The following is a 47,754-nucleotide window of genomic DNA, read 5'->3' on the forward strand; positions in this document are numbered from 1 at the left end:
ATAAAAGTGGCAAATCGCTTCAGCTCCAGTAATGGGCTGTTGAACAAAAGCGTGATTGCTCAGCAAAGTACAATGCACATATTTTGATGATTACTGGAGCATGAAAGATAGGGGAGGGGATGGGACATTAGTCGCTATGATCGGCAGCGATGTCCGTAAAGCAAACCAGATAACTGGGGATATTCTGATGAACAGGGACCTGATCGCCATTAATCAAAAGATGTGGAATAGTGCAGAGCTTATCGTATCAAGTCGGATTTGCGATGGTTTCATGCTAATGAAGTATTTAACTCTCGTTCAATAGTGAACGGCATAATCAGTGTTGCAAAAATATAATTCGGGTATTAACTCCTTGCATGCTTTTGGTAATTTCTCGGCGTATACCCAGTCATTTGTTTGAATTGCCTGCAGAAGTGTTCCACATTTTGATATCCGCACCAGGAAGCGACTTCAGCAATACTTTGAGTATTGTGAATCAAATATTCTTTTGCCATACGAATTCGGCTATTGATAACGTCATCTATGCAGGAAATTCCAAACGTTTTCTTGTAGATATTCTGGAGATAGCCGGGACTGATTCGAAGAAATTCCGCCATTTTCGAAACTGTCCAATAATCGCCTGGGTTCGTTTGAATAGCTGTACGCAGTTTCAGTAATTTGTAGTATTGAGGTGTAATTTCATCTTGGAAGTAGGATTCCCATAGCTTGTTGAACAACGTGCGGAGCAAATAATCAATGGAAGATTCCTTGCAATCCCGATTAAAATTATGCTCGATGACAAGCAGTTCAAACAACTTGTGGCAGTAGTCCGGATCACTAAGGGCAAAGGGAACCCCAAGCGGAAGGGGAGATTCGGTAATATAAGGTTCATTGGATTCGAAGCGGATCCAGTCATTGATAAATTGATCGGTGCAGGCCTGATAATAGACTTTCTGCAATGGACGATAGAGAATTGCGCTGTGAGCAGGGTATTCCTTGAGCCCGCCATTTACCCAGAATTGTGCTGGGGTCTTGGTGATTACAAGAAGCCAGTGATAGCCCACGGGAACATCTATAACAAAATTGCTCGCGTGCGTAGTATTGTACTCAACATAATGAATAAGGGCCATCTTTTCCCCTCCTATCAAGGATGCCAATATTATAACATAATGAAAAAATAGGATTGAAGATTAACCATGACTATTGTCATGAAAGTTAAAAAAGCGCCTACGTCGGTAATATCCGGCTAGGCGTTTTTTTGAGATTATCTAAGATTTAAAGGATTCTGCAAGACTATTTCCACTATCATCGTCATATGAATCTAAACAACGAATGATAGGGAGGATTGTAATCATGGAATGGACGGATATTATCTCTAAGATTGTGGTAGTCATACATGTTATAGCGGCCATAGTGGGAATTGGACCAGCTTTTGTGCTGCCAATACTGACAAGCTCAGCCAAGACAGGCAGCCAGCTTCGTTTTGTATTTGGCATGATGAAGAAAATAAACAGATTCCCTAAAACGGGTGGGATCACACTGATTGTTACAGGCATTTTGTTAATGATCATAGATAAAATGGGCTTGTCGGTGTTGTGGATCAATCTTTCGTTATTATTTTTTATCGTGATAGAAATCATTATTATTGGATTCGTTGAGCCTCGATTGAAAAAGCTGACCGAGCTTGTGATGGCGAGTGATAGCGATGAAATCCCTGTAGGCTACATCGCCGCTATGAACAAGATCGCTCCGTTAGAAGCAGCTGTACATGTGCTCACAATCGTCATTATTATATTAATGGTAGTAAAGCCGGTATAAGATCGAAGCGTCTATTCTCAATGACCTCTTCATAATCGCGAATGAGTCCATCAAAAATGGTCTCCCACGAGCGGCCGAGTGCCAGCTGTCGCCCCTCATAACCCATAGCAGCCAGCTTTTGTGGTTGCTCTATACATGCACAAATCTCATGAATAAAAGCATCCGGGGAACGAGGTGGGGCGATTATTCCGGTGCGACCGGGTGTAACCAGATCCTTCACCCCACCTTCATTTACGGCGAGGACAGGCAGTCCAGAGGCCATGGCTTCAAGGACAACATTACCGAAGGTTTCCGTACTGGAAGGGAAGACGAATAGATCAGCTGAGGCATACAATTGGGCAAGCTCTTCACCGTGTTTGTAGCCCGTAAACGTGACATTTTGCGGTGCCTGCGCCCGCATCTCTGATAATAAGGGACCGTCTCCAACAACTAACCAATGTACCTGAGCTTGCATAGACTCGGGCAATTGCTGCATGGCGAGAGCAAGGGTGTTGATATCTTTTTCAGGAGCAATCCTTCCCACATACAGAAGTAATATCGGTGCGGTAATTCCGTAACGATCACGGACCTGATGGCTGCGTTTTTTCGGAGTGTAGAGATTGCAGTCGATGCCTCTAGACCAAAGCTTCAAACGTTGAAAGCCTTGAGCTTGGAGGGAATCAAGTGTTTCGTTGGAGGGCGCGAAGGTAGCATCGCAGGATCGATGAAACCACTTCATGTACTTCCAATAAAGAGGAACGATTTTTTTCATCCGGTAATAATTAAGGTAGCGGTCAAAGTGGGTATGGTAGGAGGCGACATGAGGCAGGCCAAGCTTTCGCGCATAGCGAAGGCCGCATAGGCCGATATTGAACGGAGTAGCCAAATGAAGCAGATCCGGTCGAAAAGCTTTTAGCTCTGACTGGATGGAGGACATATTTGGCAGTGCGAGTCTACATTCTGGGTATAAGAAAAAAGGGATGCTGGTAATGGGACGTATGGGATCGGCATAACTGTCGTCAGGAGCAGATTTCGGCGAAAATAGCAGATGCTCGATACCTCGCCGGTTCAAATGAGTGGTTAAGCGCTGAAGCGTAAGTGAAACACCATTCGTCTGCGGAAGAAATGTGTCTGTAAATAAAGCAAGACGCATAGAACCCCTCCCAAATACTCTTGATGTCTTGATCATAACAGTCCATTATTTGATGAAGGTCAAACGGATGTTAAACAGATTATAAAAATCCACGCTACACTTCTTCATATATCCGCTGTAAAAAAGCGATGCTTTCTCTTAGATGCGATTCAGGAGTACTCTCTAAAATGCCCTGAATATGCGGACGCTCGTATTTCATATAACGGAGAATCGGCTCAAACTCAAGCCAGCCCTGACCTACAGGAACAATTTTGATGGCTCCATCTTGCACGATAAAATCTTTTAAATGAATGATGGCAATTCGATTTCCTAAGAGCTTCAAAGCTTCCATAATAATAGCTTCCTGATGCAAGTAATTTGTAGGTGACATTAGATTTGCGCAATCCAATATGATCTGAAGATTATTAGAAGGAATCTCATCCAGCAGTCGGCGAGTTAAGGAAGCGGAATACAGCGGATGATGAAGTCCTGCTTCAATACCTACCGTCACACCAAAACGTTCGGCCTCTGCGACCATTAGCTTTACCGAAGTAACGACCTGTTGAAAAGCTTCTTCTGTAAAATTATCTGTGGTATACCCAAGTCCCACACTTCCAGTTTCTGTCCCTACTAGACTAGCGCCGAAATCTCTGGCCAAGCGAAGATACGTATTGAATTCGGCTAACGCTTGTGCCCGTTTGTATAGATCGGTGTCTACAATATTAACGTAACAGCCAAGCACCGCAATCTGAATACCAGCGTTTCTAAAGGCATTTCCAAAATAACTAGCTGTTCCAGGGCTTATAGCCGTCAGACTCGGAGTACTGTCAGGAAAAGATTTCTTAATTGCAAACTGGATATGAGCGAAATTATAGAACTGAATCTTCTCAATTAAATCCTTCAATGGAACATGTGTGAAATCATGTGCTCGAACACCTAGATGAAGGGGGATGCTCATATGATCACTCCTTATAAAAGTTGTTGTAAGTTTGATATAGGTGAGGCTGTGTTTTGTTTAAGCGCTTGAACCACAAGTTTAGCAATTTGCTGCGCACCTTCATCCGAGAAATGAGTATCATCTGTTACCCCATTTGGATAATTGGGATGTGCTTTTTCAGGCAAATGTATGAATAATTTCTTAGATGCTTCTTCGCCTAATGAACGATAGAGCGCTTGCGAAGCTGTGAAAATATCAAGTAGCGGGGTGTGCGTTTCTTTAGCTACTTGTTTCATTACCTCGGGATAAACGCCTACAGCAAGCGGGTCAAGCTCTCCATCGGAGTTGAAGCGGCGGCGACTTACAGAGGTTAGCAGAACCGGAGTCCCTCCTAACTGCTGAGCAGCTTCTATATATTGAATTAGGTTGCGGCGATATTCAGTATCGGGATCAGTGTAACGCAAAGGATCTTCTTTTTTCTCATCGTTATGTCCAAATTGAATGAAGAGGTAGTCACCGGCTTTGAAGTCTTTAAGGATGTCTTCCAAACGGCCGTCAGTTATAAAGGATTTGGTACTGCGACCATTAATAGCGCGATTCTCGATTCGAACAGAAGTCCCAAAATAGCTTTGCAGGTATTCTCCCCAGCCAGTCATAGGTTTTTCATCAGCGCCTTTGATAGCCGCAGTGGAGTCGCCTGCAATAAATAATGTGGATGTCATAGGATTTTCTCCTTCTTTTTTACATCGATTCGTCAAAGGTGGATTTAAGTTTTGTGCCAGCGTTGTGATCCCGGTATTGTCCGGGTGTCATGCCTTCCTGCTTACGGAAAGAGCGAATGAAGTTCTGAGAGTTGTTATATCTTAATTTGGCCGCAATATCTTTAATGGGCATGTCAGTTTCCTTCAGCCATTTTTTCGCCATTTTAAATCGGTACATCGTTAGATATTCGCTAAAATAGTACTGGGTTTCCTTGCGGAAGACACTGCTGATATAGTTGGCATTGTAATGCAGGCGTGAAGCACACTCTTCTAAAGTAAGATCTGTATCATAATCATGCTGTATCAGATCGATGATCTTCTCAGAGATGTTATGGTATTGAGCATTTTGTCTGCTGTTAAAAATCTTGATCATCGGATTAATGACCATGCTCCAGAACCAATCTTCAATCTCCGTTACAGTATGGAGGTCATGCAGCTCCTCAAATATGGAACCATTAGCATGATAAATTTGATTTAAGCTAATACCGGATTCCTGCATCATAATGAGTAAATTATTGAGTAAGCGCGTCAACGGGATCTGGTATTCCTGTGGTGAAAGCTCATGAGCAAAGATAGATTTGAAGAGCAAATGAATGAGTTCTTTTGCTTTATCTGTTTCAGCTAATTTGATAGCGTCCAGTAAGTCATTTTCTTTATGAGTAGGGTAGTTCAAATTCAGATAGTGCTTGCCAGAGTTAATATTTTCATACTGGATAATGACACCTTTACCAAGTTTGATCCGATGCTTCAGTGCTTCGAGTCCCTCTCTGTAAGCCGTGGATAATTTATCGAAGGTGTTGAAGGGAAGGCTCAGACCAATGCTCACCTGAAGCTTTAGGTAGTTGTTTATTTCCTGCTGTAGCTTCTCCGTTAATGAATATAATGTCTTGTGAAAAGACTCGGTATCACTGTCTGGACTCCCTAATAAGACGACTACTGCATGATCCATAATTACAGGTGCCAGTCGTTGTTCAGGGCAGACTAACTCTTCGATTATATTGTGGGCAGCGAATAATAAGAGATTAAGATCTTTTTTCTCATAGCTGGAATCATCGGCAAAATCAATCGACAACGTAATCACAGCCATCGTCTTCCATTCTTCGAGCTGCTTATGGTAGCCGAATTGTTTCAGCTCTTCGTGCAGATCGCGCTTCTTCACGTTGCCATGGAAAGCATTGATTAGGAAGAAGGTACGCACCTGTTGGATATGCTGACGGACTTCTTTTTCCAGCTGTGATTTGGATTGGAATAAAGAATGAACTTGTTCTCCAATAATCTGAAATTCATTCGTGTGTCTGGATTTAATGTCCGGTTTGCGTTGGCCCATTTGATTGAGTAGTCTTTCAATGGGAGTGTACATCCGTCTTGAACCGATCCATGCCAAGAGAATAGACAATAGAAGCATAAAGCTACACACGAATATCGTGAACAGGCTAATTTTTTTGGATTCTTTCGTTAAACTTTCCATGGATGTGACCGAAAGATAGACCCAGCCATTCATCTGAGAGCGCATGTAAGTGACGGAGTAATCCTTCTTGTGGATCCTGGTCTTAAACTGACCTGAAAGTTTAGATGGATTAGTAATGAAAGAATCTTCTGTAAATCCGCCTTCTTTCATTGGTTTCCCGATTAAGTTGCGGTCCGGATGCAGCAGAAATCGACCTGTCTTATCCAGAACGATTATATCGTCGAGTGGCTGTACATCCGAGTTAATGAAATCCTGAAGACTGCAGACAGGAATATTAGCTAAGGCAAGCCCATATTTTTGCAGCTTATTGGTTGGGAGTTTCTTGATAAGACTAATGCTGTAGTTACAGCCTGTGACGTTAATGCTTTCCTCACTGTAAAATATGGAGGACGGGTTCAGGATCCACGAGGTATCTTCGGCAATATTCATCAGGTTGGTGAGCTGCGCATGGTCCTTGTACTCATCCAAGCGATAGACCCCAGAATTTTTGATCATCCAATTTTGCTGCTGATTTAATAAGATGACATCTTCCAGCTTTGTATCGAAGGACTGCATATTGCGAATTTCGTTTCTTAAATCATTGTATAAAATGAAATCGGTTTCATTTAAAGGGTTGTTTAGTGCTTTTTTTAATACACTAGAATTGATCACTTGGTTTAATGTTTGATTGACAGTTGTTAACTTATGTTCTACATTTGAGGTGATTTGTAAGATTAATTCCATTTTGCTGTCGTTAACGTTTTTTTGAATTTCTTTTGAAGATGTGAAATATGAAAAAGAACCGATGAACAATACAGGCAGCGTGCTAATTACAAAGGCAAACATCGTTAGCTTACTTAGAAAGCTTAATGGTCTCACGGGACTCAGCACCTTTACTTATGTAGAAGTAGACACTTGATCTAAGTGTATGTAACTTGGTATGAAATAACAATAATCATCTCGCTTCGTGATAATCATTAGCTCTAATTATGCTTATAAATTGTAAAATTTTCAAGATATAGAGTGATAATCCTTACAATACCTAGGAGGCCACAGAAATGTCTAAAGTATCTATGGGTAAAAGGGCAACGCTGTATTTCTGCTTATTTACCATGCTCGTTTTCTCTTTGTTAAGCGCTTGCAACGATAAGGAATCTGCCGAATCTGGCCCAGTAGTATCTCCCCCGAGCATCTCAATTTTGGCACCCCTTCATTTTCCACAACAGCCTTCGAAAGAGATTATGGCAGAGATCGAAAGACTGACAGGTGTGAAGCTCGATATAAGGTGGATTCCAGAGGGTGTCTACACGGATAAGATGAACACGGCGCTTACGACCAATTCACTCGGAAAGGTCACATTTGTAAAATTCTCAGACTATAATCTGGTGAAAAATGCTATTCGTTCGGATGCCTTTTGGGAGATCGGCCCATACCTTCAGGAGTTCTCCAATCTTAAACAACTGAACCCCGCCATTCTTAAGCAGACTTCTGTAGATAGTAAGATCTATGGCCTATATACGGAACGTCCTTCTTCCAGACAGGGGGTCATTATTCGTAAGGATTGGCTCGATAATCTCCATTTAAATAATCCACAAACACTGGATGAACTGTATGAGGTTATGAGGCAATTTACATACAACGATCCAGATCAGAATGGCAAACAGGATACCTTCGGATTAGTCGATCGAAATGATCTTGTGTATGGGGTATTCAAGACATTAAGTTCGTATTTTGGCACCCCGAATAATTGGAAACTAGAGAATCATCAATTCGTTCCTGAATTTGTGACCGTTGAGTATATGAACACCATGAATTTCATGAAGAAATTATATGATGAGAAAATTATTAATCAGGATTTCGCCTTAACGAGCAAAGAAGTACAACGCGATAAGTTCATTAATGGGATTGCTGGTGTATTTATTGGCAGTATGACAGATGTAAAGCGGCTGTCTATTGAAGCTCAGAATTTGAATCCAAAGGCAGAACTTACGTTAATCAATCGGATCGAAGGGCCAGTAGGATATAAGGTGTGGGCGATACCCAATTATAATGGACTCTATCTCTTCTCCAAAAAAGCCATTGCTACGGAGGCTGAACTCCGCCAGGTACTCGAATTCTTTGATCGAACCATGGATAAAGATGTAGCGAATATAATGATGTATGGGTTTGAAGGGCGCCATTATAAGCTTGAGGGTGGAAAAATCATTCTTCCCGAGGAAACCTCAGAACTGCGGGTGCAAGAAGTAAATCCGTTATATTCTTTGATGATTGCAGATATTAGTAATAAGAACATTATGGAGGTAGCTCAGAAGGAGCAATTGACCTCACTTGCGGATCAGCTAAGTAAAGATAATGAATCTTTTCTGGTCGACGATCCTACCGTGTCTCTAAGCTCATCCACCTATGATGAGAAAAATGTGGAATTGTCTACAATCATTGTGGATGCTACGTACAATTACATACTAGGCAATATAACCGCTGAGGGATTCCAGAAGGAAGTTGAGAAATGGAGAGCTAGCGGAGGAGATCAGATTATTATGGAATATGGTGAGGCTGAACTTGGGATAGAGAAGTAAATAGGTTAGTTTGATCCACTGCGGATGACGCGGTGGATTTTTTTGTGTTATCACCATAATCATTTGCTCAGATCCCTTTAAGAACGGGGCTTTATGGGGAAATGATTGTTTTCGTAACCTTGCCGACGATGTAACGTGGAACTCGTAACCAATACAAATTATGGAGGTCAAAATGGTATGAAGAAGAAATCCTTCACCATGTTGTTAACAGCACTGTTAACATTCAGCACATTGTTAGCTGGATGCGGTGGTAACAACAATAACAAAGAAGCAGCAGCAGCTCCAACTACAAGTGCAGAGAACACCACAAAGGTGGAAGAGACTGAAGCACCTAAAGAGAAACCTACAGAAATCAAAATCATGCTTCCATTGAATACGACAGAAACACCACCAGACAGAATTAAAACAGAAGTAGAGAAATTGACGAACACCAAGCTAACTTATCAATTTTATCCAGCAGACACGTATGAAGAAAAGCTGAATTCATCCTTTGCTACAGGCTCACTGCCACAAGTAACTTATTTAAAAAATCAAACCACTTTTATTCAAATGAAAGACGCGATCAAAGACGGTCAGTTCTGGGAAATTGGTCCACTATTAAGTGAATTCCCTAATTTGAGCAAAATGAAACCGGAAATTCTGAATAACACGAAAGTAGACGGCAAGCTTTATACCCTATATATCGGGCGTCCACTTGCACGCCAAGGGATCATTTACCGAAAAGACTGGGCAGATAAGCTGGGACTTAAAGCACCGGCTAATGTAGATGAATTGCTGGCTATGGCTAAAGCATTCACAGAACAAGATCCAGATGGTAATGGCAAGAAGGACACCACAGGTATTATTGACCGGAATGAATTAACCTATGGTGCGTTCAAAACGGTATCTTCGTGGTTTGGCACACCAAACACATGGGGCGAAGTGGATGGCAAATTAGCACCTGATTTTACGTTCCAACAGTATATCGATACGATGGACTTTTTCAAAAAAGCACGTGATGGTGGCTACATGAACCAAGACTTCGCGGCTACCAGTAAGACAGATGCTGTGAACATGTTCACCAGTGGTAAAGGGGGTCTTTATATCGGAGGCTCCATGCAAGATATTGATTCACTAAATAAAGATACCATCAAGAATTTCCCGGATGCCGTTCTGGATACACACAGTATGGTCGCAGGTCCTGATGGAAAGTTTGCCCAATGGATGATTCCAGGGTATAACAACGTCGTCCTGTTCCCGAAATCTGCTGTCAAGGACGAAGCAGAACTGAAGAAAATTCTTGCTTTCTTTGATGCGATGATGACCCCTGAAGTAGCTAACTTGATGTATTGGGGAATTGAAGGCGTTCACTATACGGTTGAAGACGGTAAAGCGAAGCCAGCAGATGACAAAGAGCTGATCGAACGTGAAGTAAAGGGCTTTAAGGATAGTGTTATCGGAGAATATGAAACAAATGGCATGTACCAAAGCTATAACGTGCTGCCAGGCCGTATTCATGCAGAAGAATTAGTTCTTGAGAATGTTAAGGTAGGCGTTCCAGATCCAACAGCTGCTATGGATTCAGCTACCTATACAGAAAAAGGTGTTGAGCTTCAACAGATCATTACTGATGCGACTTACAAGTATATCTATGGACAGATCGACAAAGCAGGGTTCGAAAAAGAAGTTGAAAACTGGAAGAGCCGTGGCGGAGCTAAGATTATTGATGAGTACAACGCATTGTATAAGAAATAAAACCTAGCTGAAAAGGTTGTTGATCCTGGTTCAACAACCTTTTCTCTTCATAGTCACCTGGAGAAATAAAGAGTTTGAATAAAGAAGGAGAAAGGAAGAGAAACATGCAGGAATTCACCGCACAGCCAGTTGCACAACCAAAGCGTATTTATAAGAGCAACAGTGAACTAAAAAAGCGGCTGTGGAGAAATAAATGGCTCTATGTCATGCTAACGCCGGGCGTACTGTACTTTGTTATTTTTAAATATTTTCCTATGTATGGATTAATAATTGCCTTCCAAGATTACAAGCCGTATCAAGGCATTACAGGTAGTGATTGGGTAGGGATGAAGCATTTTAGCAGGTTGTTTACAGAACCTGACTTCTTAAATATTTTAGTGAATACACTGATCTTGTTTGGGATGAATATTCTGATTTATTTTCCAATACCGATTATATTGGCTCTGATGCTGAACGAGCTTAGAGGTACTTTTTTCAAAAGAACCTTTCAGACCCTATTCTATTTACCCCATTTTATGTCATGGGTTATCGTCGTCTCCATTTCGTTTGTAATGGTTACGATGGACGGCGGGATTATCAACGAGCTGCTTGCCTATTTTGGCTTTGAAAAAATCAACTTCCTGCTTAATCCAAGCTGGTTCAGGCCGATGTACATTATTCAGGTCATCTGGAGGGAAGCGGGCTGGGGAACTATTATTTATCTGGCTGCTATTGCTGCAATCGATCCTGGGCTCTATGAAGCAGCACGTATGGATGGAGCCGGGCGGCTTAGACAAGTCTGGCATATTACACTTCCAGCTATTCGAGGCGTGATTATCACCTTGTTTATTTTGAAAATCGGTTCCGTTCTGGATCTTGGATTTGAACATGTCTATCTGCTGCTTAACTCCATGAATCGAGAGGTCGCGGAAATTATTGATACGTATGTGTATACCGCAGGTTTGAGACAAGGACAGTTTAGTTACAGTACAGCCATCGGATTCTTTAAATCCATTGTTGGTTTGATCATGGTCATGACAGTGAATAAAATCTCCAAGAAAATGGGAGAAGAAGGCGTCTATTGATATGTTGTAGGAGGAATCGAAATGGTAGAGGATAAAACAATCGGCGGCAGAATTTTTTCTGCTATAAATTTTACGCTGCTAGCAATTATTGCATTGGTGACAGTGCTTCCCTTCGTACACGTTGTAGCGGGTTCTTTTACAACAAGTGCGGAGATAGCCGCCAATAAATTTGTATTGATCCCAAAAGTATGGAGTTTGGAAGCGTACAAGTTCATCTTTTCAACGAACACATTATTTAAAGCTATGGGAGTTTCCATTGGTGTAACGGTCATTGGAACAGCTTTCAGCATGCTCATTACCTCTTTGATGGCTTACGCCCTGGCTAGAAGAGATTTGGACGGACGTAAAGTGGTTAACTTCCTGGTCGTATTCACGATGCTCTTTCATGGAGGAATGATTCCAACGTTCCTGGTAGTGAAGGAATTAGGACTTATCGACTCCTATGCAGCGCTTATTCTGCCTTCAGCAATTAGTGCTTTTAATATGATTATCTTGAAGAACTTTTTTCAAAACATCCCTGAGGGCCTCGAGGAATCTGCCAAAATTGACGGATGTAACGACTTCGGAATTTTGTTCCGGATTGTATTGCCTCTATCTTTACCGGCCTTAGCGACCATCGGATTGTTCTATTCGGTAACGTATTGGAATACGTACATGAGCGCAATTCTGTATCTGGATGATAGCAGCAAGTGGCCAATTCAAGTCCTATTGAGACAAATTGTTGTCCTGGCTAGTGGAATGGACCACAGTGCTACGCTGGATGCCACTGTTCCACCACCGGATCAAACTATTAAGATGGCTGTCATCGTGGTAGCTACTCTGCCAATACTCATGGTGTATCCGTTCCTTCAGAAGCATTTTGCCAAAGGTGCCATGTTAGGTTCTATGAAGGGCTAATAAGAGGAAGAGAGAGATTATTCTTTGGAAGGAGCTTGGAGATGACTGGCAGGATACCAACAACACCAATGGATTGGGCAAAAAAGGCATGCGATTCTTTAATGGATACTTACAGAGCGGGAGAGCTTCCCCCAGCACATCGTTGGCATTACCATCAAGGTGTATTTCTGTGTGGTATGGAGCTATTATGGAGTACTAATCAAGAGGACCGCTATATTAACTATATTCAGGAATACGTGGATGATTTGGTAGATGAATATGGTAACTTTTATTTCGCCCGCGATGAGCTGGATGCTGTTCAAGCTGGACAACTGTTGTTTAATCTTCATAAACGGACAGGTAAACTCAAGTATCGCATCGCTGCGGAGAAGCTGAGGAATTTATTGCTTACGTTAAACAAAACCTCTGAAGGTGGGTATTGGCATAAGGATAAATATGCTAACCAAATGTGGTTAGATGGGCTTTATATGGCAGGCGTATTCTCCTTGAAATATGCTAATGTCTACGATGACCCTAGCTTGCGTGAGACGGTACTTCATCAGGAAATGCTAATGCGCAAGCATATGAAGGATGAGACAACTGGCTTATTGTATCATGCATGGGATGAGAGCCGCAGGATGCCTTGGTCGAATCCGGAGACGGGTTGTTCACCGGAGTTCTGGAGCAGATCGCTGGGCTGGTATGGTCTTGCTTTGTCGCAATTTCTTGATCTGTTGGCCGTCCAAGACCCAGCGCGAACTGAATTATCTTCTACTTTACGTGATTTTGTTGATGCCCTTATTCGTTATCAAGATCCGGTAAGTGGACTTTGGTATCAGGTCGTAGATAAGGGGCATGAGCCGGATAATTGGCTGGAGACCTCAGGTTCATGTTTATTCGTCTACACGATTGCCAAAGCAGTGAAGCATGGCATTGTAAGCGATGCGGAAGTCGCTACAGCCGCGGCTAGAAAAGGGTATGAAGGGTTAATCCAAATCATTCAGTGGGATGAGCAGGATAGGTTAATTCTGCCGGACATCTGTATCGGTACTTCGGCTGGAGATTACGAGAGTTACGTCACTAGACCTAAAGTTAAAAATGATTTACATGGCGTAGGCGCGTTGGTGATGGCTTGTGTTGAGATGGAGAGCATAATCCAAGAGTGATTCCATTGAATTCTTACTAGACAATGACTTGATTCTCTGGGACTGAGAATCAAGTCCTATTATTTTATGCGAGAAGGTAGTTCGTGAATGGACTCATTCTAAAAATTAGAGGTTTACGTGTGAAAGAGCGGAGGGGCGGAGGGATTCTGGAGAAACGCCAGTGGTCGCCTTTAAAGCGCTATTTCAACCGATTATCTTTTTTATAATCAGAAATTGGGCTTTAACAGCGATCGTAAGAACCCTCCGAACCCGTAGCGGCTTGTTCACGAACGATCTACCGCTAATTTTTGCTATTGAGTTCTTAAATTTAATGATAATCAGGGGGTTGGGATGAAGAGATCACATTGGGCAATCCGCACAGCAGACTCAATCATGGCGAGGACACCTAAGCTCTATGAAGATAAAGGCTACAACGGAAGCTGGACGTATGACTATGGTGTCGTATTGAATGGATTTGAATGGCTTTGGAAGCAAACCGGTGATGCGAAGTATCTGCAATTCATTCAAGATCAGATGGATAACTTTATTCAGGAGGATGGCAGCGTTAAGGGTTATCGCCTAGATGAATACAATATCGATCACATTAACAACGGGAAATTATTATTTACGCTATATAAAGAAACCAAGCAGGAAAAATATAAACAAGCGGCTACCTTATTTAGAAAGCAGCTTGAGACACATCCGCGAACCTCGGAAGGCGCTTTCTGGCATAAAAATATATATCCCTATCAAATCTGGTTGGATGGTCTTTATATGGGTGCACCATTCTATTTAGCCTACTTGCTAGCCTTTGAGGAAGGGCAGGGGCTTGAAGATGTGACGAAACAATTTATTTTATGTGAGAAGCACACTAAAGACGCGGAAACGGGTCTGCTATATCATGCATGGGATGAACAACATATTCAGCCTTGGTGTGACCCCGAGACAGGGCTATCTCCTAACTTTTGGGCGCGTTCACTTGGCTGGTATCTTATGGCTTTAGTTGATGTTCTAGAGTTATTGCCGAGTGAGCATTCTGATTATCCAGAGCTGGTCCGAATTCTAATTGATACTTTAACTGCTGTGAAGAAATATCAGGATCCTGAATCTGGCGTCTGGTATCAAGTAGTGAATCTGGGGGAACGCAAAGGAAATTATTTAGAAGCTTCTGCTTCCAGCATGATTGTGTACGCTATGGCAAAAGGCATTCGATTAGGCGTGTTAGAGGCTAGTTGGTACGAACCGTTAGACCGCGCCTTCCAAGGACTTATCAGCGAATTTGTACTAGAAACCAAAGAAGGTTGGGTCAATCTAAATAAGAATTGCCAAGTAGCGGGGTTAGGTGGAGTGGACCAAAGAGATGGTACCTTTGCTTATTACATTAGTGAGCCTATTGTCACGAATGACCAAAAAGGTGTGGGTGCTTTCCTACAAGCCTGTGTGGAATACGAACAATTAAGAGGCTGGATCTGATATAGAATAGGAGTGCTATAGAATGTCCGTATATAATATTGACGATTTTGGTGCGCTTAAGAATAGCGGGATGTTAGCGACAGAAGCGATTGCGCGTGCGATTGAAGCGGCAAATGAGGCTGGTGGAGGAACTGTTTATGTGCCAGCTGGCACTTACTATACGGGTGCGATTGTTATGAAAAGCAATATTGAATTAAATTTAAATCCAGGAGCGATCCTTTCATTCAGTACGAACCCTGTGAATTACCCTGCGGTGGAATGTAGATGGGAAGGGGTGAAGCAGCAGGTTCATACGCCTTGTATTCATGGTAAAAGTTTAGTCAATATATCGATTACCGGAAGCGGAACTATTAATGGTAATGGTAAGGCTTGGTGGGATGTATTTCGGAACCGACGGAAAGAGTTAAAATACCCCCGTCCGACTTTGATTGGCTTTGATAGCTGTCAGCGGGTAACGATTAAGGATGTCTCGCTGGTGAATTCTCCAAGCTGGACCGTTAATCCTGTGGCCTGCTACAATGTGACGATTGATAACCTGTCCATTAATAACCCGGCTGATTCTCCGAATACAGATGGTATTAATCCAGAGTCCTGTACGAATGTGCGGATAAGTAACTGCAATATTGATGTAGGTGATGACTGCATTGCTATCAAAGCAGGAACTGAAGATACGAAAGAACGTATTCCATGCGAGAATATCACGATCACAAACTGTACCATGGTTCATGGGCATGGTGGAGTTGTTCTTGGAAGTGAGATGAGTGGAGATATTCGGAATGTAACTATTAGCAACTGTGTTTTTAAGCAAACCGATCGTGGCATTCGTATGAAATCAAGACGGGGTCGTGGTGGAACTATTGAAGACATTAGGATCAGTAATATTGTAATGGAAGACGTCATTTGTCCATTTACTCTGAATCTATACTATTTCTGTGGGCCGCGCGGGAAAGAAAAGTATGTGTGGGATAAAAATCCTTATCCGATCACTGATGAAACGCCATGCTTTAGACGTATCCATTTCGCCAATATTACCGCACGTAATGTTCATGCTGCTGCGGGATTCTTATATGGACTGGCGGAGCAGTATGTATCAGAGATTACTTTTTCAAATATTGATATCTCTATGGCAAGTAATGCGGTTCCCGGGCATCCGGACATGATGACAGGAATCGAGAACATGAACAATCGCGGATTTTTTCTGGGCAATGCAAGGGATGTACTATTCCAACAGGTGACTATCGAGAATCATGAAGGACCTGCTTTTTACATTGAAAATGGCGAAGCAATAGAGATCGTGAATTGTCAGTCCAAGAACACGAAAAAGCCGGAGAAACTAGTAGAACAAGTTACCGTTTCGCCCACAGAACAGAATGTGTGTCCGTAAAGGGGGAAGCCATGGCGCCGGATAAACTGAAGGAACTGTTAGGTGATCTTCCAACGGATAAGCCGATTTCGGTAACTGTGATAAACCAAGAGGAACGGGACGGATATCGCCTCGAATCCCTTTTGTTTGATCTGAATGGATTGGAACGGGTACCTGCTTATGTTGCTATTCCTTTGGATGGAGAAGGACCGTTTCCGCTGGTTGTCTTTAATCATTCTCATGGGGGAAATTACGCGAATGGACGTAATGAGTTTGTTCGCAGCAGCGCGTATTTGCAACAGCCCTCTTTTGCTAAAGTCTTAACAGAGATGGGGTACGCTGCTTGCTGTATCGATATGTGGGGGTTTAATGAGCGTGGCGGTAAAACTGAGAGTGAGCTAGTGAAGGAAATGCTATGGCAGGGGCAGGTCATGTGGGGCATGATGCTATATGACAATTTTCGTATGTTAGATTACATGTGCCAACGTGAGGATATTGATACGTCACGAATCGCAACAATCGGTATGTCCATGGGTGGTTTGATGGCATGGTGGCTGGCTGCATTAGACGAACGAGTCGGGGTGATTATCGATATTTGTGGTCAAGTCGATGCGCATACCCTAATTGCTGTAAGAGGACTAGATCACCATGGTTACTATTCTTATGTGCCCGGGTTATTGAAGTATTTCACAACGCTCGATATTCAAAAGCGGATCGTTCCCCGCCCGCGAATGAGCCTAGTAGGCAGAAACGATCGGTTATGTCCGATTGAAGGTGTTGAGCATCTGGCTCAAGGATTAGCTGAAGCTTACCAAACTGCAGGGAGCCCAGAACATTGGCAACCGCTAGTGGGAAGTGGAGGGCATATGGAGACTCTGGAAATGCGGACGTTATGGCAGCAATTTTTGACGAAGCATCTCTAAAATCCATAGAAGGGAACTGAACCAACGATGCTAGTAGTAGGCAAAGAATCCTTTTGTGACTATCACACGATTCAAGAGGCGATAGATTCACTAGAGCGCGAGCCATCGGGCCAAGCAGATACGCTTTATATTTTGTCAGGCATCTATAATGAGACAGTTAGGATTTATCGTTCTTATTTAACAATTATAGGGATTGGCCTCGTGGAAATAACCATGAATCATTATGCCAAAGAGCGTGATGAAGCGGGTGAAGAAATCAATACGTTTGCTACATCAACGTTATTTCTGGGAGGTACCGACCTGGTCTTAGAGAACCTGGTGATTTCCAATAGTGCTGGGCAGGGAGAACCTATTGGTCAGGCGGTAGCCGTTTATGCGCATTGTGACCGAACTGTGTTCAGGCGTTGTACCTTCAAAGGGCATCAAGACACGTTGTTCACAGGGCCTTTGCCACCTACTCCACGAGAGCGAGGAGCATTCGGAGGCGTTCCGCTAAGAGAACATCATGCCCAGTATCATCAGTTGTATCAGCATTGCTATATAGAAGGAACGATTGATTTTATTTTTGGCGGTGCAACGGCTTACTTTGATCAATGTGAAATCCGCAGTTTACGTCATTATGAAAACAATACAGGGTATATAACAGCTGCCTCCACACCCGAGAGACAGTCACATGGTTTTATTTTTAAAAATTGCTTCTTAACAGCCGACCCTGATATTGCTCCAGTGTTTTTAGGACGTCCTTGGCGTGAGTACGCTAAGACTGTATTTGTAGGTTGCAAGATGGGTTCGCATATTCATCCTTTGGGCTGGGATAACTGGAATAACTCAGCGAATGAGCAAACTGTAAGATATCAGGAATTTGGCGTGAAGGATACTGCTAATGTGCGAAAGCAACGTGTTCCCTGGGCGGATTGCTTTGAGGGTGGGGAAGTAGCGCTGGATAAAGTGTTTGTTTTTGCTGGGACAGATTTTTGGACGTAATACTGTAATTGATTAGTCTATAAAAAGAGGCAGTCATGGACGAGTGAGATAAAGTCCTAGGCTGCCGTTTTTAAATGAATGACTCTTTATAATTTTTTCTTTTGTTTTCTTTCAATATATATCCAAGAGTAATAGATCAACCAAAATACCATAGGAACTATTAACATAAGGTCTCTGGATTGCTGGAAGAATGAAAAATAAAAATAGCCCAATTAATATCGTTGGTAGCAATAAATTCAACCCTTGTAACTGTTTCGCACCTGGTACTCTTCTAAATAGCAAAGATGGTGCTAAGCCGATTGACCAAATTCAGGTTGGAGATTTAGTTTGGTCGAAGAACCCAAAACAGGGGATCAAGCTTAGAAACGTGTAGAGGCAGTGTACACTCGTGATACAAACGAAACCTGGAATATCCATATAGGTGAAGAGGTACTAACGACCACTGGTTTATGAAAACCAAGTGGTAGGTCGCGTAAAATCGACACTTACAGGAAGTAGTGCTTCAGAAATCCTAGGTAAGGAATTGAAGCAAGCTGGATTGCACCCGGACGAGGCAGAAGTCGTCATATCTAGTTGGCAAGCCCATCATATAGTGCTGTCAGAAGCTTCAAAGTTGCCAGAAGCAGTTAAAGCCAGAGATCTCATGATAGACCACTTCAAGATTGATATTAATTCTGCGGCAAACAGTGTTTGGCTACCGAAAGTAAAGGTAGAAATCTTCTATTCAACAAACGATTGGGAGAATGTTGTTGTAAATTTAGCTACTCAAAATGGTAAGCATACAAATACGTATTTCAAGTATGTTTATGATAAGCTGGAAGATACATACGAAACTTTTGGTCCAAACGGTCTAAACTACAATGATATTGACAAAATGAGGGCATAAAAGTACTTCAGTCAATTAGAAAAAAATTGATTGAAGGTAAGATTGCATTAAAAAATTTGGAGGAAGGCAATGAAAATCTGGCAATGGGGTTACGAAAGCGATAATTATGACTCGTTTACTTTTCCAAATCAAAATGAATTTAATCAATACTTTGATCCGAATTTTAATGGTATGGTCATAGGAGACAAATGGGGAAGCGTACATTTTGAAACCTACCGATCCCGTAAAGCCTGTGACTGCACCGGAGTTGGTAGTAATTACCCGATTTTCAGCGATCGTGCCGTTCAAGTACTTGCTCCTTATCTGAGTTGCAATGTAGAGTTGCTACCATTAAAACATCTGACCAAGAACTTCTATGCAGTCAATGTCATTCGGCTTTTAGATGGACTAGATTACAAACATTCCGAAATAGAGTTCGTAGAAGGACACCCAAACTTCGTTAAAAATGTAAATAGGTACGCATTTAAAATTGACGTCATCCACGATTATCCGATTTTTAAAATTCCGGAATACAGACGTCGACGTGTATATGTCTCAGACGCATTTAAAGAGGCGGTTGAGGAAAATGGATTGAAGGGGTTTACCGTTGAGCTACTATGGGACTCCGAAGCGAGTGTGGATGCAGAGGCGGATCTGGAGCGTCGATATCAAGAAAAGTTAGCAGCTGTAGAGCGCAATAAGGGCGAAGAATTTTCATTTCAGGAGGCTGAACATCGAATATTAGATGGAGAAGGCCTCGCCAGCGGTAAATGGCGGCTGCAGCAAGCACCGGATGGAACAGTCCGACTTGGAAGTCTTCAGGCTGACGGCAGCTACAACTGGATACAGCCAATTTACTATCCTCCGATTCTGCTCGATTTAAAGTGGCACGTGGTCGATACCTTGCCTATGAATTAAGTAATAATTAAGTAAGCGGACTGTCTTTAGTAAAAATTTACTGAGGCAGTCCGCTTTTCTACTACAAATTCTACATGTTAATAGAAAATGAAAATTCGTAAGAAATCAGGACAAGGATAATTTGTACGAATTGGTTTGAGAGAATTTGACATCACAGAAATAACATGGCATACTAATTAAAGTCAAAGAAAGTCAAAGTCAAACATAATATCAAAATCCATGAGAGGGGCCAACCAAATGGCTATGTATCCAGGAAATCGTGATTTAACAGAACGAGAGATTCAAGCTTTAACCAAGCAGATTGAGGATCAAGAAAATGCAACCAACATTCGCTACATCGGGCCTTCAGCAGCTTCCTATAAGTTCCAGGGAATTGTCGACAATAAAGAGCTTACTTTTAGCGTGGACAACGAGTCATTCTTCATCATTACCGAAGAGGATTGATTTGTAAGCTTTGTTATCGAGATTTCTTCAAAAAAAATTTATAAGTATGAGAGAAAACTAATCATGAAAAATCCGCTACCTGAAAACATCAGGAGTGACTTTATCATGTGTATTAAGTATAGGAAGCCGGTTGGATCAAAAATGTCGAGGGACAAGTACATGTCCCATTGAAAGTCGCTATTTTAGCGGCTTTTTTGTTTTATTTTTTATTGGTACAAGTTCGTGTCCCAAGCCAAGGACAAGATCTTTTACCGATTGCCGATTAGATGTATATCTAAACATTTTGTGCTTTCTGATTAGATACATTGTGGTGAACCGTATCATTAGTAAATGAAGCTATTAAATAATTTCATTCTAGCGTTAATAAAACCAACATTTTTAATAATAATGGGAAGTTGAAACCCACAGTATCCATTACGATAGAAAAATTTAATAAGAACCGAACCAGGCATTTATAAAAAAAATCATCATATATAGTTGATATCCGTTCGAAGTGGATGAGGAGGATATCATGCAACCTATATTACCTACGGAAAAATATTTTGGACAGTTTGAACTGGTGCATGCTTTTTATGGGGCTATGCCTACAGGTGTCAGTGTTTCCGAAACTGGTCGTATTTTTGTTTGCTTTCCGAAATGGGGAGACGACGTTCAATTTACTGTGGCGGAAATTGTTGAGCGTGAATTGCAGCCTTATCCCAGTTTAGAAACTAATTTGGTTAATACCGGTAATATCCCAATGTCTTTCGTCAGTGTCCAAAGTATCGTTGCTGATGGAAGAGGAACACTTTGGGTATTAGATACAGGGGCACCAAATTTTTCTGAACCTATTCAAGGAGGGGCAAAATTAGTTGCTGTCGATTTAAGCAAGAATACAATAAGGAGAGTATATACCTTTACAGAAGATGTAGTTTTGCCAACAACTTATCTGAATGATGTCCGTTTGGATTTTCGGGTTGGAAGAGCAGGGTATGCATATATAACGGATTCTTCTTCCAGAGGGCCAGGGGCTATTATCGTCGTAGATTTAGAAAATGGGAACGCGTTTAGACGGTTAAATGGAGCAATATCAACTTCACCTGATCCCTATTTTTTACCGAAAGTTGAAGGCCAAATTTTGATGAATCGAAACCCGGACGGCTCGACTTTCCCATTTAGATTGGCTTCCGATAGTTTAGCGATTTCTCCTGATGGAAAGGTTTTATTTTATGCTCCGCTAGCCAGCCGCCAGCTGTTCTCAATCTCAACAGAATCCCTAAGGGACAGAAGGAAACAGGACATGAATTTATCCGATTATGTGCAGTATTGGGGGGAAAAAGGTGCATCTGATGGAATGATCACCGGCGCAAAAGGAAGCGTTTATGCGGGAGACTATGAAAACAACAGTATCCGGAAGATATTGCCGAATGGCGCCATGGAAACCATTGCACATGACCCGAGAATTTTATGGCCGGATACTTTTTCGATTGGCCCCGATCAATACTTATATGTGATTGTGAATCAATTACATCGGCAGGCGAGATTTCATTATGGAAGAGACCTGCGGGAAAAACCATATAGTTTATTACGTATGAGAATTGATGAATTTCCTGCTCCTACCTTTTCATAACAATCTTAACTTTATTGATGATTCTCAAATTTCAAGAAGCAAGATGACATATCAGGATAAAAGAATGCGGTTTTTCAAAATGTATAATAAGGATGAAAACAAATGAACGAAACCCATGCATTGTGGAAAGGCTCTCTATGATGAATTAAGACGTATTAAATGATTTTATTGTTGACCTTGAGGAGTACCTCCTCAAGGTTACTTTTTGTTTATCTCCGTCTGTAAATAACCGCACACTGGTATGTATTAGCGGTATAAGAGGTATCCATTACATCTGCAACTTCGCTATTCTTGCTCAATCTAGTTATCGAGTCTGCGGATGGTTCTGGTGATACTTTGCGGCGTAGGTAGTAGCTTGGAGGAACTTAGTTTGCTGAATTTGGAAGCGGGCTATAAGAGTTCTTATGGAAGAATATTAATTAAGTATGCTCGACTAGGAAGGCTACTTCCGTATTTTGTAGATGCCCTATTTGATTCGTTGAAAAAAAACTTTCGGAAGACAAGAACATAGTCCCTTATAGGACAAGAACTTGGTCCCTTTGCCGATTCCCCCACTTTTTCCGGTATAAAAAATCCACCCATATAAATGAGTTCATCAATAACCATGTTTTCTTACATAATTAACGAGATTGGTCACTGACTTCGGTCGTTCCGCCCACCTATGTGTCCGAAGCAACCAGGTGCGCGGCGCACAGCAGCTGGTCACGCCGCCGGCACCGATTTACGTAGCTCCCGGTAGTTGTAGATTTCCCCGTTAAAAATAAGTGATACTTCCGCCCGGCTCATTGTGCATCGGCTGCGAACCTTGAATTCATAACGGTTTACTTAGGAAGGGTATCACTTCAACTCATCCATGAATAGGCTGTAGTAATAAATTGAATCATGGAGGTATCCCAGATGACTTTTGGGAACGAATATCTAAACAGCCAGGCTAATTCATCCGTATACCCTTGCTTTACCCGTTACAATTCTTTCCCTTACTCTCATTACTACCATCTCTTCCGTTCAGAAAGCAGTCTGGCAGATCTACCCTCGGACAGCGAAAACACCAAAAAAGAACCTTTAAATGGTTATATGAACGATAATGTATGCAGTGGGCAGGGGATTAAGCTAAATACCGGAGGAGAAGTAGGCGGTAAACACGGCATTGGTTTAAATGCTGGCGGGAATTTAGCCTTAGGTAGCATGGGGATGTATGCGGGCGGCCATATGGGCACTCCTTCATATGGAATCCATTCGCAAGGCAATACTCATCTGGACAGCAGCCAGGGTCTAGGGCTCAATGCCGAAGCCCAGGCCTTCGGCAAGTACGGGATTGCGGCTCAAGCAAAAACCCAAATAGATGGCGGTCAAGAGGCAGGTTTTCATACGGGGGCGCAGGTCGGAGGAGAGCACGGTATGAGTGCTGATGCCGAAGGACACTTGGGGTTCAGTCAAGGCGCAGGACTGCAAACCCATTTGCAGCTTGGTGGCGAAAATGGTCTCGGCGCCCAGGCCAAGGCACAACTCGGCGGTGGTCAAGGAGCAGGCTTAGGAGTTGTCGGACAGGTAGGCAAATATAATGGAAAGTTAGGATTTAATTTCGGCGGCAAGGACAAAGAAACCAAGGAGTAAAAGTAATGGGACCATGTTCCTGTCCATTAACGGCTAAGGGATCAAGTTTTTGTCTGGAGTAAAGGACAAGAACTTGATTCCTTAAAATACAAAAACCGCGCGAGGCTCGGGTTCTTATAGGACTATGTTCTTGTCCCCTGACAAAAACTCAAGAATGAGTTGTTTTCAGTAATCATGCTTTTTAAATAAAAGCCTACATAATTTTTCAGTTCTAGATCTTTTGGATAATCAATGGATACTCGTAATTGAGCGTAAATCAGGTTGAGACACATCCGTTTAACCAGCAAATCGAAAATGCGAAATTTATGAAAGAAAATAATGTTCAAATCGAGTCATGGGCGCCTTTTGCTGAAGGGAAAAATAACTTGTTCCAGAATGAGATATTAATGTCCATAGCTGAAAAATATAATAAATCCATTAAGCCAAGAAGATATGGACTCAATTACTACGCTAGATACGAATCAGAGTTTGTTCTTTTCACATCGGGATCCTGAAATGGTGAAATGGATTGGTACTCGTAAACTCGATATCTAACCTATTTTCGAACGAACTACTTTGTAATTACTCCAATCTTATGAGATAATAGAGTTTTTCCGTTGATTCTATTTTTCATGGCATAACGTAATATGCCTGATCAAATATTGGAGGTAGGCTTGTTGGCGACACAGTATCCTTTTGAATATGATCGGACCAGACCTTTTATGGAGCAAGTAGGGGAATGGGTCGGCGACGTATTCTATGAAATTCTTCCTGAGGCAGGATTTGAAGTTCGTGATGAACAGATTTACATGGCGTTTCAGGTGGAGCGAGCTTTTGCTGAGAAGAAGACGATTTTTGCTGAGGCAGGGGTCGGTACGGGTAAGACTTTAGTGTATTTGTTATATAGCATTTGTTATGCGCGGTATATGGGTAAACCTGCGATTATCGCTTGTGCGGACGAGTCCTTGATTGAGCAGTTGGTGAAGCCAGAGGGTGATATTGCCAAGCTTGCGAAGCATCTGAATATGAATATTGATGCCAGATTAGCGAAATCTCCAGATAAATATATGTGTCTGAAAAAGCTGGATCATGCTCGCAACAATGATGATGGGAGCTTGCCGCTGGAGAGTTTGTATGGTTCTTTACCTGATTTTGTACATTCTCATGCACCGATGCAGCAGTTCCATGCCTATGGCGACCGTAGGGATTATCCAGATCTAAATGATGAACAATGGAATAAGATCAACTGGGATACGTTTCAGGATTGTTTTACTTGTGATATGCGTCATCGCTGTGGACAAACGTTGTCCCGTGATCATTACCGGAAATCAAGCGACCTGATCATTTGTTCCCACGATTATTACATGGAGCATGTCTGGACTTATGAAGCGCGTAAACGAGAAGGTCAAATTCCTCTGCTTCCAGAGCATTGTGCAGTTGTTTTTGACGAAGGGCATTTGTTAGAATCTGCCGCCATGAAGGCGTTAGGCTATAAAATGAAGCATGTTGTCTTTGAAGAACTAATCTCTCGTCTGTTACAGAATGAAATTCGTGAAACGCTTGCTGTTCTTATCGATGAAGCGATTATGCAAAGTGAGCAAATGTTTAAACACATTCGTCGTCAATGCCGCACCATTCCTGGATCGGATCGAAAAAGCATTGAGCTAAATGCATCGCTAATCCGTGAGGTGCATCGCATGCGTAGTGTAATTGCCGCTATTGAAGAAGAATTAGTATTCGAAAGTGGACTGTACACGATTGATGAATATCAATTGCGGATTGTGGAAGAACGTTTGGAGACCATAGAGATCGCATTGAGGTTGTTTGAGGATTCAGGTGCATTAATTTGCTGGGCGACAGAAGATAGCGATGGCTTAACGCTGTCGGTCATGCCGCGTAATGTTAAGGAAGTACTTCAAGACAGCTTATTCACGCAAAAAATGCCAATCGTATTCTCTTCGGCTACATTGTCCGTGGATAAATCATTCCAATACTTGAAGGATAGTCTTGGGATACACGACTTCCTGTCTTTCTCTGTAGACTCACCTTATGATTATGAGCACCAGATGAGTATCTATGTACCTGAGCTTCAGAGCGGTGATTTTGCTGAGAAAATGAAGATCTCCCTGAAGCTTATCCAGCAGACAGAAGGAAGAGCCCTGTTGTTATTCCGTACTCGCGAAGAACTTCTGCAGTTCAAGCAGCTCAGCTCGCAGAGAGCAGAATCCAGCAAGTATTCTTTCCTCTATGAGGGGGATCAAGAGATCAGCTATCTGATCTCAGCTTTTCAGCGGGATGAGCATAGTGTGCTTTGTGCGGTGACGCTGTGGGAAGGATTAGATATACCAGGACCTTCACTATCTAATGTGATCATTTGGTCGCTGCCTTATCCTCCGCTTGACCCTGTATTTATGGCAAAACGTGCGGAGACTTCCAATCCTTTTGAAGATGTGGATTTACCTTACATGCTGCTAAGACTTAAACAAGGAATGGGACGTCTGATCAGAACGGGTACGGATCAAGGAATTGTGACGGTACTTGCGGAAGCTGAAGGCCAACATCCCGTTCACGAGTATATAACTTCTGTACTCCCGAAGGGAACTAAGCTCCAGAAGCTTGAAGTGTAAATTTAAAAAAATTAATATAGGAACACAATTGCTCTTTTGGAGAGGTGGATGCTTCGGCATTCTCCTTCTCGAAGGAGTTTTTTTATGTGAATGTGAGGAAATAAAGTAGCTAATTGAGATGACGGGTAGAGGATAAACCTGCAAAAATACATCTTTTATTGATATAAGCAATCGCTAACCGACTTATTCATGGGGATCTGCAGTAATACTTGCGTCAGAATTCATTTTCAAGTGATAGTATACCGGATCATTATCAGTCGCAGATGGGGAGAGCGAATAACATTTAATAACGAAATGGCGCTCAATGAGTTTTTGCATGGATTCAAGCATAAGGATTCCTAATCTTACGGATAGTATATTGGTATTTAACTTTCGAGCCATGGCGTATTATTGTTGATTCATGGGGGAAGGGAAATACATACCTCCGTCATCTAGAGATTCATACAAGGGGTGTACACGACATGGGGGATTCACAGGGAATATACCAATCGAACAATAAGAAACAAGTTGGTTTTGCACTTGGCATTGGGTTAACCTTAATCATTGCATTAGTCGCAAAATATTTAGCAGGCTTTCCTTTTCTCTCTATTATGGGCCAATTGGTCATTGCCATCTTAATCGGAATTATTTGGCGGGCAACCGTCGGAGTGCCGGGTACGATCACCCATGGCACTGATTTTTCCAGCAAAAAGCTGCTACGTCTAGGGATTATCCTGCTCGGTATGCGGTTGAATTTAATGGATATTGTTGCTGCAGGTCCACGGGTATTTCTACTGGCTGTGATTGTGATCGTATTTACGATCTCTGTTGTATACGGACTTGCCCGGCTATTCAAGGTTGATAAGCGACTCAGTATCTTAACAGCCTGTGGAACAGCGATCTGCGGTGCGGCAGCGGTGGTGGCGATTGCTCCACAAATCAAAGCCAAAGACGACGAAACTGCGATTGGCGCAGCGATAGTTGCAATTTTAGGTACAATATTCACGTTGCTATACACATTTTTGTATCCTTTACTAGGCTTATCGAATCTAGGCTATGGGGTTTTCTCTGGAGCTACCTTACATGAAATTGCTCACGTCATCGCAGCAGCAGATGCAGGCGGGAGTGCAGCAGTAGATATGGCGGTTATCGTCAAATTGACTCGGGTGGCCTTACTCGTTCCTGTCGCTATCTTAATTGGGGTTTGGACCAATCGTGCAGAAAGAAAAGTGCAAGGTGGACTCTCTAAAGCCTCATGGAAAAGCATTCCTATTCCTTGGTTTATTCTAGGCTTCTTACTCGTCAGTGGTGTGAATTCATTAGGGATCGTATCAGCATCAGTGGCAAATGGAATTGTAACGATAGCTTATATGCTAATCGCTATGGCGATGGCTGGACTTGGTTTAAATGTTGACTTGGCGGCATTTAGACGACTGGGGATGAAATCTTTTGCAGCAGGGCTTATAGGTTCTTTCTTGTTGTCCTTAGTTGGATTTACACTAGTTCACTGGTTTGGTCTGGCGTGATCTTTATTATTCAATTGGGTGTGTACTGAATAATCTAAGTCCAACCAAAGGTAACAGCAATAATTATAGATATTTAATGGATTCGGACACCTGTGAAAGGATTGTTTGCTGTAGGTCTTGAATCTGAAGGCGTGTTGTTTAACGATACTTATGTTGGAAACGGCGTTGGTATTGGGTACTCCTTTACCTCGGGTCGTCTTGGCGGGGAGAGCGCGGCAAAGAGTGCTTTGAAAGCTAATTAACGACAATTTCCCGGAAAATAATTGAAGATTTTTAAAGACGCAGAGTGGAGAACCCTGCGTCTTTTTTTGCTGGAGCTTAGAGCCATTCCTCTTTTAACAAAGATTTGAGATGCTCTACGTTAGCTGCCCCAAGCTTGTTAGCGATTCTTTGCTCTAATTCGATTTTGGTGATCATCATTCTTTGATTGCATTCGATACCCTTCTGGGTAAGGATGATGTTTTTGTCACGTTGATTTCCTTTGACCTCCACGGCTTCTACATAGTTGCTGGATAACAGTCCTTGAATACTTTTATGCGTACCCTGTCTTGAAATATGAATAATTCTACTGATTTCCGAGATCGTGAGCATTTGATGTGTTTCAAGAACTGCTAGGATATGGGATTCAGTCTTATTAATTTGATCCGGGTCTTGGTCAGTAACTATTTTACGTAAGGCTAGATGTTTCTCACTAAGTAAATCAATAAGATTCATTTCTTGCAGATGGTTATCCATGTGAACACTCCTAAATCATCGCTCATTAATCCAAGTATAAGTCATTTGTATTCATTGTCAACTTAGTTGACTTAGTTCGAATGGCTGTGATATTGTAATCCAGGTTGACAATACTGAAGATAAAAGGAGCTTGAAGATGGGAAGAAACAAAAAAGAAGCATTATTATTTACGTTCATCATGTGTGCTTTGATGGTGCTGGGTATGAGCATTTACAATGTAGCGCTGATGGAGGGCTGGTCAGGTACGTTAGTTAAAGATGTGATCATCGGCTACGTACCTGCGTTTGTAGTTGCATTTATTCTGGATGTCTTTGTTGTAGGGAAAGTTGCGAAAGGGATCGCACATAAGCTGGTAAAAGAGAATGATCCGATGATCAAAAAAATCATGTTCATCTCCTTTTTTATGGTGACCGGAATGGTGCTGTTTATGTCCTTCTATGGCGCAGTTCTTCATGTAGGGTTCACCTCAGCACTACCGATGGCTTATCTGTCTGCGATAGGTAAGAATTTCATTGTTGCACTTCCACTGCAAATTCTATTAGTCGGGCCTCTTACACGATTTATATTTGTGAAAATTACTCCTGCTACTGCATAGAGAATGTTTACATCACCATTACGCAAATCTGCAGGTTAGGTAATACTATTACTCTATATTGATAGAAACTATCAATAGGAGTGAAAATCTACTTGAAACCCACAGGTAAAGCTATTGTTTCTCTTATGCTAACAGCAGAGATGTTGTTAGGTTCCGCTTGGATGGCAGGTCCAGCAGTGGCTGCATCCGTTCAATCAGGTACGCCTTATACGGCAGACGGTCAATACAATGTGAAGATTCCTCATATTATTGTTAATCAAGTTTATGGTGGGGGTAACACTGCCGATGCATCAGGTGGATTTTTCTCGAAAGGTTACATTGAATTATATAACCCAACCGATTCCGATGTGAGTTTAGTAGGTTGGTCTGTACAATATTCGGATCCTAAGCTCGCAGGACAATGGAGCAAGCTGGATTTGAACGGAACCATTAAAGCTCATTCTTCTTATCTCATCACCGATGATGCTAACAACAAGGATCACAAAAACGATATTAGTACCAAAGGCGATCAGTTATGGCCGGGGATGTATTTTAATAACAATGGTATGAAGGTTGTTCTACTAAGTAGTACAGACTTGTTGCAGGTTGTGAATCCATTTCAAACAATGCCAAGTAACTACGTGGATATGATTGGTGCAGCGTCCAACAATAAAAATGCAACGATCGATGGGTATGAAGTGGACTATCCAACTGGTGATACCGGAGGTATCTCTAAGAAAAAGTCAGTCCGTCGCGTTGATTTCGTGGATTCAGACAATAACAAAGCAGATTTCAAACAAATTAGCTTTGATACTCTGGATGCTTCTTCTCTGGCATTGTTTAAACCTCATAACAGTGCGGATGGACAATGGAGTGTAAAAGTGCCAGATTTAGGCATCGCTACCAAGAATCTTTCAGAAGCAAAAGTCGGATCGCCTTATTCGGTATCATTGTCCGTTTATGGGGGAGTACAACCTTATTCTTTTGAAGCTACGGGTTTACCGGACGGACTATCACTCGATGCAGCATCTGGGAATATTAGTGGAACTCCGACGAAAGTAGGAGCGTCTACCGTCAGCATCGCTGTGTATGACAGCTCGACGCCCCGGAAGAAGACAGAAGCTATATTACCACTGAATGTGGCGGAAGCCGCAGCACCTTTGACTCCAGATCTACTTAGTGTAACTAAGATCGGCGGATACGCTGTAGGCGTGACCAATAAAGATGGCGGCGTGGCGGAGATCGTGAAATTTAACCGTGATAACGGCAAGTTCTACCTCGTAAATGGTTCATCTCACCCTGCAACAGTCGATATTGTGAATCTCAAGGACCCTTCTAATCCGCAAAAAGAATATAGTATTAATGTAGAACAACTATCCGAAGTGGATGGATTTACATACGGAGACCTGACCAGTGTAGATATCAACACCGCTACTAAACGGATCGCTGTAGCCATTCAAGAAGAAGATGCTATGAAGAACGGTAAGGTTCTTGTACTCGATTATGATGGTAAATTGTTGGCTTCTTATGAAGCTGGAGTTCAACCGGACATGGTGAAGTTTACCGATGATGGCCTTTACATTTTGACAGCGGACGAAGCTGAACCACGCACGACTGTCGGTGATCCTGAAGGTAGTGTAACGATCATTGATACGCTCAAGAACACTTCGATTCAGGTAAAGTTCGATAACCCTGATGTAATTGACGATCTTGTCCATATTCGTGGAGTAGCCGATCCGGTAACTAAACAGATTACGGGCAAAGGTGAAAAAAAGGATGCGATACGTGATCTGGAGCCGGAGTTTGTGGTGCTTTCTGATGACCAGACCATTGCTTATGTAGCGCTTCAAGAGAATAATGCTATTGCTTCCATCGATATTGCCTCCAAGCAGGTTCTATGGGTTAAAGGATTGGGGTTCAAGGATTTAAGCCTTCCTAATAATGCTCTGGACTTGGTAAAAGATAATAAAGTGAATTCAGAAAATATTCCATTCTTCGGTACGTATATGCCTGATGGTATAGATCAGTACACGGTCGGAGGTAAAACTTATCTGTTCACGGCCAACGAAGGTGACGCAACGGAATGGGATAGTAAAGTGAACGTGAGCTCAGTCAAAAAAATGAAGGGCTCATTAGATCCGGAATCAGATGCGGCTAAGTTTCTGAATAAAAATAAAGATAAATATGATAGTGTAGAAGTTATGTCTGACATGGGCAATGATGGGATTTACTTGTACGGTGGCCGTTCATTTTCTATTTGGGAAGCCGATTCTATGGAACAGGTCTACGATAGTGGCAGCGACTTTGAAAAGGTTACCGGAGAACGCCTGCCAGAATATTTCAATGCAAGCAACAGTAACACGACCATGGATAACCGTAGTACCAAAAAAGGACCTGAGCCTGAGTATGTCAAGGTAGGCAAGGTTGGACAAAAAGCGCTGGCCTTTATTGGTCTTGAGCGAATCGGTGGTCTGATGACATATGATGTGACGAATCCAGAGGAACCGAATTTTGTGAACTATATTAATACACGTCAATTCACACCTGCGAACACCATTGAAACGGACACTGGTCCAGAAGGTATCGAATTTATTTCGGCAACATCAAGCCCGACTGGATTGCCATTAGTACTCGTAGCGAATGAAGTTGGTGGTACTGTGGCCATTTATCAATTGAATGTATCGAAGGTAACACTGAATCGGACTTCTTTGTCATTGAAGGTTGGCGAGGCTTCAGCAACGCTTGAGGCTAGCGTAGTTCCTGCTGAGGATGGATCGAATGTGGTAACTTGGAGTTCTTCGAATCCAAGTGTTGCTTCCGTTGATAACAACGGAAAGGTCACTCCCTTGGTAAAGGGAACAGCGGTTATCTCCGCTTATAGTGCAGATGGTTATGGCGTAGCTGAATCTACTGTGACCGTATCCGCAGCAGATCCGGTGATTTCAAATCCGGGACCTGGTACAACGGTAACGACTAAAGATCCAGTTAAACAGGCGACAACACCAGCTGTAACCACAGAAGGGAATAAGATTATCGTAGAGGTTAAGGCTTCAGCGGATGCAGAAGGTAAGTTAGTTGCCTCCGTTACTTTGGATATGGTTACAGAGGGTCTTAAGTCTCTGGCGAATAATGCTAATGGTCAGTTGATATTCCGCTCTAAGGTTGATGCAGCTTCAGGTGAAGTTCAGCTTAACTTCCCATCGAGTGCTTTTGCGGCACTTGCAGGTAGTACTGCAAAGTCAGTTGTATTTGAAGCAGGAGCGGGTACGATAACGTTGGATCGTAATGCACTCTCGGCTGTGCACACAGCAGCAAAGGGTGAGGACATTAAGCTGTCCATCGGCAGTACGGACACGGATGGGAAAGGCAAAGCTCAAGCTGTGGTTGGCAGTCGTCCAGTAATAAACCTGGCGATTTCAGCTGGCAGTCAGCGTCTATCTAACCTAGGTGCTGGTTTTGCGACAATAACAGTGCCGTATACACTAGGAGCAAATGAAGATGCTAATGCAGTCGTAGCTTATGATTTGAGGAATGCGGGGCAAGCGGTTGTACTAGCAGGCAGTAGCTATAACGCAGCAAAGGGACAACTGAATTTCCAGACTTCACAATTCTCCACGTATGCAGTAGGGTACAACAAAGTGAGCTTCTCTGATATTGGCAGCAGCTTTGCTAAAGATTCTATTACGTATTTGGCAGCTCGTGATGTAATTACCGGCATTGGTGAAGGTAAGTTCGGAGCTAAGAGTCAACTAACCAGAGCAGATGTTACCTTGCTCCTAGCTCGATTGGCTGGTGTTAATCTGGGCGCAGAAGGAGCAGGAAACTTCACAGATGTTAAGGCTGACGATTATTATGCGGCAGCGGTAGCGTGGGCTAATCGCAAGGGAATTGTTACCGGCGTGAGTGATGGACAGTTCGATCCAAGGGCAAATGTAACTCGTGAGCAGCTCTCTGTCATGATCATGCGATTAGCGAAAGCTATGAACTGGACATTGCCTGTAAGTGGCGACAGTTCAGCTTTTGCGGATCAGAAGTCGATAAGCTCTTATGCTCTTGAAGCAGCCGCAGCTGCTCAGCAGGCAGGAATTATTTCAGGCAAGCCTGTTGCAGAAAGTACGGGGCTTAACTTTGCTCCAAAAGATACAGCGACTCGTGAAGAAATAGCTCAAGTGTTAGCGAAGCTGTTAAAGCTGAGTCAATCTTAAACGATCATCATATTTCTTGATGACAATAGAAACGCTCTCCAATGCCATGATGGGCAAAGGAGAGCGTTTTGTTTTATGCTCTCTTTTTTACAGGTTCGAGCAGATTTAATACATACTCATTTCCGCTGCCTTTGGGACTATCGTTACGGATATGCTCCTCAAGACATAATCTTGAATCGTGGTCAGCTTGATAATCAAGGTTATTATCCAAAAAACTCATCAGTGCTTGCCAGGAGCCGTAGATATCATCACTGCTTTCCGTCATCGCATAGAGACCGCCGTCGAACCGCATCTCTTTAAGGTGGATTGGTATTTCTACATTTTCAGGAATGGAGGCACAGAATCCATAGCCATAAGGGTTATTCTCACCACTAGGGTGCGGATTTGTATTCCCGCCAAACAAACGTGCCGTCCCCAAGAGATGGTTAGCTTCCAACCATTCCAAGACAGGTTGCATAGCTTCATCCTCTGGAGATGTACTGACTGCAATATTATAAGCAAATCTCATAGGTGGAAGTGTAATGAATCTTACATGGATAGGTGGAGAGTGTTTAATTGTTGTCATAGATAGAACCTCCTCATTCTCATTCAATTCATCCAATGTATTGCATGATTCTTCATTCAGCTCAAATAACAAATGGTTAGTTATGGACTCCTCCGTACGTCCGGATATTAATTGTAATAAGAAGCGGATTTCGCGATCTTTTTGTGTGAGCTCGGATTTCTCATTATGAATGGAAGCGGATTGCTGAAGAAGTGTTTCATACAAGGACTGTACGGACATGTTCTTTAGAACGGTTCCGATATCTTTAATACTAATATCAAGCTTTCTTAATAATGCAGTGATTTGAATGGCAAGGATTGCGTGCTCATCATAAATTCGCCAACCCGAGCTAGCCTCACGGTGACTTTCAAATAATCCTTGTGCTTCCCAGTGACGCAACGTCCGACTCGTCAGTCCGATTTGCGTAGAAAGCTTATCAATGGTCACAAATCCACTCATAGACAACTCCCGTTCTATAGATTGATAAGGCGCCCTATGAGAAGTATTTTAGCACTTAACGTTACGTCAATTGCAATAGGATAGTTGTGAACGTGTACTCGACAAAATTTACATTTCTCATACAAAACTGTGTCCGGTATTTAATGTACAGCTTCTACAATTTAGATATTAGTAAAAAGTACCTATTGCCATATGAGGCTTTATACGGAGGATGATATTGTTGAAGGCTAGGTCTATGCATCTATCAATGAAGTGGAAGTTGATCTTGAGTTTTTCTGCCGTGGTATTATTCTTTCTAGGGGTAGCGCTATACCAAAACTATAAAATCAATCAAGTAGAAATCTCTATGGAAACACAAAAAATGGAGATGGAAAAAAGAATTACGGTATCCACTATTACTCAACTGCTTCAAGAAATGAACGGTGTGGAGACCTCTCTAGCAGGCTCTAGCGATTTAGAGTTTACCCAACCTTTTAAGGACAAGCAGACAAAGTTAATGGAAGAATTGGGCAAAGTGAAGTTTGAAGCAGATTCGCCAGCGTCTAAGGAATTAGAACAATTACATAATCAAGTTGGAGGATATACAGGCTATTTTGACGGATTAGTGAATACCATAAAGGACGAGCAGCTTGATCCCATGGCCGTTCTGGAACGAATAGATGAACTACATACGAAGGCATTGGCTATGAATAAAGCTATGCTGGAGACCAATGAGAAGCTATATACCGCTGCAGCAGAGAACGCAGAGAAGGCTCAAGACTATTCTTTTGATTTGTTAAATCTGACTAGTTCTATGGGGGCTTATGCAGCAATACTAGTATTCATTTTCACACTTATTATTGCTGTTATGCTTATTCGTTCCTTCCTGAACCCTATAAATAAGCTGCAAGTAGCGCTACGTAAAATTGCTGAGGGAGACTTGCGGCAGCAGATTAATTCGCCATATAACGATGAGCTAGGAAGTCTGAGTCATCATTTTGACCATATGGTGTTGCGGGTAAGAGAGATGCTTCAGCAGACCCAATCGGTAGCGTCATCGCTTGCGACTTATTCGCACTCTTTTCAACAATCTTCATCGATCACCGCTCATACGAATCAAGAAATCGTAAGCACAATACAGGAAATCTCTGTAGGCGCTGAGCAGCAAGCCGGACAATCGGAGCAGAGCGCAAGCTTGATTCAGGAATTGGAACGGGAAGTTCATGAAATTACGGAATATACCGAGGTTATGCTCTCGACAAGTCAAACGGCTAATCACAATACTCGAAAAGGTTCCGAGTCCGTCATCGCTTTGCGCGAGGTATCAGAGCACTCACGTGAGTCTGTGAATAAAGTATATCTTGCTTTAACTAAATTGAGCGATCAATCGAAGGATATCTCCAGAATTACCAAATCGATCACAAATATTTCAAAGCAGACCAATATTCTCTCACTAAATGCAGCAATTGAAGCAGCGCGGGCGGGAGTTTATGGGAAGGGCTTTGCTGTCATAGCAGATGAAGTGAGACAATTATCTGATCAGACCAAAGAGTCCTCCGTACATATCAGTCAGATTATTAACGAGCTGCAAGCAGGGATGGATGAATTTCAGCAATATATGCTGGAGACTAAAGGAAACCTTGAAGAGCAGGATCAAAAAGTGGCAGAAACGTTGTCGTCTTTTGAAGCAATAGATCAGTCGATCGTTGAGATTAGTAAGCAGATTGGGCAAATCCATGACAAGGTAGATATGACACAGACTATGAATCGTAGACTCGCAGAGTCTGTTCACAACGTGGCTGCCATCGCTGAGGAAACTGCGGCAGGGGTTCAGGAAGTGAATGCCTCTAGCGTACAACAGGACAACGCGATCCACGACATTGCCCGCCAAGCCGTTGAGATTAATGAAATTTCGCAAAAATTATTCAAGGAAATCAACGTCTTCAAGATTAATTCGGACATAGTAGACGAGATTATCGCTGGAGAGGACAGTGACTCACCTGGCGATGAAACGCCTGAGGAGCGCTCTTATTTGACAATCTCCGCATAGGTAGGGAGAGGTTTGCTTCTTGATCGGATGCACACATATAGGGAGTGACTTGATTTGCTAGTTCTGTAATATTAAAAGGTAGCTAAGAGGGAGACTTCTGGTTGCCTTTTTTGTGGTTAGTTGTATTTAATACAGCTATTAAAGTTTGTGTTTTCTGCTATGAGTGTTTAATTGCACTTAGTGCAATTATTTCTACGAGAATTGGCTGTTAGTGGTGTTTAGCTAGATTTTAATTGCACAAAATACAACTAAAGTTGAACCTAAGCCTGATTGGCCTGATTTAGTTGTATAGAGTGCAATTATTTAAATATTCGCAGAGGTTTTGTACAATGAAAAAGCTGCTCTATCGTAGATGAACTCTACTTTGGAGCAGCTTTTTTGTCGTTTAGATAAATGAGGGAGGATGAAGGCGTATATTCCTCGTAGGTGTTGTTCAGAGAGCTAACCAGCTCTGGGAGCCAGTTCTTTAGATTGAGAAACTTGTACCCCGCCGACTGGGCTTTTGTCGTATCCATAAACCAGGATTGTTCAATTCCGAAGGGTGACATATGCTCGTCTGCGGTTTGCTTCTGGATGATGGCGTGTTTCTCTGTTTCTTCTTCAATCATTGTGAGAATATCCTTAATTCTAACCGTACCGTCTGAGCAAGCGTTGAACGGTCCTGCCATAGTAGAGCTACAGCCTAGCCAGTATAGGAAATCAGCAGCTTCATCCGAACGGATAAAGGAGATATGTGCTTCGGGATTCGGTATACCAATAGGCAACTCATTACGGACATGCTCAATATGAAAATGAAGTCTTCGCGTATAATCATCTATGCCCAGCACAATTGGAAAGCGAACCGCAGCGACTGGAAAGCTAGCCTGCTGCATGAAGACGGCTTCCGCCAGTCTTTTTCCTTCTTGATAGGTGAAATCATTTCGCCCTCCGTGGCGGATAGGGTAAGTTTCAGGATCGAAAATGTCCTCGGTCAGTGCTTCTTCGCTGAAATCATAGACGGATAAACTTGAGGTGAGGATATACCTTTTCGTTTTACCATCAAAAATCCGGCGTGCCTGATCCGCTTCGTCCGGTGAATAACAAATATTATCGAACACGACATCCCATAGTGTATCTCCTACCGTCTGAGCGAGCTCGTTGGCTTGGAAACGGTCCGCATGGATCCGGTGAACGAGATCTCCAAAGGAATCGCTAGTTTCCCCGCGTGTAAGTATCGTTATATCGTTTACGGAATCCTGTAGCAATCGTTCAACTAACCTTTTTCCAAAAAAGCGCGTGCCGCCTAAGATAAGAATCTTCCTCATAAAATATCACTCCTAACTAGCATTAATGTTTATTTATAAGTCTAATTAAAGGTTTCCGTAGAAAGCAGGGGAATTGTGCCTTAAAGAGTGATGAGTGGTGATGAATGAAACATAAAGATATGTGAGGAGATTTCATTAGTGTGATTGTACTTTGTGCAATAGAATTTAAACTATATAGGACATAATTTGATTCTATTGCACTTTATACAATCAAAAGATGAGAAATCGACTTAAAAGTCACTTTTATTAAGAATCTATTGCAGATAGTGCAGTAGATTCGTTTTTTAGCGTTGATTTCATGGATTCTGTTACACATTTTGCAACGTCACTAGCTCAAAGCTAAAACATCACCCAACTATACAACTCATCAAACTGACCTAACTCACAAAACACACCTATCTCATCAAACTCACACTTTTCAAAACTAATATTTGTTCGGTTATAACGTAACGTAATGTGCTTCATTTAGCTAAGCTTACTCCAGTATTATGAAATAGCGTCACGAAAGACTAAGCCACCATCCGCATTCCTGGCTCGGAATAGTTCCAGCCCATAGAGTTGAATCCGCCAGATTGGAAAGGTTGAACGCTTTGGAAGCTCTGTAAGCTTTGGCTGGACACGGCCATTACAGTTTCTTGACTTTCATCCACAAGGACAAGCTCAATCAGCTCGGGGATTTGTCCTTGTTCATAGGCGGATGCAAGACGATTCAAGGCAATCTGTAGTTCCGTATCCTGCAGTATGGAGGGGCCATTAGATTGAAGAAGCTCTTGTCTGACTGCAGGGAGGGCTTGGCGGGCTCGATGCAGAGCAGCTTTGATAGCTCCTTCTGTGGTGTCGAGGATTTCGGCAGCTTCGCTTCCGGAGTGCTCGAAAACATCGCGGAGCAGGAACACCGCTTGCTGCAGTGGAGACAGATGCTTCTGTAAGGCTTGAAAAGCAGCCTCAATCTCAAATAAACCATACCCTGCTGCTTCCTCTGTCCGTGGTTGATCCATTTCCAGCACTCGTGACAATGTGGCTTTTCGCCGCATAATATCTGTCCAGGTATTTCTGGCAATCCGCAGGAGTAGCGCCTCAGGATTCGGATGATTCGTTAGCGAGCTGAAATTCGTACGACTTGTATGTTCTGAATTGTTGTTCATTTGACTTGTATCGTTCATATCGCTCTTCAGCTTCGAATGTTTGGAAGTCTTCATATAGCCCAGTGCTTTGACCCACGTATCCTGAGCCAAATCTTCGGCCTCCCACGGGGATTGTGTCAGTGCAAGGCAATACCGCTTCAGGGCCATTTGCAAAGACGTGGTATGATTCTCATCCGGTTCATGGCCGGCGCTAAGCTTCTCAAGGCTGATCACTCTGCATAACCCCTTTTCCGGTAAAGTGCTTTCGGTTACTTCTAATAATAAACGAATGAGCTCCAAATTAAGATACGCAATAATAAAAATAATATTTTGCCCGCTTAACGTATCCTATCCATAGACTAATCCGTTTACAGGGTAGATTTCAAATAAAATAAACGGATGGAGGTCGCATACGCATGGCGTACATTCCTTATGTCATTGAACAAACGAATCAAGGGGAAAGATCCTACGATATTTATTCGCGGCTCTTAAAGGACCGAATTGTGTTTGTAGGGGCGGAGATTGAGGATCAATTAGCGAATAGTGTTGTTGCCCAATTGCTGTTCTTATCAGCTGAGGATCCAGATAAAGATATACACATGTATATCAATAGTCCAGGGGGTTCCATAACGGCGGGATTCAGTATATATGATACGATGCAGCTTATTAAACCGCAGGTGAACACCATTTGCACAGGGATGGCGGCTTCCTTTGGTTCACTTCTATTGCTAGCAGGGGCCAAGGGTAAACGTTATGCGCTGCCAAACAGTGAGATCATGATACATCAGCCGCATGGTGGAGCGCAGGGTCAGGCCAGTGATATTGCGATTAGAGCCAAACGCATTCTGAAGCTAAGGGAAGTGCTTGTCCAAATTACAGCGGACCGAACCGGACAGACGGTGGAAAAAGTACTACAAGATATGGATCGGGATTATTTCATGTCAGCCGAGGAAGCAGTGGAGTACGGGATTATCGACAAAGTTATCACAAATCTGTAAGTCGAAGGAGTGAAGTGAATGATGCTGGAAGCTTTGCAGGGCAAAGAGGTAACCATTTATTTTGTAGATGGCTCTAACGCTAGAAAAGGCATTTTGGAAACGGTAACTGAGAAGTTTATTAAATATCGGACAGAATTTGAGGAGCTGTATATTCCCATGACTTCCGTCTGTTCCATCACACTAGATACTAAAGGACGGGAACGCGCCCGTGTAGGATTTACACAATAACCATTATCAGATTTAAAAATAGGGTTAGGGAAGCTTTCCCTAACCCGTACTTTCACGAATTGCCAAATAATGAGCTACATTTGCATGATGCTGAATACCAGTCTCCCCTTTAATCAGCTTGATTAAAGTTCGGGTAGCAGTCATTCCAATCTCCGTTCCGGAGTATTCCACCGAGGACAGCTTGGGGCGAACGACAGAAGCGATAAAGCTATTATCGAATCCGAACACCGCAACATCTTCTGGCACCCGAATACCGTTATCGATCAGAAAATTCATCGCCCCTACAGCTATCCAATCTGTGGAGCAAAAAACCGCAGTAGGTAGCTCCCCGCTATCCTTAATCCGGCGCATAGCGTCACTTCCATCTTCTACGGCCATTCCACTTTCTACTACCCATTCTTCTCTTAAGATAATGCCTGCATCCATAAGCGCTTGTTGATAGCCGCGATATCGATCGCCACCCACTGCATTATCTCCAGATACCCGGATCATGCCGATACTTCTATGTCCTTTTTGAATCAGATAAGTGACGGCTTCATAGGAAGCGGTAACATTATCCAGATGGACAGAAGGGATCGAATCAATCTGAGATTGCTCTCCAACTAACACGCAAGGTGACCCGGATTTCTGGATAATCTCCAAGTGCTCCTTACTCGGAACCGACCCTACATATATATAACCCTCCGTCCCCATATGATGGAATAAGTTCAAATAATGAAGTTCACTATTAACACTTCCGTCTGTTAACCCGACCAAAACATCATAACCATATAGCTCGGCGAGATCACGTATGCCAATATTGAAATCATCAAGCACGGTATTACTGTTCTGCGGAATAATGACACCAATCAGAGGTGTATCCGATCTACCTGCATCTGAACCGATGACATTAGGACGGTAATTCATTTGTTTCATGGCTTCCAATACACGCTTACGAACTTCCTCGTTAACGGGTTTGCTGTTATTGACAACCCTTGATACGGTAGCTATCGAAACGTCAGCCATTTTGGCTATATCTTTAATTTTTACCTTCAAGAATATCACCATAACTTTCCAAGCTTGTAATTGTTCTAGAATATATCGCAAGCATATCACGGATAGCTTCAAGAATCCAAAAGATTGTTATTGACCAGGAAAATAAAAGATCCTATAATGATCGCATAGGAAAATAATTTCCTTGAATAAACCCTGAATAGATGGTTTTTTAGTCGATAATCTTAAGTTTTATTATGAAAATCACTAATTCGTGAATTGAATAGGAAAATATTTTCCTGAGAGGGTATATGAATACGAAGGAGCTGCATACATTGAACAGAACATGGTGGAAAGAAGCCACAGCGTATCAAATTTACCCACGGAGCTTTATGGACAGCAATGGCGATGGTGTTGGAGATCTGCAAGGAGTCATCTCAAAACTTGACTATTTACAGGACCTTGGCATCAATGTCATTTGGATTTGTCCTATTTATAAATCCCCGAACGATGATAATGGATATGATATTTCAGATTACCAGGATATTATGGCGGAGTTCGGCAGTATGGCTGATTTCGATCAGCTATTAAGCGAGGTTCATGCACGGGGCATGAAGCTGATTCTGGATCTTGTCATTAACCATACTTCAGACGAACACCCTTGGTTTGTTGAAGCGCGTTCAAGCAAGGACAATGCTAAACGTGATTATTATATTTGGAGAGATCCTAAGGACAGAAAGGAACCGAATAACTGGGAGAGTATCTTTAGCGGTTCGATCTGGGAGTTTGACCATGCTACAGAGCAATATTTCATGCATGTATTCTCCAAAAGACAGCCTGACCTCAACTGGGAGAATCCTGAAGTACGTCAGGAATTATACGGTATGGTCAATTGGTGGCTAGATAAAGGGATCGACGGCTTCCGAGTGGATGCTATTTCACATATTAAGAAAATCCCAGGTCTTACTGATCTGCCAAATCCCGATAATCTACCGTTCGTTTCGTCCGGCGCGGGTCATATGAATCGGGAAGGAATTCACGATTTTCTACAGGAGCTGAAAGAGGAAACATTTGATCGTTATGACATTATGACCGTTGGTGAAGCGAGTGGTGTTAGTGTCGATCAAGCGGAAATGTGGGTAGGCGAGGAGCATGGCAAATTCAATATGATTTTTCAATTCGAGCATTTAGCCCTTTGGAATAAGAGCGTTACGGGTGGCTTGGATGTTCTTCAGCTGAAATCAGCACTTTCCCGTTGGCAAAAAGGTCTTGAGGGTAGAGGCTGGAATGCATTATTTATCGAGAATCACGACCAACCGCGTTCAGTTTCCACTTGGGGAAATGATGGTGAGTATTGGAAGGCATCGGCCAAATCGCTGGCTACGATGTATTTCCTAATGCAAGGAACACCGTTTATTTATCAAGGTCAAGAAATTGGGATGACTAATGTACGATTTGATTCCATGGATGATTATGATGATGTGGCGATGAAGAACCTGTATCGTTTAGAGACAGAAGCCGGAAAATCACATGAAGAAGTCATGGAGGTTATCTGGAAGAACGGCCGCGACAATTCTAGAACGCCAATGCAATGGGATGTCTCTGAGAACGCTGGTTTCAGTAGCGGCAAGCCTTGGATGAAGGTCAATCCTAATTTCATGGAGATCAATGTGGAGCGTGCGAAGCAGGACCCTGATTCCATCTATCATCATTATAAAAAGCTAATCGCACTTCGGGCCGCTAATCCTATTACCGTTTATGGAACCTATGATTTGATCCTGCCTGAAGATGAACGAATCTACGCTTATACTCGTACACTTGGCAATGAGAAATTGCTGGTCATGTCAAACCTGACTCCAGAGGAAGCGCTGTTCGACCTTCCGTTTGATTTGGAATTTGACTCCAGTGAGTTGCTGTTGAATAACTATGAAGTTGACCCTGCCGAGAAGATCGAGACAGTGGCATTACGTCCTTACGAATCTCGTGTGTATATGCTGGTTAACGCACCTGTAGAGCAAGAGGCAATTCGTGAGAGTGTGCCTGCAACAACGGTTTAATTATTTTAATAAACGCAAGAATGCCCCTCGGCCAATGGCTGAGGGGCATTCTTTTTATTAAATATCAATTATTTGCTCGGTTCGCCATCATCCGAAGAAGGTAAATCAGGCCGTTGCAGAATATAACTATTAGACATATTCAAGAGCCGCTGAACGGCATCAAACTGCGCTTGTGTCGAACCGCCCTCAGTTTCAGATCCGTCGATTAGATTATAGTTATTTCCATCATCGTAATCGACACCAGTCAAGTATAAGCTTGTGTCATTAATAAAAGAACCAGTAGGAAGAAAGTGTCTAACAGGTAGCAGATTGGTCTGTTGATTCATGAGATCTTCTCCGAAGTGGAGCTGGTCCTTCATAGAAATCCCTAACAGATTAGCTACAGTTGGTAAGATGTCAATCTGACCGCCAGTTTGGGTATACACATTAGGTTGGTCTAAGCCTGGGGCATGAACAATGAAAGGAACGTTGAACATATCGGTATATCCATACTCGTGTCCGACCATTTCCTCCATTAATGATTTCTCATTGCCGTCAAGGGAATACAGGGATACACCTTGATGATCTCCGTAGAAGACAATCACGCTATCTTCCCATAACCCGCTGGACTTCAGTTGGTCTAGGAATTGTCCCATGGCGTAATCCGCATAATTTTGGGCTAAAATATAGTCGCCGACCAAGGTCCCTTCGTACCGTTTAGGCAGCGTCATTTTAAATTTAGATTCTGGCATTTTATAAGGGTGATGAGCACTCATAGAGATGACCATCGCGTAAAAAGGATCGTCTTTAGCATCCATTTTGATTAATTCAGGAACCGTCTTGGCAAACAGTACCTCATCGGAAGATCCAAATGCGATATGATCATCATCTCCATAGAAGGACTGATCGTAGAATTTATCAAAGCCTAGCACCTTATATAAGGTTTTGCGATTCCAGAATTCTACGCTATTGGTGTGAAAGGTGGCCGTGTTATATCCATTAGCTTTCATCAGCTTAGGCAGACTTGGAAGTTCCTTAGTCATATAGTTGGACGAAGTGGCTACTTCGTGATGAGGAACATATAGCGAGGTGTTCACAACAAACTCAGCATCCGATGTTGTTCCTTGCCCCGCATTTGTATAGAAGTTATTGAAATAATGTTCGCTTGAAATAAGTTTATTTAGATTGGGAGTTACTTCCTGTCCGTCAATGTTTAAGCCAAGCAGGAAATTCTGAAAAGATTCCATTTGCACTACAATGAGATTTTTACCTTGAGCCGCTGCCCAATACTTTGGAGAGACTGGCTCCGTAATCCCCTTTGTAGCGTCCACAGACTGCTGCGTAATTTCTTTGCTGTCGATCATTTCTTTCTTTTCTGTGGTGTCGGCAAAAATGGTATATACCTCGTAATTGAGAATCCCCATACTCTCTGCCTTTTTGTTCTCGTTCATACTGGCATGATTCGGCCAAATATTAAAGACACAGATCGCAAGTGAAACACTGATGATTCCAAGCAAGGCGGTTCGGTTCATACGCCGGTTCATGCCTCTTTCTTTCCAGATCGCAATATATTTGGGACGGAACATAAAGAACATGAAGACTACAATATCCACAAAAATGAACAAATAGTAAGGATCAAGCAAGGAGTATGTGCTTTCTCCGACCTTGGTTACCTTATCTGCCTGTTGCAAAGCATGGTAAGTAGCAATTACGCCGTAATACTTGTAATACATCAGGACGGCAAAATAAATCACTGAAATTAATAAGTTCGCAATCATGTAATACAGAAACTTCCGTTTGGAAGCCATCCACTCAATGAGTCCAAAGACGATAAAGAAGAACGGGATCTCTGTGAGCAGCATGCTCCAATTAGGACCGTCACTAAATACCACGAACCAAGCCACTGCGCATTTTAAGAGCAGGATGAAGCTAAAAATTAGAAAGGGTTTGTTTTTGATCTGAAAATCTTTTTTCACTCGTTATCATCCTCTCTGGTGCAAAACACACTAAAACCTTGCATAACCCTGTATGTTGTGGGAATCCGTTGCAATATGCCGATGCCTATTATGCTCTTGAAGTTTTCGTGTGTCAAAAGACGGACGAGAGACCTAGAGGGCAGCAACAAGCGATTTAAGCCACATAACGAGGAGAATTCAGCTTCAATCCTAAACTACAGATAAAATGCGTATAAATTGATTTAAAAAATTACAGTTTCTCGCAACTTTACATAATATTCCACAGTCTATATAAGGAGAGTGAATACAGCGGAGGTCCAGTTGGTGCTGACCAATTGTTTGACTCCTCTAATGCCAAAGGAGTGATTATAAGTGGGAAGACAAATTTCAAGCTTTAAAATTCAGATAAGACGAATAGGTAGTGTAGTTGTCGGGGCAGCAATTATCCTGGCTGCAGTCTCTCCATTAATAGTTAAGGCGGACAGTGTAGTGAGTTTCCCGGATGAAAAGAAGTTATTGTCTGGCATTACAGGGCTGGACGCTGGTGACAGAAGTGCTTATGCCATCACTGCAGATGGAACAGCCTGGGCTTGGGGTGGTGGATACGGCTCTATTGGTAATGGGGCAACCACACCAGCGTATACTCCCGTCAAAATGCGTATCGATCATGTAAAGCAAGTTTCAGGTGGCTACCGTCATACCTTGATGTTGAAAGACGATGGAACAGTGTGGGCAGTAGGGGGGAACGAACATGGACAACTTGGCACTGGAGCGCAGTCCTCGACAGTCCTTGTAGAGCCGGTTCAAGTGAAGGGGCTAACGGATGTGATTTCTGTTTCAGCAGGAGACACACATAGCTTAGCGCTTCGAAAAGACGGAACGGTATGGGCGTGGGGAGGCAATGAGCAAGGAGAACTCGGTGATAATTCGGGGAAAAACGGGCTAACACCGGTGCAGGTGAAAGGGCTACCCTCCATTTTAGCTATAGCTGCAGGATCGAATAATTCAGTGGCACTTGGGAACGGCGGAGAGGTGTGGGTATGGGGCTCATCTAAAACTAGAGGCATTAAAAAGGATGCGGTTCTAAAGCCTACCCTACTTAAAGGCGGCGGGGAGTATAGAGCTGTTGATACGGATGGGTGGAGTGGAGCAGCTTTGAGATGGGATGGTACTGTTTGGTTATGGAATAATTACACAGACCAGGGTGAAACTTTACAGCCGATTCAGATTCCAGGACTCACAGATGTCGTGTCGATGACAACGGGCTCAGCGGTGAAAGCTGATGGGACCGTATGGCAGTGGACAGTTGGCGATAAAAATAAGATAAATGTTAAACAGATTAGGGGTATTCAAAATGCAGTTTCGATTACCAGCGGGAACAGAAATCATTATGTGCTCTTAAAAGACGGTCATGTTCTTGCATGGGGAACGAATGAATTTGGACAGACTGGGTTGGGGGTTAGAGATTTTATGATTGACACGCCTCAGCCAGTGAAGAAATCGATACAAGTCCTGTTGAACAATAGTGAAATGGATCTGACCATGCCTCCTTTACTGCTCAACAATTCTACTTACGTTCCTTTAAGAGGAATATTTCAGCAAATGGGAGTGGATGTACGTTGGGACGTTCCATCGAGATCAGTTATTGCCGTAAAGGAATCTACATCTACTACGCTGATCTTAAATTCAGTTAATGGACAAACGACAGTGAATGGAAAAGTAATAGCCACAGATCAAAAGCCAGTCTTTATTAATGATAGTGTATATGTACCTTTAAGACTGGTGAGTGAGATGTTAGGCGCTAAGGTAGAATGGGATGCCGAAGCTTATGCTGTTCAAATCCATTCGAATTAAAATAGGGGTATTTTGACATTAAGTATTGTTTGTATTAGTGATACTAATACAAACAATACTTTTTTTGAATGGAAGGATAACATGATTATTACGCTTGATTTTAAAAGTGGTACGCCAATCTAAGTACAGCTTCGTAATGAGATCGTGTAAACAAAGCGTATGGAGTTTGGGGATCTTCTTATTCTCCGTTATTCCGGTGACAGGTATTTTTTATGTACATAATAAATTGAAACAACTTGAAGCTGCGCTGCTAAAAGGTGATCATGAGATACTTTACACGGATGATGATGAATATTGGATCAATGGTACAACGTATAATAACCCCAATGATCGCTCTGTAATGGTTCCGAAGCGTCTTGGGATTGGTACTACGATTAATATTGGGACAAAAACGGGTAAGAGTATATATTACGGCCTCTTTGTATTCGTTGCATTGCTGTTGATCGGGACGGGTTGGATCGGCGTTCAGACTGATTTCTCAACACCTACTTTAACTACAGATACAAATGGAAGGATCTCGATTGAATATCCGATGTACAATTACAGCTTTGCCATGAAGGATGTGCAAGAACTGACGCTGGTGGACAGCTTACCAAGAGGCCGAAGAACAAATGGTGTTGCGACGGATACAGTAGCCATTGGAAACTTTAAGTTTGACGGGTTTGGAAAAAGTAAGGTCTATCTTGTGAAAAATTCTCCGCCGTATATTGTGATTAAATTGCCAGATGTATATGTGCTCTACAACAATAAGGATGCCACTGAAACTGAACGTCTCTACGCCGAGTTGAAGGGTGGTGAGGTTTCACACTGAATTTAAAATAAATCGTATGAAGTAGCCCCCTATTGTGATAGAATAATCTAGTTGTCCTAGTTTCCGGAAATTTACTCCATTCCAGCGATTCTTATGATATATAAAGGTGGATAATCGAGGAAATATGAGCATTCAAGAGTATTAACAAGAATCCTTGAAGATTTTACACAATAA

General features: G+C 42.5%; 38 protein-coding genes and 1 pseudogene. 28 read left to right on the forward strand and 11 right to left on the reverse strand.

Features of this window, described 5'->3' with window-relative positions; genetic code table 11:
- The first annotated feature begins 100 nt into the window (after positions 1-100).
- Positions 101-304, forward strand: a complete 204-nt coding sequence (locus tag ACWNM1_RS21950) for a hypothetical protein (RefSeq protein WP_449602645.1) — start codon at positions 101-103, stop codon at positions 302-304.
- 40 nt (positions 305-344) lie between these two features.
- Here ACWNM1_RS21950 and ACWNM1_RS21955 read toward each other — a convergent pair whose 3' ends face one another.
- Entirely contained in the window at positions 345-1,109 is a 765-nt protein-coding gene (locus ACWNM1_RS21955) for a helix-turn-helix domain-containing protein (protein WP_449602646.1), read from the reverse strand.
- Between the two features lie 223 nt (positions 1,110-1,332).
- Between ACWNM1_RS21955 and ACWNM1_RS21960 the strand changes: the two genes are divergently transcribed.
- Positions 1,333-1,797, forward strand: a complete 465-nt coding sequence (locus ACWNM1_RS21960) for a DUF2269 family protein (RefSeq protein ID WP_449602647.1) — start codon at positions 1,333-1,335, stop codon at positions 1,795-1,797.
- Here the strand turns inward: ACWNM1_RS21960 and ACWNM1_RS21965 are convergent.
- The 4 genes from ACWNM1_RS21965 to ACWNM1_RS21980 all read right to left on the reverse strand — a co-directional run bounded on the left by ACWNM1_RS21965 (position 1,769) and on the right by ACWNM1_RS21980 (position 6,932).
- The gene (locus tag ACWNM1_RS21965; protein ID WP_449602648.1) at positions 1,769-2,929 is read right to left on the reverse strand and encodes a glycosyltransferase family 4 protein; all 1,161 of its coding nucleotides are present in this window, start codon (positions 2,927-2,929) and stop codon (positions 1,769-1,771) included. The two genes, ACWNM1_RS21960 and ACWNM1_RS21965, sit on opposite strands and share 29 nt — an antisense overlap.
- Before the next feature lie 94 nt (positions 2,930-3,023).
- A complete protein-coding gene (locus tag ACWNM1_RS21970) occupies positions 3,024-3,866 on the reverse strand; it encodes a sugar phosphate isomerase/epimerase family protein (RefSeq protein ID WP_449602649.1) in 843 nt (280 codons plus the stop codon).
- Positions 3,867-3,877: 11 nt separating this feature from the next.
- Positions 3,878-4,567 carry a rhamnogalacturonan acetylesterase gene (locus ACWNM1_RS21975; RefSeq protein WP_449602650.1) on the reverse strand — a complete coding sequence of 230 codons (690 nt, stop codon included), beginning with the start codon at positions 4,565-4,567 and terminating at the stop codon, positions 3,878-3,880.
- 19 nt (positions 4,568-4,586) lie between these two features.
- Positions 4,587-6,932 carry a helix-turn-helix domain-containing protein gene (locus ACWNM1_RS21980; RefSeq protein WP_449602651.1) on the reverse strand — a complete coding sequence of 782 codons (2,346 nt, stop codon included), beginning with the start codon at positions 6,930-6,932 and terminating at the stop codon, positions 4,587-4,589.
- A gap of 179 nt (positions 6,933-7,111) precedes the next feature.
- Here ACWNM1_RS21980 and ACWNM1_RS21985 point away from each other — a divergent pair, with 179 nt between their 5' ends.
- The 18 genes and pseudogenes from ACWNM1_RS21985 (at position 7,112) to ACWNM1_RS22070 (ending at position 27,994) form a co-directional block, all read left to right on the forward strand.
- Positions 7,112-8,629 (forward strand): extracellular solute-binding protein, encoded by a 1,518-nt coding sequence (locus tag ACWNM1_RS21985; RefSeq protein ID WP_449602652.1) that lies wholly within the window; start codon positions 7,112-7,114, stop codon positions 8,627-8,629.
- 177 nt (positions 8,630-8,806) lie between these two features.
- A complete protein-coding gene (locus ACWNM1_RS21990) occupies positions 8,807-10,363 on the forward strand; it encodes an extracellular solute-binding protein (protein WP_449602653.1) in 1,557 nt (518 codons plus the stop codon).
- A 104-nt stretch (positions 10,364-10,467) separates the two neighbouring features.
- The gene (locus ACWNM1_RS21995; protein WP_449602654.1) at positions 10,468-11,427 is read left to right on the forward strand and encodes an ABC transporter permease; all 960 of its coding nucleotides are present in this window, start codon (positions 10,468-10,470) and stop codon (positions 11,425-11,427) included.
- A gap of 21 nt (positions 11,428-11,448) precedes the next feature.
- A complete protein-coding gene (locus ACWNM1_RS22000) occupies positions 11,449-12,324 on the forward strand; it encodes a carbohydrate ABC transporter permease (protein ID WP_449602655.1) in 876 nt (291 codons plus the stop codon).
- A gap of 41 nt (positions 12,325-12,365) precedes the next feature.
- Positions 12,366-13,469: a glycoside hydrolase family 88/105 protein gene (locus ACWNM1_RS22005; RefSeq protein WP_449602656.1), complete on the forward strand. Its 1,104-nt coding sequence runs from the start codon at positions 12,366-12,368 to the stop codon at positions 13,467-13,469.
- Positions 13,470-13,799: 330 nt separating this feature from the next.
- The gene (locus ACWNM1_RS22010; RefSeq protein ID WP_449602657.1) at positions 13,800-14,921 is read left to right on the forward strand and encodes a glycoside hydrolase family 88/105 protein; all 1,122 of its coding nucleotides are present in this window, start codon (positions 13,800-13,802) and stop codon (positions 14,919-14,921) included.
- Positions 14,922-14,943: 22 nt separating this feature from the next.
- Positions 14,944-16,305, forward strand: coding sequence for a glycoside hydrolase family 28 protein (locus ACWNM1_RS22015; protein ID WP_449602658.1), 1,362 nt, complete (start codon positions 14,944-14,946; stop codon positions 16,303-16,305).
- Positions 16,306-16,316: 11 nt separating this feature from the next.
- Complete coding sequence (locus ACWNM1_RS22020; protein ID WP_449602659.1) at positions 16,317-17,207, forward strand: dienelactone hydrolase family protein; 891 nt, start codon at positions 16,317-16,319, stop codon at positions 17,205-17,207.
- A gap of 27 nt (positions 17,208-17,234) precedes the next feature.
- Positions 17,235-18,191: a pectinesterase family protein gene (locus ACWNM1_RS22025; RefSeq protein ID WP_449602660.1), complete on the forward strand. Its 957-nt coding sequence runs from the start codon at positions 17,235-17,237 to the stop codon at positions 18,189-18,191.
- 460 nt (positions 18,192-18,651) lie between these two features.
- Positions 18,652-19,077: an AHH domain-containing protein gene (locus ACWNM1_RS22030; RefSeq protein ID WP_449602661.1), complete on the forward strand. Its 426-nt coding sequence runs from the start codon at positions 18,652-18,654 to the stop codon at positions 19,075-19,077.
- A 69-nt stretch (positions 19,078-19,146) separates the two neighbouring features.
- Positions 19,147-19,974 (forward strand): imm11 family protein, encoded by an 828-nt coding sequence (locus tag ACWNM1_RS22035; protein ID WP_449602662.1) that lies wholly within the window; start codon positions 19,147-19,149, stop codon positions 19,972-19,974.
- 237 nt (positions 19,975-20,211) lie between these two features.
- Positions 20,212-20,418 (forward strand): hypothetical protein, encoded by a 207-nt coding sequence (locus ACWNM1_RS22040; protein WP_449602663.1) that lies wholly within the window; start codon positions 20,212-20,214, stop codon positions 20,416-20,418.
- Positions 20,419-20,929: 511 nt separating this feature from the next.
- Positions 20,930-22,027: an L-dopachrome tautomerase-related protein gene (locus ACWNM1_RS22045; RefSeq protein ID WP_449602664.1), complete on the forward strand. Its 1,098-nt coding sequence runs from the start codon at positions 20,930-20,932 to the stop codon at positions 22,025-22,027.
- 897 nt (positions 22,028-22,924) lie between these two features.
- Entirely contained in the window at positions 22,925-23,641 is a 717-nt protein-coding gene (locus tag ACWNM1_RS22050) for a hypothetical protein (RefSeq protein WP_449602665.1), read from the forward strand.
- A 248-nt stretch (positions 23,642-23,889) separates the two neighbouring features.
- Positions 23,890-24,175: pseudogene (locus ACWNM1_RS22055) on the forward strand (aldo/keto reductase); the annotation flags it as partial.
- Between the two features lie 92 nt (positions 24,176-24,267).
- Positions 24,268-26,247, forward strand: a complete 1,980-nt coding sequence (locus ACWNM1_RS22060; protein WP_449602666.1) for an ATP-dependent DNA helicase — start codon at positions 24,268-24,270, stop codon at positions 26,245-26,247.
- A 461-nt stretch (positions 26,248-26,708) separates the two neighbouring features.
- Positions 26,709-27,752 carry a YeiH family protein gene (locus ACWNM1_RS22065; RefSeq protein WP_449602667.1) on the forward strand — a complete coding sequence of 348 codons (1,044 nt, stop codon included), beginning with the start codon at positions 26,709-26,711 and terminating at the stop codon, positions 27,750-27,752.
- Between the two features lie 92 nt (positions 27,753-27,844).
- Positions 27,845-27,994, forward strand: coding sequence for a hypothetical protein (locus ACWNM1_RS22070; RefSeq protein WP_449602668.1), 150 nt, complete (start codon positions 27,845-27,847; stop codon positions 27,992-27,994).
- A 76-nt stretch (positions 27,995-28,070) separates the two neighbouring features.
- Here the strand turns inward: ACWNM1_RS22070 and ACWNM1_RS22075 are convergent, their stop codons facing one another.
- Positions 28,071-28,487, reverse strand: coding sequence for a MarR family winged helix-turn-helix transcriptional regulator (locus tag ACWNM1_RS22075; protein WP_449602669.1), 417 nt, complete (start codon positions 28,485-28,487; stop codon positions 28,071-28,073).
- A 136-nt stretch (positions 28,488-28,623) separates the two neighbouring features.
- Between ACWNM1_RS22075 and ACWNM1_RS22080 the strand changes: the two genes are divergently transcribed.
- Both ACWNM1_RS22080 and ACWNM1_RS22085 read left to right on the forward strand, forming a co-directional pair.
- Positions 28,624-29,082, forward strand: coding sequence for a DUF2798 domain-containing protein (locus ACWNM1_RS22080; RefSeq protein ID WP_042186683.1), 459 nt, complete (start codon positions 28,624-28,626; stop codon positions 29,080-29,082).
- A 92-nt stretch (positions 29,083-29,174) separates the two neighbouring features.
- On the forward strand, positions 29,175-33,266 hold the full coding sequence (locus ACWNM1_RS22085; protein WP_449602670.1) for a choice-of-anchor I family protein: 4,092 nt from the start codon (positions 29,175-29,177) through the stop codon (positions 33,264-33,266).
- A 73-nt stretch (positions 33,267-33,339) separates the two neighbouring features.
- On the opposite strand, the gene ACWNM1_RS22090 is transcribed toward ACWNM1_RS22085, so the two are convergent.
- Entirely contained in the window at positions 33,340-34,269 is a 930-nt protein-coding gene (locus tag ACWNM1_RS22090) for a MerR family transcriptional regulator (protein ID WP_449602671.1), read from the reverse strand.
- A gap of 235 nt (positions 34,270-34,504) precedes the next feature.
- Here ACWNM1_RS22090 and ACWNM1_RS22095 point away from each other — a divergent pair, with 235 nt between their 5' ends.
- A complete protein-coding gene (locus ACWNM1_RS22095; protein ID WP_449602672.1) occupies positions 34,505-36,298 on the forward strand; it encodes a methyl-accepting chemotaxis protein in 1,794 nt (597 codons plus the stop codon).
- Between the two features lie 359 nt (positions 36,299-36,657).
- Here ACWNM1_RS22095 and ACWNM1_RS22100 read toward each other — a convergent pair whose 3' ends face one another.
- The gene (locus ACWNM1_RS22100; protein ID WP_449602673.1) at positions 36,658-37,602 is read right to left on the reverse strand and encodes an NAD-dependent epimerase/dehydratase family protein; all 945 of its coding nucleotides are present in this window, start codon (positions 37,600-37,602) and stop codon (positions 36,658-36,660) included.
- Positions 37,603-38,111: 509 nt separating this feature from the next.
- Complete coding sequence (locus ACWNM1_RS22105; protein WP_449602674.1) at positions 38,112-38,960, reverse strand: RNA polymerase sigma factor; 849 nt, start codon at positions 38,958-38,960, stop codon at positions 38,112-38,114.
- A 182-nt stretch (positions 38,961-39,142) separates the two neighbouring features.
- Here ACWNM1_RS22105 and clpP point away from each other — a divergent pair, with 182 nt between their 5' ends.
- Together clpP and ACWNM1_RS22115 are read left to right on the forward strand one after the other, a co-directional pair.
- Entirely contained in the window at positions 39,143-39,724 is a 582-nt protein-coding gene (clpP, locus tag ACWNM1_RS22110; protein ID WP_449602675.1) for an ATP-dependent Clp endopeptidase proteolytic subunit ClpP, read from the forward strand.
- Between the two features lie 18 nt (positions 39,725-39,742).
- Positions 39,743-39,952 (forward strand): hypothetical protein, encoded by a 210-nt coding sequence (locus tag ACWNM1_RS22115; protein WP_231573413.1) that lies wholly within the window; start codon positions 39,743-39,745, stop codon positions 39,950-39,952.
- Between the two features lie 39 nt (positions 39,953-39,991).
- On the opposite strand, the gene ACWNM1_RS22120 is transcribed toward ACWNM1_RS22115, so the two are convergent.
- Entirely contained in the window at positions 39,992-40,987 is a 996-nt protein-coding gene (locus tag ACWNM1_RS22120) for a LacI family DNA-binding transcriptional regulator (protein WP_449602676.1), read from the reverse strand.
- Between the two features lie 272 nt (positions 40,988-41,259).
- On the opposite strand from ACWNM1_RS22120, the gene ACWNM1_RS22125 reads away from it, so the two are divergent.
- The gene (locus tag ACWNM1_RS22125) at positions 41,260-42,981 is read left to right on the forward strand and encodes a glycoside hydrolase family 13 protein (protein ID WP_449602677.1); all 1,722 of its coding nucleotides are present in this window, start codon (positions 41,260-41,262) and stop codon (positions 42,979-42,981) included.
- Between the two features lie 68 nt (positions 42,982-43,049).
- Here ACWNM1_RS22125 and ACWNM1_RS22130 read toward each other — a convergent pair whose 3' ends face one another.
- A complete protein-coding gene (locus ACWNM1_RS22130; protein WP_449602678.1) occupies positions 43,050-44,936 on the reverse strand; it encodes an LTA synthase family protein in 1,887 nt (628 codons plus the stop codon).
- A 351-nt stretch (positions 44,937-45,287) separates the two neighbouring features.
- Between ACWNM1_RS22130 and ACWNM1_RS22135 the strand changes: the two genes are divergently transcribed.
- Positions 45,288-46,769, forward strand: coding sequence for a stalk domain-containing protein (locus ACWNM1_RS22135; RefSeq protein ID WP_449602679.1), 1,482 nt, complete (start codon positions 45,288-45,290; stop codon positions 46,767-46,769).
- A 166-nt stretch (positions 46,770-46,935) separates the two neighbouring features.
- Complete coding sequence (locus ACWNM1_RS22140) at positions 46,936-47,580, forward strand: DUF5808 domain-containing protein (protein ID WP_449602680.1); 645 nt, start codon at positions 46,936-46,938, stop codon at positions 47,578-47,580.
- The last annotated feature ends 174 nt before the right edge of the window (positions 47,581-47,754 follow it).

This window comes from Paenibacillus sp. Marseille-Q9583, from assembly GCF_976954365.1.

What these genes read in the sequence shown, in the direction of transcription:
- ACWNM1_RS21950 (WP_449602645.1), top strand. Translation starts at nt 101, where the DNA reads ATGAAAGATAGGGGAGGGGATGGGACATTAGTCGCTATGATCGGCAGC.
- ACWNM1_RS21955 (WP_449602646.1), bottom strand. Translation starts at nt 1,109, where the DNA reads ATGGCCCTTATTCATTATGTTGAGTACAATACTACGCACGCGAGCAAT.
- ACWNM1_RS21960 (WP_449602647.1), top strand. Translation starts at nt 1,333, where the DNA reads ATGGAATGGACGGATATTATCTCTAAGATTGTGGTAGTCATACATGTT.
- ACWNM1_RS21965 (WP_449602648.1), bottom strand. Translation starts at nt 2,929, where the DNA reads ATGCGTCTTGCTTTATTTACAGACACATTTCTTCCGCAGACGAATGGT.
- ACWNM1_RS21970 (WP_449602649.1), bottom strand. Translation starts at nt 3,866, where the DNA reads ATGAGCATCCCCCTTCATCTAGGTGTTCGAGCACATGATTTCACACAT.
- ACWNM1_RS21975 (WP_449602650.1), bottom strand. Translation starts at nt 4,567, where the DNA reads ATGACATCCACATTATTTATTGCAGGCGACTCCACTGCGGCTATCAAA.
- ACWNM1_RS21985 (WP_449602652.1), top strand. Translation starts at nt 7,112, where the DNA reads ATGTCTAAAGTATCTATGGGTAAAAGGGCAACGCTGTATTTCTGCTTA.
- ACWNM1_RS21990 (WP_449602653.1), top strand. Translation starts at nt 8,807, where the DNA reads ATGAAGAAGAAATCCTTCACCATGTTGTTAACAGCACTGTTAACATTC.
- ACWNM1_RS21995 (WP_449602654.1), top strand. Translation starts at nt 10,468, where the DNA reads ATGCAGGAATTCACCGCACAGCCAGTTGCACAACCAAAGCGTATTTAT.
- ACWNM1_RS22000 (WP_449602655.1), top strand. Translation starts at nt 11,449, where the DNA reads ATGGTAGAGGATAAAACAATCGGCGGCAGAATTTTTTCTGCTATAAAT.
- ACWNM1_RS22005 (WP_449602656.1), top strand. Translation starts at nt 12,366, where the DNA reads ATGACTGGCAGGATACCAACAACACCAATGGATTGGGCAAAAAAGGCA.
- ACWNM1_RS22010 (WP_449602657.1), top strand. Translation starts at nt 13,800, where the DNA reads ATGAAGAGATCACATTGGGCAATCCGCACAGCAGACTCAATCATGGCG.
- ACWNM1_RS22015 (WP_449602658.1), top strand. Translation starts at nt 14,944, where the DNA reads ATGTCCGTATATAATATTGACGATTTTGGTGCGCTTAAGAATAGCGGG.
- ACWNM1_RS22020 (WP_449602659.1), top strand. Translation starts at nt 16,317, where the DNA reads ATGGCGCCGGATAAACTGAAGGAACTGTTAGGTGATCTTCCAACGGAT.
- ACWNM1_RS22025 (WP_449602660.1), top strand. Translation starts at nt 17,235, where the DNA reads ATGCTAGTAGTAGGCAAAGAATCCTTTTGTGACTATCACACGATTCAA.
- ACWNM1_RS22035 (WP_449602662.1), top strand. Translation starts at nt 19,147, where the DNA reads ATGAAAATCTGGCAATGGGGTTACGAAAGCGATAATTATGACTCGTTT.
- ACWNM1_RS22040 (WP_449602663.1), top strand. Translation starts at nt 20,212, where the DNA reads ATGGCTATGTATCCAGGAAATCGTGATTTAACAGAACGAGAGATTCAA.
- ACWNM1_RS22045 (WP_449602664.1), top strand. Translation starts at nt 20,930, where the DNA reads ATGCAACCTATATTACCTACGGAAAAATATTTTGGACAGTTTGAACTG.
- ACWNM1_RS22050 (WP_449602665.1), top strand. Translation starts at nt 22,925, where the DNA reads ATGACTTTTGGGAACGAATATCTAAACAGCCAGGCTAATTCATCCGTA.
- ACWNM1_RS22060 (WP_449602666.1), top strand. Translation starts at nt 24,268, where the DNA reads ATGCCTGATCAAATATTGGAGGTAGGCTTGTTGGCGACACAGTATCCT.
- ACWNM1_RS22065 (WP_449602667.1), top strand. Translation starts at nt 26,709, where the DNA reads ATGGGGGATTCACAGGGAATATACCAATCGAACAATAAGAAACAAGTT.
- ACWNM1_RS22075 (WP_449602669.1), bottom strand. Translation starts at nt 28,487, where the DNA reads ATGGATAACCATCTGCAAGAAATGAATCTTATTGATTTACTTAGTGAG.
- ACWNM1_RS22080 (WP_042186683.1), top strand. Translation starts at nt 28,624, where the DNA reads ATGGGAAGAAACAAAAAAGAAGCATTATTATTTACGTTCATCATGTGT.
- ACWNM1_RS22090 (WP_449602671.1), bottom strand. Translation starts at nt 34,269, where the DNA reads ATGAGTGGATTTGTGACCATTGATAAGCTTTCTACGCAAATCGGACTG.
- ACWNM1_RS22095 (WP_449602672.1), top strand. Translation starts at nt 34,505, where the DNA reads ATGCATCTATCAATGAAGTGGAAGTTGATCTTGAGTTTTTCTGCCGTG.
- ACWNM1_RS22100 (WP_449602673.1), bottom strand. Translation starts at nt 37,602, where the DNA reads ATGAGGAAGATTCTTATCTTAGGCGGCACGCGCTTTTTTGGAAAAAGG.
- clpP (WP_449602675.1), top strand. Translation starts at nt 39,143, where the DNA reads ATGGCGTACATTCCTTATGTCATTGAACAAACGAATCAAGGGGAAAGA.
- ACWNM1_RS22115 (WP_231573413.1), top strand. Translation starts at nt 39,743, where the DNA reads ATGATGCTGGAAGCTTTGCAGGGCAAAGAGGTAACCATTTATTTTGTA.